Annotated in this window: 47 protein-coding genes and 2 tRNA genes (1 of these 49 cut by a window edge); 32 read left to right on the forward strand and 17 right to left on the reverse strand. The window is 71.5% G+C overall.

From position 1 onward, the window contains the following. Positions 1-53: 53 nt before the first annotated feature. Positions 54-129, forward strand: a tRNA-Phe gene (locus FQY79_RS08205). Between the two features lie 87 nt (positions 130-216). On the opposite strand, the gene FQY79_RS08210 is transcribed toward FQY79_RS08205, so the two are convergent. The 3 genes from FQY79_RS08210 to FQY79_RS08220 all read right to left on the reverse strand — a co-directional run bounded on the left by FQY79_RS08210 (position 217) and on the right by FQY79_RS08220 (position 2,239). Next, the gene (locus tag FQY79_RS08210; protein ID WP_146312413.1) at positions 217-441 is read right to left on the reverse strand and encodes a helix-turn-helix transcriptional regulator; all 225 of its coding nucleotides are present in this window, start codon (positions 439-441) and stop codon (positions 217-219) included. A 316-nt stretch (positions 442-757) separates the two neighbouring features. Further along, a complete protein-coding gene (locus FQY79_RS08215) occupies positions 758-1,588 on the reverse strand; it encodes a ParB/RepB/Spo0J family partition protein (protein WP_186759866.1) in 831 nt (276 codons plus the stop codon). 210 nt (positions 1,589-1,798) lie between these two features. Beyond that, entirely contained in the window at positions 1,799-2,239 is a 441-nt protein-coding gene (locus tag FQY79_RS08220; protein WP_146312415.1) for a hypothetical protein, read from the reverse strand. 427 nt (positions 2,240-2,666) lie between these two features. Between FQY79_RS08220 and FQY79_RS08225 the strand changes: the two genes are divergently transcribed. Continuing rightward, positions 2,667-3,449, forward strand: a complete 783-nt coding sequence (locus FQY79_RS08225) for a hypothetical protein (RefSeq protein ID WP_146312416.1) — start codon at positions 2,667-2,669, stop codon at positions 3,447-3,449. A 1,144-nt stretch (positions 3,450-4,593) separates the two neighbouring features. After that, positions 4,594-5,514 (forward strand): hypothetical protein, encoded by a 921-nt coding sequence (locus tag FQY79_RS08230; protein WP_146312417.1) that lies wholly within the window; start codon positions 4,594-4,596, stop codon positions 5,512-5,514. 50 nt (positions 5,515-5,564) lie between these two features. Here FQY79_RS08230 and FQY79_RS08235 read toward each other — a convergent pair whose 3' ends face one another. Then, positions 5,565-6,800 carry a tyrosine-type recombinase/integrase gene (locus FQY79_RS08235; protein ID WP_146312418.1) on the reverse strand — a complete coding sequence of 412 codons (1,236 nt, stop codon included), beginning with the start codon at positions 6,798-6,800 and terminating at the stop codon, positions 5,565-5,567. Between the two features lie 278 nt (positions 6,801-7,078). Between FQY79_RS08235 and FQY79_RS08240 the strand changes: the two genes are divergently transcribed. Together FQY79_RS08240 and FQY79_RS08245 are read left to right on the forward strand one after the other, a co-directional pair. Continuing rightward, positions 7,079-7,143, forward strand: a tRNA-Ser gene (locus FQY79_RS08240). 240 nt (positions 7,144-7,383) lie between these two features. Further along, entirely contained in the window at positions 7,384-8,667 is a 1,284-nt protein-coding gene (locus FQY79_RS08245; protein WP_146312419.1) for a citrate synthase, read from the forward strand. 94 nt (positions 8,668-8,761) lie between these two features. Here FQY79_RS08245 and FQY79_RS08250 read toward each other — a convergent pair whose 3' ends face one another. After that, positions 8,762-9,418, reverse strand: a complete 657-nt coding sequence (locus tag FQY79_RS08250; protein ID WP_146312420.1) for a hypothetical protein — start codon at positions 9,416-9,418, stop codon at positions 8,762-8,764. 83 nt (positions 9,419-9,501) lie between these two features. Beyond that, positions 9,502-12,027, reverse strand: a complete 2,526-nt coding sequence (locus FQY79_RS08255) for a penicillin-binding protein 1A (RefSeq protein ID WP_146312421.1) — start codon at positions 12,025-12,027, stop codon at positions 9,502-9,504. A 254-nt stretch (positions 12,028-12,281) separates the two neighbouring features. Here FQY79_RS08255 and FQY79_RS08260 point away from each other — a divergent pair, with 254 nt between their 5' ends. The 13 genes from FQY79_RS08260 (at position 12,282) to tkt (ending at position 27,676) form a co-directional block, all read left to right on the forward strand. Further along, positions 12,282-13,340: a pilus assembly protein PilM gene (locus FQY79_RS08260; RefSeq protein WP_146312539.1), complete on the forward strand. Its 1,059-nt coding sequence runs from the start codon at positions 12,282-12,284 to the stop codon at positions 13,338-13,340. Continuing rightward, positions 13,340-13,984, forward strand: a complete 645-nt coding sequence (locus FQY79_RS08265) for a PilN domain-containing protein (RefSeq protein ID WP_146312422.1) — start codon at positions 13,340-13,342, stop codon at positions 13,982-13,984. Before FQY79_RS08260 ends, FQY79_RS08265 begins: the two co-directional genes overlap by 1 nt. Then, positions 13,981-14,643, forward strand: coding sequence for a type IV pilus inner membrane component PilO (locus FQY79_RS08270; RefSeq protein WP_146312423.1), 663 nt, complete (start codon positions 13,981-13,983; stop codon positions 14,641-14,643). Before FQY79_RS08265 ends, FQY79_RS08270 begins: the two co-directional genes overlap by 4 nt. A gap of 7 nt (positions 14,644-14,650) precedes the next feature. Next, positions 14,651-15,181 (forward strand): pilus assembly protein PilP, encoded by a 531-nt coding sequence (locus FQY79_RS08275; RefSeq protein WP_146312424.1) that lies wholly within the window; start codon positions 14,651-14,653, stop codon positions 15,179-15,181. A 16-nt stretch (positions 15,182-15,197) separates the two neighbouring features. Further along, complete coding sequence (locus FQY79_RS08280) at positions 15,198-17,120, forward strand: type IV pilus secretin PilQ (protein ID WP_146312425.1); 1,923 nt, start codon at positions 15,198-15,200, stop codon at positions 17,118-17,120. A gap of 142 nt (positions 17,121-17,262) precedes the next feature. Further along, positions 17,263-18,255 carry an AAA family ATPase gene (locus tag FQY79_RS08285; protein ID WP_146312426.1) on the forward strand — a complete coding sequence of 331 codons (993 nt, stop codon included), beginning with the start codon at positions 17,263-17,265 and terminating at the stop codon, positions 18,253-18,255. 37 nt (positions 18,256-18,292) lie between these two features. After that, a complete protein-coding gene (locus FQY79_RS08290; RefSeq protein WP_425463198.1) occupies positions 18,293-19,249 on the forward strand; it encodes a DUF58 domain-containing protein in 957 nt (318 codons plus the stop codon). After that, a complete protein-coding gene (locus tag FQY79_RS08295; protein ID WP_146312427.1) occupies positions 19,246-19,704 on the forward strand; it encodes a DUF4381 family protein in 459 nt (152 codons plus the stop codon). Before FQY79_RS08290 ends, FQY79_RS08295 begins: the two co-directional genes overlap by 4 nt. Beyond that, on the forward strand, positions 19,701-20,735 hold the full coding sequence (locus FQY79_RS08300) for a vWA domain-containing protein (protein WP_146312428.1): 1,035 nt from the start codon (positions 19,701-19,703) through the stop codon (positions 20,733-20,735). The genes FQY79_RS08295 and FQY79_RS08300 overlap by 4 nt, the downstream gene beginning before the upstream one ends. Further along, complete coding sequence (locus tag FQY79_RS15780; RefSeq protein ID WP_146312429.1) at positions 20,732-22,492, forward strand: tetratricopeptide repeat protein; 1,761 nt, start codon at positions 20,732-20,734, stop codon at positions 22,490-22,492. The genes FQY79_RS08300 and FQY79_RS15780 overlap by 4 nt, the downstream gene beginning before the upstream one ends. A gap of 8 nt (positions 22,493-22,500) precedes the next feature. After that, complete coding sequence (locus FQY79_RS08310) at positions 22,501-24,159, forward strand: BatD family protein (protein ID WP_246123043.1); 1,659 nt, start codon at positions 22,501-22,503, stop codon at positions 24,157-24,159. Between the two features lie 73 nt (positions 24,160-24,232). Next, positions 24,233-25,555: a dicarboxylate/amino acid:cation symporter gene (locus FQY79_RS08315; RefSeq protein ID WP_246123044.1), complete on the forward strand. Its 1,323-nt coding sequence runs from the start codon at positions 24,233-24,235 to the stop codon at positions 25,553-25,555. 132 nt (positions 25,556-25,687) lie between these two features. Further along, positions 25,688-27,676, forward strand: coding sequence for a transketolase (gene tkt, locus FQY79_RS08320; protein ID WP_146312432.1), 1,989 nt, complete (start codon positions 25,688-25,690; stop codon positions 27,674-27,676). Positions 27,677-27,816: 140 nt separating this feature from the next. Here tkt and FQY79_RS08325 read toward each other — a convergent pair whose 3' ends face one another. The 5 genes from FQY79_RS08325 to modA are packed head-to-tail and all read right to left on the reverse strand — an operon-like array spanning position 27,817 to position 30,999. After that, positions 27,817-28,134: a BolA family protein gene (locus FQY79_RS08325; RefSeq protein WP_146312433.1), complete on the reverse strand. Its 318-nt coding sequence runs from the start codon at positions 28,132-28,134 to the stop codon at positions 27,817-27,819. Between the two features lie 57 nt (positions 28,135-28,191). After that, a complete protein-coding gene (locus FQY79_RS08330; protein WP_146312434.1) occupies positions 28,192-28,749 on the reverse strand; it encodes a flavin reductase family protein in 558 nt (185 codons plus the stop codon). A gap of 60 nt (positions 28,750-28,809) precedes the next feature. Next, positions 28,810-29,430 (reverse strand): molybdenum ABC transporter ATP-binding protein, encoded by a 621-nt coding sequence (locus FQY79_RS08335; protein ID WP_146312435.1) that lies wholly within the window; start codon positions 29,428-29,430, stop codon positions 28,810-28,812. Further along, positions 29,430-30,119, reverse strand: a complete 690-nt coding sequence (gene modB / locus FQY79_RS08340) for a molybdate ABC transporter permease subunit (RefSeq protein ID WP_146312436.1) — start codon at positions 30,117-30,119, stop codon at positions 29,430-29,432. Before modB ends, FQY79_RS08335 begins: the two co-directional genes overlap by 1 nt. Positions 30,120-30,126: 7 nt before the next feature. Next, positions 30,127-30,999, reverse strand: coding sequence for a molybdate ABC transporter substrate-binding protein (gene modA, locus FQY79_RS08345; RefSeq protein ID WP_146312437.1), 873 nt, complete (start codon positions 30,997-30,999; stop codon positions 30,127-30,129). 267 nt (positions 31,000-31,266) lie between these two features. On the opposite strand from modA, the gene FQY79_RS08350 reads away from it, so the two are divergent. Next, the gene (locus tag FQY79_RS08350; RefSeq protein ID WP_146312438.1) at positions 31,267-31,476 is read left to right on the forward strand and encodes a hypothetical protein; all 210 of its coding nucleotides are present in this window, start codon (positions 31,267-31,269) and stop codon (positions 31,474-31,476) included. Here FQY79_RS08350 and FQY79_RS08355 read toward each other — a convergent pair. The 6 genes from FQY79_RS08355 to FQY79_RS08380 all read right to left on the reverse strand — a co-directional run bounded on the left by FQY79_RS08355 (position 31,473) and on the right by FQY79_RS08380 (position 37,650). After that, positions 31,473-32,852 (reverse strand): FAD/NAD(P)-binding protein, encoded by a 1,380-nt coding sequence (locus tag FQY79_RS08355; RefSeq protein ID WP_146312439.1) that lies wholly within the window; start codon positions 32,850-32,852, stop codon positions 31,473-31,475. The two genes, FQY79_RS08350 and FQY79_RS08355, sit on opposite strands and share 4 nt — an antisense overlap. Positions 32,853-32,875: 23 nt before the next feature. Continuing rightward, positions 32,876-33,154 (reverse strand): oxidative damage protection protein, encoded by a 279-nt coding sequence (locus FQY79_RS08360; RefSeq protein WP_146312440.1) that lies wholly within the window; start codon positions 33,152-33,154, stop codon positions 32,876-32,878. 70 nt (positions 33,155-33,224) lie between these two features. Then, positions 33,225-34,295 carry an A/G-specific adenine glycosylase gene (mutY, locus tag FQY79_RS08365; RefSeq protein ID WP_146312441.1) on the reverse strand — a complete coding sequence of 357 codons (1,071 nt, stop codon included), beginning with the start codon at positions 34,293-34,295 and terminating at the stop codon, positions 33,225-33,227. Next, on the reverse strand, positions 34,292-35,482 hold the full coding sequence (locus FQY79_RS08370) for an AsmA family protein (RefSeq protein ID WP_146312442.1): 1,191 nt from the start codon (positions 35,480-35,482) through the stop codon (positions 34,292-34,294). Before FQY79_RS08370 ends, mutY begins: the two co-directional genes overlap by 4 nt. A gap of 77 nt (positions 35,483-35,559) precedes the next feature. Further along, positions 35,560-36,816 carry a signal recognition particle-docking protein FtsY gene (ftsY, locus tag FQY79_RS08375; protein ID WP_146312443.1) on the reverse strand — a complete coding sequence of 419 codons (1,257 nt, stop codon included), beginning with the start codon at positions 36,814-36,816 and terminating at the stop codon, positions 35,560-35,562. Positions 36,817-36,891: 75 nt separating this feature from the next. After that, entirely contained in the window at positions 36,892-37,650 is a 759-nt protein-coding gene (locus tag FQY79_RS08380) for an AraC family transcriptional regulator (RefSeq protein ID WP_146312444.1), read from the reverse strand. Between the two features lie 117 nt (positions 37,651-37,767). Here FQY79_RS08380 and FQY79_RS08385 point away from each other — a divergent pair, with 117 nt between their 5' ends. The 13 genes from FQY79_RS08385 to FQY79_RS08445 all read left to right on the forward strand — a co-directional run. Then, positions 37,768-38,712, forward strand: a complete 945-nt coding sequence (locus tag FQY79_RS08385; protein WP_146312445.1) for a proline racemase family protein — start codon at positions 37,768-37,770, stop codon at positions 38,710-38,712. Positions 38,713-38,717: 5 nt separating this feature from the next. Then, positions 38,718-39,824 carry an NAD(P)/FAD-dependent oxidoreductase gene (locus FQY79_RS08390; protein ID WP_146312446.1) on the forward strand — a complete coding sequence of 369 codons (1,107 nt, stop codon included), beginning with the start codon at positions 38,718-38,720 and terminating at the stop codon, positions 39,822-39,824. Continuing rightward, a complete protein-coding gene (locus FQY79_RS08395; protein WP_146312542.1) occupies positions 39,821-40,066 on the forward strand; it encodes a 2Fe-2S iron-sulfur cluster-binding protein in 246 nt (81 codons plus the stop codon). The genes FQY79_RS08390 and FQY79_RS08395 overlap by 4 nt, the downstream gene beginning before the upstream one ends. Next, positions 40,059-41,360: an FAD-dependent oxidoreductase gene (locus tag FQY79_RS08400; RefSeq protein ID WP_186759872.1), complete on the forward strand. Its 1,302-nt coding sequence runs from the start codon at positions 40,059-40,061 to the stop codon at positions 41,358-41,360. Before FQY79_RS08395 ends, FQY79_RS08400 begins: the two co-directional genes overlap by 8 nt. Before the next feature lies 1 nt (position 41,361). Next, positions 41,362-42,261, forward strand: a complete 900-nt coding sequence (locus FQY79_RS08405; protein ID WP_146312447.1) for a dihydrodipicolinate synthase family protein — start codon at positions 41,362-41,364, stop codon at positions 42,259-42,261. Further along, positions 42,258-43,859, forward strand: a complete 1,602-nt coding sequence (locus FQY79_RS08410) for an aldehyde dehydrogenase family protein (protein ID WP_186759874.1) — start codon at positions 42,258-42,260, stop codon at positions 43,857-43,859. Before FQY79_RS08405 ends, FQY79_RS08410 begins: the two co-directional genes overlap by 4 nt. Further along, on the forward strand, positions 43,856-45,058 hold the full coding sequence (locus FQY79_RS08415) for a M24 family metallopeptidase (protein ID WP_146312449.1): 1,203 nt from the start codon (positions 43,856-43,858) through the stop codon (positions 45,056-45,058). The genes FQY79_RS08410 and FQY79_RS08415 overlap by 4 nt, the downstream gene beginning before the upstream one ends. A 67-nt stretch (positions 45,059-45,125) precedes the next feature. Beyond that, positions 45,126-46,694: an APC family permease gene (locus FQY79_RS08420; protein WP_146312450.1), complete on the forward strand. Its 1,569-nt coding sequence runs from the start codon at positions 45,126-45,128 to the stop codon at positions 46,692-46,694. A gap of 40 nt (positions 46,695-46,734) precedes the next feature. Further along, the gene (locus FQY79_RS08425) at positions 46,735-49,050 is read left to right on the forward strand and encodes a S9 family peptidase (RefSeq protein ID WP_146312451.1); all 2,316 of its coding nucleotides are present in this window, start codon (positions 46,735-46,737) and stop codon (positions 49,048-49,050) included. Between the two features lie 20 nt (positions 49,051-49,070). Next, on the forward strand, positions 49,071-50,870 hold the full coding sequence (locus tag FQY79_RS08430; RefSeq protein WP_146312452.1) for a DUF885 domain-containing protein: 1,800 nt from the start codon (positions 49,071-49,073) through the stop codon (positions 50,868-50,870). A 370-nt stretch (positions 50,871-51,240) separates the two neighbouring features. Beyond that, positions 51,241-54,228, forward strand: coding sequence for a TonB-dependent receptor plug domain-containing protein (locus FQY79_RS08435; protein ID WP_246123045.1), 2,988 nt, complete (start codon positions 51,241-51,243; stop codon positions 54,226-54,228). Then, complete coding sequence (locus FQY79_RS08440; protein ID WP_222434259.1) at positions 54,228-55,106, forward strand: hypothetical protein; 879 nt, start codon at positions 54,228-54,230, stop codon at positions 55,104-55,106. Before FQY79_RS08435 ends, FQY79_RS08440 begins: the two co-directional genes overlap by 1 nt. Positions 55,107-55,471: 365 nt before the next feature. Then, positions 55,472-57,671: the 5' portion of a TonB-dependent receptor domain-containing protein gene (locus FQY79_RS08445; protein WP_146312453.1), read on the forward strand. The gene runs 773 nt beyond the window's last position; only the first 2,200 of its 2,973 coding nucleotides appear in the window; the start codon lies at positions 55,472-55,474; the stop codon falls past the right edge of the window.

Here is a 57,671-nt window from a genome sequence, read left to right on the forward strand (position 1 = left end):
CCCCGTCGCATCCGTATCATGGCGGGCTCGCACGGCCCAGCGCCGCGGCGTATGGCCGGGTAGCTCAGTTGGTAGAGCAGGGGATTGAAAATCCCCGTGTCGGGGGTTCGATTCCCTCCCCGGCCACCAAATTTTTCAAGGGCTTGCAGAGATGCAAGTCCTTTTTCGTTGGCGCACCCTCGACGCGGTGGCCGTTCGGTGGCCGTTTGTGGGTTGCTAGGCCGCTGTGGCTGCCTCTTCGCAGTCTTGACCTAGCACCCTTGCCGCCCAGGTGAGGACCTCCGCTTCCGACCACACCGCGATGGTTGGCGTCACCTTCCTCTGTCGAGGGAAGGTGCCGGCGTCCATCATGCTGTAGATGGTCGAACGCGACAGGCCGGTCAAGTGCATGACTTCCTTCAGGCGGATAAGGCGTGGCTGGGCCGTGCGGGTGTTGTGCATCAGTCACTCCAAATGAAGAAGGCCCGCCAACACATGAGTGCCGGCGGGCTCAGGGGTTGTCGTAGGGAGGGGTGGTAAGGGGAGGGCGTCCGCATTCGTGCGGGGCTTCCGACCCTCTTTGGCAGGAGAGGCCGTGTCCGCGCTCGGGCAGAAGATGGGGGTACGGGGGGGGCAAGGCCGCGTCCGTCTCTTCGAATGCCCGCTCGGAAATTTGCGCTGAACATTTCAGGGGGTGTCGCAAAGCGACAGTCTTGATCCCCTTCATGTCGCTCTAGCAGCTCAGTTTGAGACGGCGCGGGAGCCTTGGGTGCGGGTTTCAGTAGTCCCCGTCCTCGGATGCCATCTTTTGGCTGAGTCGCTCTGCCTCCGCCGCGATTGCCTCGTTCCTGAGTAGCCGCAGGGAGAGCAGGAAGGCATCGAGCCCGTATCGGTCGATTTCCTTCCCTAGCTTTGACGCCAGACGTTCGGCTTGGCGCGCCAAGCGCTCGCCTTCAGGCATCTCCAGCTGCAGATCTCGAAAAGTGTTCCCCCTCACGTGCTTCCACTGTGGCCAACCGGTACCAGGGTCGCAGGCGGCAGCCGTGAAGTCCTTGGGGTTCACCTCGGGCAGCTTCTTCCGCATACGGGCGACCGTGTCCTTACCTGCGCCAAAGATGCGAGCGATTGCGCGAAGGGAGACCCCGGGTGGCAGTTCGCGTCGTCCGTTGTCTGTCAGCATCGCTAGGTATTGCCACGCGGCCTCTCGACGCTGTTCCACATGCATGGGCAGCTTGACCCCGTCGCAGTTCGCGGCCTTTGACGCCATGAGGGCTTCCGCCTTTGTGCTCTCGCGGATTCGCGCGGGTGCGCTCGCCCGTCCTGCGCGGCGGTAGGCCGTCAACCGGTGGTGCCCATCGATCAGGTAGAGGGAGCCGTCAACGCGCGCCAAGAGCAGGGGTTCGAGGTCCCGGCCGTCGCTAAGTTTGGCCGTCAGGTCGGCCACATGCTCGGCTGAGGCTTCCTCAAGGCGACCACGCTGCTTGTATGGGGCAAGCCGAACGTTCCGGGGCTGGTACGCGTCCGCCTGTTTGATCCGTCCCAAGGACACGTGTTGGGGAGGTATAGCCCGCCATTCATTCAAGAGGGCTTCCAGTCGCTCCGTCGCCACGTCACTCTCTCCGCTTGCGGGTATCGGGCGCGTCTGGCGCGGGGAGGGCCAGGATCAACCGGTCAAGAGTCTCCCCATTGGTCAGGTGTCGGCCCTCCCTGCGCGCCATGTGCCTCTGCCAGTGCTTAAGGCGGTCGAAAGCGGCCAGGCTGAAAGACACTTCCCGGTACACCACGGTCTCGGGCCTGGGCACGGGAGCGGGGTAGAAGCTCACGCCTCGTAACCCACGGAGGCCTCAGTGGTCTCCTTTGGGAGGGCCAGTAGGGCCTTCAGGTCAAGCCGCGTATAGCCGTCTCGGAGCCTGAGGTTGTCTCGTCGCAAATTCAGCGTGTTGCCGTCCCGGTAGTAGACCTTGCGCCCCTTGGGCGCGTTGGCGATCAACCGCGCTACCGTCACGGCCGTCATCCTGCCGCCGCTACGGGCTCGGCCATTGAGGGGCACGTGACACTGCACGTAGCTGCGATGCGATCTGCGGCTGATACGGTTGGGAACGTTGTGCTGCCAGTTGCCCGTAATGCCGCGCTCCAGCAGGGCCTGGTAGTCATCTGCGTACAGCTCAGCGAAGTTCCGGCCATCGGAGAGTGGAATGCGGACGCAAGGGGTACCGTCCGGATCGCGGAACGGGATCGGGTGGCGCTTCAGCGTCTTCATTGGTTGCTCCTTCGTGGACTTGGCGAGCGCGCACGGCAAAGCCGCCGAGGCCCGAAGGCCCAGCACTCGCGTGGGTGGGTGGTGTGTGGTGGGGTGACGTAGCCCGGAGGGCTGGTGGCTAGAGACAGCGCGCGCTGTTCCCTCCACTATGACCACTAAATTCGGGAGCCCGGTGCGGTTAACCCATTGAAGCCGCTAGGTGCGGCCAAGGATGGTCGTGGACGGACTTAGGCCGATGGATTCCAGTGTCTTCCCCCCTATAACCACTGACTTACTCTGTTTCCTTAGAGATCAATCACTTGCATGGGCTTCGGGGGTGGTCGGCGACGACGGGCGCCGATGTGCGCGAAGGCGCCGGATGCGCCCCGGGGCGCCTTTCGGCCCGCCGTGAGGTAGGGTGGGATGGCGACAAGATGGAGGGGACGAGGTGGGTACCGCACTCATGATTGCCCTGCTCATCGGCGCTGTTGCTTACCTTGTCTTGGGGCCAGGTAAGGACGGCGAGCGACCCCGGCGCTCTCGGGCGGCGCGAACTAAGCCCTCCCCAGACGTTCCGGACTGGCTGCGCGGGCGGTGGGCGATGATGGATGGCTGTCGCCCGGGCGACGGTGGCCTGTTCCCCCGGTGGTACTTCGATCCGATGACCGAGTTCCAGGCTCGGCGGCTGACCGAGGACGGGATGACTTTCTCTCCATCCCTGACCAAGGGGCAGGCCTCGGACCTGATAGGCCTTGGTGAGTCTCCGGACGACGAAGACTTGGAGGTCTTGCGCTTCTTCAAGCGTCCGCTGCGGGGCATGAATAAGGCTCGGGCGCGCCACGAGGTGGCAGTGCTGTTCCAGGACGAGGCTAACCGCCGCGCATGGGAGGACCGCCCGGCGACGGACGTGCAGCGGGAGTTCTATCGGTTCTTTGGCATGTCCCTACAGGCAGGACTGCCGAAGCGTCAAGCTGATGCGGAAATTTCCCAGAAGCTGAGCGCCGCCCAGGCGGAGAGTGACCCTCGACTGGACCACTGGCGCACGCTCGCGCAACTCTTCGATGACTTCTCGGACGCTGAGTTCAGAGAGGGCTACGACATGAAGAAGCCCTCTCTTCAAGCGATTCGCAAAGCAGCGGAGGCGCTAGCGGCGGAAGCGGGATGGGAAGCCGTTGACTCTGACGGAGTGGCGGAACGGCTACTGGAAACGCACCCAAGTCTCCAGAAGTGAAATCCCGCGGCACATAGGCTGGCCACCTATGAAAGTCTTGGTTCCACACCGGCCTATGCTAAGGACTTCGACGCACTTCCCCGTCAGGACAGGAAGCTGCTATCCGAGGTGGCCGCTAGGGAGACATTCAAGCTGATCGGCTAGTCGCTTCGCGGCCAGGCGGTCGCCGTTGGCCGTTGGGACGAACGTAGCGAGAGGAGGCACACGCTGTGCGCCTCTTGATGACGGCTAGCCCCCCCCTCTCTCTCTCGCTGCCGTAGCGGGCAGGGTGCGAGTAGACCGGGAGCATGGCGCCTGCTCTTGCCGATGATGACCACTAAATCTCGCGACCCCCCTCCCGGGCTCTGGGGAGCGGGAGGCACAAAACTACAGATGGGCAAAGCCGCGCGTTGGGGATTGGGGCGCTCGTGGACACTCGCGACATATGGTGGTTCACACCGAGTCGCCACTTAGGGCTGCGGTCATTGGCGGGGCCTGTGGCGGCATGGGCGGTACGACACGGCGCCGCAGTTGACCGCTGCCACGAGCGGGCTATATGGGTGAAGGAGGACTTGGCGCTCCTGGCTTCGTTGGAGTGCCTGCGCCGCCAGGGGGCGCGTTGACTTCAGTGGTGGGCGCGCGTAGCTTGACCGCGCATTCCACGGGCGCCTTGGCCAAGAACCCAATATGTGGGGTTTTGGCTGCGGCGTCACCCCAAGGAATTGTGTTGCGATGGGCGCCGCTTCTGTCCCACAGGACGCGACAGTTTGGTGCTCAAATGCAACGAGAAGCCCCCGCCGTTGAGGGCGGGGGCCGCTCTTTGCCGGGGGGGCTTGGTGCGCTCAAACGCACCTCGTCTCACCGGTCACCGCCGGGCTAGGGGAGCTTTGGGAGCATCCCCTGCCAGAGCAGGGATTTGTCAACGGGTCGCACCGGCTGACGCGGCTGACTCTATTCGCTAGCCGCGTCTCCTGTCAAAACCCCAGCTCTCCATCGGCCGCTCCCATGTCTGGGTGTCCTTACGGCCCCGGACGGGCGCCGCTCGGCCTCCCGAAGGGGGTGGGGCGCGGTTGTGAGCCCTACTTGGTCCGCCGCAACGCTTCAGGGCCAAGGGGGCGGTGTCCGTCTTCATGGCCATTGGGACTCCCGCTTGTATGGAGATCCAATGAGAAAGTCGATCAGGAACGTTAAGAGGCACCTTCCCCACTTCCCGGAAGGCACATTGGTGCGTGCAGTGGTCGCTCTTGACCGGTGCGAGCCGGCCCAACTTCGGCGCTTCGGATTCATTGATCCTTTCGCGGAAGGCCAGACGGTGCTTCCAAGTGCGGACGTTGGTCCAGAGGCCCGGCGGAATTCGCAAGGTGACGAGTACGTGCATCGCGACCTGCCGAAGGAAGAGTTCACGCTGCTCCAATTCCGAAAGCGGAAGGAGTGGCATGGGCCTGACCAGGTGCTGACCGAGAGGCTCGTCAACTGCCGGTACCGCCGATATCCGCGCACGTTGATCGCGGCAACCTCCATCGAGTTCACGATCTTGCGTACGCCGGAAGGTGGCAGGGTGATTGCTTCGCCCCCCTATGACCCACGAATAGAGGGCGAGTGGCTAAGGGTCGCGGCTAACGTCTTGTTGGAGGGCTTCGGGCAGGTCGAATTCCGTCAAGCAGACTTGACCGCGGCCTGCAGGCCCGTCAGACGTTTGAATTGGGAGATTCTTCCGCGCGGCCGGGTTCCTTGGTCTCAGGGATCGGAGCTGCTGCGCCGCGTGATTGAGGTTGCGCCCCCTTCGGTGCAGCCCGTCATTCGGGAGCGGATCGAGGCAGTGGAGGCCCACGGCCCCAACTTCCACGCGGTAGGGCAGGCGGGCTTCAGCGGCTATTGGGTCTTTGGATTCGGTGAGCGCGACTTGTACGTGCTGGAAAGCTTGTCGCTTGACAATGCCACCTATGTGCTTGGGGCGGGGTGGGAGGTGGTCTCGCGCCTGACCAAAGCGGAGATCATTCACGGGGGCCTTGCCGTCGCTCGGCTCGTGCATGACCGCACCTGGCCGGAACGCCTGGCGCAAGTCCTCCGCCCGGTGGACGGCTGAGACCCCTGTAGGTTTGCTCCCGGCATCGGCCGGGGGCGCCTTTTCCGTCGCTACGCGGACCGTGTGATCCGCTCTCGCCGGATCGGGACCACTGTGCTCGGGGACTCGTGGACGAGGTTATACAGGGCGTCGAGGGCCGCCCGCTTCTCGGCAAGGTAGTCATGTCGGTCATAGTGGCGCGCCTGCACGCCGCCGAGGCCATGCGACTGCAACTGCGCACGCACATCCGAGTTGAAACCCAAGTCCGCCAGACGTGTCTCCGCGGTGCGCCGGATGTCGCGGATGGTGAATGGTCCACCGGGTAGTTCCCCGGCGGCCAGCATTGCCTCCATGACCGCTCGGCAGCGCGCGTATGCGGTAGACGCCGCCATCCCCGACTGGCCCGCCGTGGCGGTGAAGATGTAGTCCCCAATGCGATCCGGCGCCATCGCGTGCAGGGCATCCTCCGCGGGGGGAATCAACGGGACCACGTGGAGCCTTGCCGAGGGTCGGCGCCCCTTGGTGTCGCGTAATGTAAGCGTGCCTGCATCCGGGTCGTAGTCGGCCAGCGTGGCGCGGGCGAGCTGCTCGATGCGCTGTCCCCCGGTCAACAGGTGGAACCTCAGGCAGGCGCCGTCGCGGTCGGGTAGCGCGGAGATGCGCCGCCAGTAGGCCCGCAGTTCGGTCGCGCTGAGCGCACGGCTCCGAGCTTTGTTCGCGCCTTCGATGGTGCCCAGGTCACGCGTGGGATTGGTCCTGATGCGTAGCGCGCGAAGGGCGGGTGTAGCGCTCGCCGTTGTCCGCGCCTTGACCCCGGCGGAGTAGGCTGACTGGAGATAAGAACGGATCTTCTCCGCCTCGCGCAGCTTCCCGGTGTCGGTCAGCGGGGTCAGGATGGAGAGTAGGTCGTCCGCCGTAAGGTCGTCGGCAGGCGTCGTCCAAAGCCGCGGCCACGCCTTGGCCACGTGTCGGCAGATGGCAGCTCGGACGGCCTTGGCGCTCGCTTTGCCCCGGGCCTCCAATGAGTCCACATAAGCGGTCAGGAGTGCGCCCAGGGTGGCCTGCCTGCGTTCCATTTCCAACTGCGCGGCTCGTTCCGCCGCCTCGCGCTGCCGGCGCGCTTCTCGCTCTTCCGCCTCCAGTGCCGCGCGAAGGTCTCTATCTCCGGCACGGTAACGCGCGGACAACTCCCGAGCCCGTTCGCGCGCCGCGGCCAACGATAGGGGGCCGCCGCTCCCCTCCCATTCGCCCAGGGGCACGCGGTCACGCGTCCCGTCCGGTTTGGTGTAGCGGAAGTAGAACAACACGCTGTCGCCCGCACGTCGCCAAGCGGTGAGGGTTCCACCGCCTCTCGGCCAACCGTCAGACTTCTCTGCCTCGCCAGGCTTCAATGCATGAAGCGCGCGCGCAGTGAGCTTTGCCACGTGATCTTCCCCTGTGCACTGCCTTGCAGGACTCAGGATAGCATCCGGTGGCCGTTCGGTGGCCGTTCGTGGTCGGCATATCGCGGATACTCTCGGACACTGATGGACTAAGCTAACTTGATAAATCAATCGGTTGCGATTGAACGCGGACTCGCCCGGAAGCCGGAAGACGCTGGAAGAGGGGATTGAAAATCCCCGTGTCGGGGGTTCGATTCCCTCCCCGGCCACCATCGATGAAACAGTGTGGACCAGCAACCCGCCCGGCGCGGGTTTTTTTGCGCCCGGGCCGCGGGGTGGCGCGGCTTCGCGCGTCCGGGGCCGGTCTGGCCGGGCTCCCGCCGGACCGGGACGCGCGCCCGGCCCGGGAGTCGCGTATGCGATAATTGTTGCGATGCGGCAGCCAGTCCGCGCCGCCGGCGCCGGTCCTGCGGGTCCGGTGCTCCGAACGAACCGAGGAGTGCAATCCGTGTCAGACCATGTCGTGTTGAATGCCGGCGGCAAATCCGTCGAGCTGCCCGTCCTCAAGCCCACGCTCGGCAACGATTGCGTCGACGTCTCGCGGCTGACCAGGGAAACGGGGCTCTTCACCTACGACTCGGGCTTCACCGCCACTGCCAGCTGCAAGTCGGCGATCACCTACATCGACGGCGAGAAGGGCGTGCTGCTGTACCGCGGCTACCCGATCGAGCAGCTGGCCGAGCACTCCAGCTTCCTCGAGGTGGCGTACCTGCTGATGAACGGCGAGCTCCCGACCAGGGAGGAGTTCGCCAAGTTCGAGCACGACGTGACGCATCACACGATGATGCACGAGTCGCTGAAGAACTTCCTGCACGGGTTCCGCTACGACGCGCACCCGATGGCGATGCTCGCCGGCACGGTCGCCTCGCTGTCGGCGTTCTACCACGACACCCTCGACCTCGACGACCCGGCGCACCGCCGCCAGGCCGCGATCCGCCTGCTGGCCAAGGTGCCGACCCTGGCCGCCGCGGCCTACCGCTATTCGATCGGCTGGCCGATCCGCTACCCGCGCAACAACCTCGAGTACGTCGAGCGCTTCCTGCACATGATGTTCGAGGTGCCGAGTGAGCCGCTGGAACTCAACCCGGTGGTCGCCAAGGCGCTGGACCTGCTGTTCATCCTGCACGCCGACCACGAGCAGAACGCCTCGACCTCGACCGTGCGTCTGGTCGGGTCCACCGGCGCCAACCCGTACGCGTGCATCGCCGCCGGCATCACCGCGCTGTGGGGCCCCGCCCACGGCGGTGCCAACGAGGCGGTGCTGAAGATGCTCGAGGAGATCGGCGACCCGAAGAACGTCACCTCCGCCGTGGCCCGGGCCAAGGACAAGGAGTCGGGCTTCCGGCTGATGGGCTTCGGCCACCGCGTGTACAAGAACTTCGACCCGCGCGCCAAGATCATCCGCGAGATGACCCACAAGGTGCTGGGCGAGCTGGGCGTCGACGACCCGCTGCTGGAAGTGGCGATGCGCCTGGAAGAGGCGGCGCTGAAGGACGACTACTTCATCGAGCGCAAGCTGTACCCCAATGTCGACTTCTACAGCGGCATCATCTACAAGGCGCTGAAGATCCCGACCGAGATGTTCACGGTGATGTTCGCCATCGGCCGCACCGCCGGCTGGGTGTCGCACTGGCTCGAGCAGCAGGTCGACCCGGAAGCGAAGATCGGCCGCCCGCGCCAGATCTACACCGGCGCCGACGTGCGCGACTACGTGCCCGCCGACCGGCGCTGACCCGGTCGGCCGTTCGCCAGGCAGCGCCCCGCCATGCGGGGCGCTGCCGTTTCCGCCCGCGCGACGCGGCGGCCGGGCAGCGTCGCGCGCGCGATCAGGCGCCGGTGAGGGCCGGCGACCCGACGTCCGGGCCGTCGTCCTCCAGCAGTTGCCGCAGCTGGGACGCCGAGGCCCGCCGCATGGGGCGTTCGTCCACGTTCGACAGCGGCGCCTGGCGCAGGGCCACGCCGGGCAGCACGGTCAGCTCGAAGGCGAGGTCGCGGGCGGTGAACGCCCACATCGGGAACTCCCCCTCGCGCGTGCGGTCCAGGCGCAGCCGGTGGCTGCGGGCCTCGGCCGGGATCCCGGCCTCCTCCAGGAAGCGCGCCACCGCGTCGGCGTCGTCGCTGAAGAGCTGCATCGATACCGGCGTGCGCGCGTCCGCGGTGCCTTCGAGCACCGGCCCGACCAGGCGCGGGTCGAACCGGGCCAGGAATTCCATCGCTTCCAGCGCGGCTTCGCGGCGCAGGCGCAGTTCCTGTGGCTGGCTGCGGCCGAGGAACAGCCGCTGGTACTCGCGCAGCGCGTCCTCGATCTCGCGATTGCGCGGCAGCGAGGCGTCGTCGTGGAACCCGAGCCGGGCCGCCGCCTTGCGCTTGGCCTGCTGGTAGTCGCGGATGCCGCTTTCGGCCATCAGCCTGGCCGCTTCGTGGGCCAGTCGGGTGCGGCGTTCGCGGGCGCGGGTTCCGGCGTGCGGTCGGGCGCGGGGCATCACCTGTCTCCCGGTGCGGCGTCGTCCCGACTGTACCCCATGCGCGCACGCCGTCAACGTGACGCGCGGCCCTGGAAGCGGCCCTAGAAGATGTCGAACGCCTCTTCCGGCGGCTCGTCGTCGAAGTCGAATTCGCTCGCCGACTCCATCCGCTCGAGGTCCTCGGCCTTGAGGTACTCGACGATGCCGCCCGAGTCGCCCGCGAGCAGCCGGCCATCGGCCGAGACCGACACCCTGACCATGCCCGCCGGCGGTTCGTACGCCACCACCGGCGCATCCGCGAGCGCCACCTTCATGAAGTCGATCCAGATCGGAAGCGCGGCGCGCCCGCCGTATTCGCGGTTGCCCAGCGAACGGTTGTCGTCACGACCGACCCAGACCGAGGTCACCAGGTTGCCGCCAAAGCCGGAGAACCAGGCGTCGCGGTGGTCGTTGGTGGAACCGGTCTTGCCGCCCACGTCGGCCCGGCCGAGCGACCGGGCCGCGGCGCCGGTGCCGCGCTGGACCACGTCGAGCATCATCGAGACCAGCTGGTAGGCCACGCGCTCGTCGATCGCGCGCGGCGCGAGCACCGCGTCCTCGGGCAGCGCCTGGACCTCGCGCGGGCCCTCGGTGGCGGTGACGGCCGGCGCGGCCGGTCCGAGGTTGAAGCCGTCGACCACGTGCGACGGCGTGGCCCGGACGGCGCCGTCCGGGCCTGCCGCGCCCGCGCCGCAGCCGCGGCAGGCCCGGGCGGGGTTTTCCTTGAACACCAGTTCGCCGTTGCGGTCGCGGACCTCGTCGATGAACCAGGGCGTGACCCGGAAGCCGCCGTTGGCGAACACCGCGTAACCGCGCGCCACCGACAGCGGGGTGAGCGACGGCGTGCCGAGCGAGATCGAAAGGTTGGGCGGCAGCTCCGACTCCTCGAAGCCGAAGTGGCTGATGTAGCGGCGGGCGTAGTCGACGCCGATCGCGTCGAGCAGGCGCACCGACACCAGGTTGCGCGAACGCACCAGCGCCTCGCGCAGGCGCATCGGCCCCTCGAAGCGGCCGTCGGAGTTCTTCGGCCGCCACTCCTGGCCCCGGCGCATGCGGAACACCACCGGCGCGTCGAGCACGATCGAGGCCGGGTGGAACCCGCGTTCGAACGCCGCCGCGTAGATGAAAGGTTTGAAGCTCGAGCCGGGCTGGCGCCGGGCCTGGGTGGCGCGGTTGAACTTGTTGCCGGCGAAGCTGAAGCCGCCGACCAGGGCGCGCAGGGCGCCGGTGTCCGGCTCCAGCGCCACCAGGGTGGCCTGCGCGCGCGGCAGCTGCTCGAGGTGCCAGGTGACGGCCGCTGGCGCATCGCCGCCGCCCTTGGGCGCGGTCTCGACCCGGCGCACCCGGACCAGCTGCCCCCGCGATACCAGCGCCGCCGGATGCCTGCCGGTCCAGCGGCTGCTGGCGGCGTCCAGGGTCACCCGGGTGCCGTCGGCCAGCACCACCTCGGCGCTGGCCTCGCCGGTGCCGAGCACGATCGCCGGCAGCAGGCCGCCCTGGGCCGGGACGTCGCGCAGGCGCGCGGCCACGGCGGCCGGATCCTCGTCCGGCGCCAGTTCAAACACCTGCTCCGGGGTCCGGTTCCAGCCGTGGCGGTGCTCGTAGAGCAGCAGCCCGTCGCGCACCGCCTGGTCGGCCGCGGCCTGCATCTGCGGGTCGATGGTGGTGGTGACGTGGTAGCCCTTGGTCAGCACGTCGCCGCCGAACCGGGCCTCCATCTCCAGGCGCACCATCTCGGCCACGTACGGGGCGTAGGCCTCCACCGGGCGCTCGTGCGGCCTGGCGTGCATCTCGACCGCGCGCGCCTGGCGGTACTCGTCCTCGCTGATGAAGCCCAGTTCGCGCATGCGCGCCAGCACGTAGTCGTCGCGGCGCTCGCGCGCGCGTTCGGGATTGCTCAGCGGGTTGCCGCTGGAAGGGAACTTGGGGATCGCGGCGAGCGAGGCCATCTCGTCCAGGTCGAGCTGGTCGAGGGTCTTGCCGAAGTAGAACTCGGCGGCCGCGGCCACGCCGTAGGCGCGATTGCCGAAAAAGCTCTTGTTGAGGTAGAGCTCGAAGATCTCGTCCTTGGTCAGCTCCTGCTCCATCTTCCGGGCCAGGAGCATCTCGGCGAACTTGCGGGTGAAGCTGTACTCGGTGCTCAGGTAGAACTGGCGGGCGACCTGCTGGGTGATGGTCGACCCGCCGGGCACGCGCTCCTGTCCGCGGGTCTTGGCCAGCAGCCAGATCGCGCGGGCCACGCCGCGGTAGTCCACGCCCGAGTGTTCGTAGAAGCGTGCGTCCTCGGTGGCGAGGAAGGCCTGCTTGAGCCGTTCGGGCACGTCCTTGATCTTCACCGGGTAGCGGCGCATCTCGCCGAACAGCGCGATCAGCTTGCCGTCGCGCGAGTAGACGTACATCGGCTCCTGCATCTCGACGTCGCGCAGGCTCTGCACGTCCGGCAGGCGCGCCGAGACCGTGGTGTAGGCGAGGAAGCCGGCGGCCGCGGCCGCAAGCCCCAGCACCACGCACAGCAACAGGACCCAGCGCAGGATGCGCAGCAGGGGGCGGGCTTTGGCCCGGGTGGGCTGGGGGTCGGGGCTGGACATAGGGGCGCAAGTATAAGAGTGGGCGCCCGGCCCGGGTCCGATGCGCTCCGTCGAAACCTTCGGCGCCGGAAGCGCCGCTGCAGGGCGGCAGGCACGGAGCTTGCGAGCGGGTGCCGCAAAAGGGCAGGAATCGCCCTCGGGCGGGAAATCCGGCACGCTCTTGCAATCCGGCAGTTGCCACAGGATGAAAAGTCCGTTATTTAATGCTCCGGGGCACGTTGCGCACGTAAGCGCCCGTGGCAAAGGGGAAAAACGTGGGGCTGATCACAAAAAGTCAGGCGCCGCTTGTCGGGGTGGACATCAGTTCGACTGCCGTCAAGCTGCTGCAGTTGTCGCGCTCCGGCGACCGCTACAAGGTCGAGCACTACGCCGTGGAGCCGCTCCCGCCCAACGCGGTCGTGGAAAAAAACATCGTCGAGGTGGAGGCCGTTGGCGAGGCCATCCGCCGCGCCGTGTCCCGCTCGGGAACCAGGGCCAAGTACGCCGCCGCCGCGGTGGCGGGGTCCGCGGTCATCACCAAGGTGATCCCGATGCCCGCCGACCTGGACGACGACGACATGGAGTCCCAGGTCGAGCTCGAGGCGGTCAACTACATCCCGTACCCGATCGAGGAAGTGAACCTCGACTTCGAGGTCCTCGGCGGCATGCCCGGCAACCCCGAGATGGTGCAGGTGCTGCTCGCGGCGTCGCGTTCGGAGAACGTGGAGATGCGCGCCTCCGCGCTCGAGCTCGGCGGCCTCACCGCCAAGGTGGTCGACGTCGAGGCGTTCGCGATCGAGAACGCCTTCGGCCTGCTGGCCAACACGCTCAACGTCCCGCGCGACGGGATCGTGGCCCTGGTCGACATCGGCGCGACCATGACCACGCTCAACATCCTGCGCAACGGCCGCAGCATGTACTCGCGCGAGCAGGTGTTCGGCGGCAAGCAGCTCACCGACGAGGTGATGCGCCGCTACGGGCTGAGCTACGAGGAGGCGGGCCTGGCCAAGCGCCAGGGCGGCCTGCCCGAAAGCTACGAGATCGAGGTGCTCGAGCCGTTCAAGGAGGCGCTGGTCCAGCAGATCAGCCGCCTGCTGCAGTTCTTCTACGCCGGCAGCGAGTTCAACCGCGTCGACCAGATCGTGCTGGCCGGCGGTTGCGCCTCGATCCCGGGGATCGCCGAGATGGTCGAGGAGCAGCTCGGCGTGCAGACGGTGATCGCCAACCCGCTCGCGCAGATGACCCTGGGCTCCCGGGTACAGGCGCATGCGCTCGCGCAGGATGCCCCGGCGCTGATGATCGCCTGCGGCCTGGCCCTGAGGAGCTTCGACTGATGGCCCGGATCAACCTACTCCCGTGGCGCGAGGAGCGTCGCAAGCAGCGGCAGAAGGAGTTCGGCCTGATGCTCGCCCTGGCGGCGCTGGCCGGGCTGGTGCTGTGGTTCCTGGTCAACCTCTACTACAACGCGCAGATCAGCGGGCAGAAGGAGCGCAACCGCTTCCTGCAGCAGCAGATCGAGGAGGTCGACAAGCGGATCGTCGAGATCGACGAGCTCGACCGCCAGCGCGCGCGGCTGCTGGCGCGCAAGGAGGTCATCGAGCAGCTGCAGGCCAACCGTTCGCAGATGGTCCACCTGTTCGACTCGCTGGTGCGCACCATCCCCGACGGCGTGGTCCTCACCACGATCAAGCAGGAGGGTGAGAAGCTCACGCTCGAGGGCCGCTCGCAGTCCAACTCGCGGGTGAGCACCTACATGCGCAACCTCGAGGGCTCGGGCTGGATGACCAGGCCCGACCTGTCGATCATCGAGGCACGCGACGGCGTGGCCGGGTTGCCCTACGTGTTCAACCTGTCGGTCCAGCTGGCCAACCCCAACGCCCCCAGGGACGAGGATGGCGACGGCATCCCCGATCCGGTGCCGCCGGTCGACTCCGCGCCGGCCGCGACCGCGGCCCCTGCCGAAGGAGCTGCCCAGTGAGCAAGAAGAAGATGTCGCTGCGGGAACTCGACTTCAACAACATGGGCGCGTGGCCCCGTGAGTACAAGATCGGGTTCTGCGTGCTGATCGGGCTGCTGATCTTCGGCCTGCTGTGGTACGTGGTGACCCGCAAGAAGGGGGACGAGCTCAAGGGCCTGGAGCGGCAGGAGTCCACGCTGCGCGGCGAGTTCGAGACCAAGCAGGGACGGGCCGCGAACCTTGAGCCGCTCAAGCAGCAGCTTGCGCAGATGGAACAGCAGTTGCAGCAGATGCTGCGCCAGCTGCCCAGCCGCACCGAGATGCCGGCGCTGATCAACGACATCTCGCAGACCGCGCTGGCCACCGGGATCCACAACGAGCTGTTCAAGCCCGGCCCGGAGGTTCCCAAGGAGTTCTACGCCGAGAAACCGATCGAGCTGAAGATGGTGGGGACGTACCACCAGTTCGGCGCATTCGTGAGCGGCGTGGCGTCGTTGCCGCGGGTGGTGATCATGACCATGCACGACATCTCGTTGCGGCCGCGGGGGAGCGGCCCCAACGCGGGCCTGGGGCCCAATTCGAGCCTGGAGCTCGCCGGCACGGTCAAGACCTACCGCTACCTCGACGAGGAGGAGGCGGCGAACGCGCAGGCGGCTGCTGCGCCGGGGGGGGCTCGCTGACATGGGGATGACGTCGAACAGGGCGGGGATCGCCGCCTGCGTGCTGGCGCTGGCGCTGGCGGGCTGTGTGAGGGGAGTCACGAGCACGCCGGGGGACGCGCCGAACCTCGAGGAGTGGGTGGCCAATGTGAAGGCCCGGCCCGCGCCGCCGCTCGAACCGCTGCCGGTCATGCAGCAGTTCGAGACCTTCGAGTACGCCGCGCAGGACCTGCGCGATCCGTTCAGCGCCGCGTTCCGCGACGACGGCACCGGGAGCGGGCCGCGCCCCGACTCCAACCGGCGCAAGCAGGCGCTCGAGATGTTCCCGCTCGACAGCCTGGACATGGTCGGCACCCTGCACACGGGCCCGGACATGGTGGCGCTGGTGATGGCGCCGGACAAGGTGACCTACCGGGTTTCGCCGGGCTCCTACCTGGGGCAGAACGACGGTCGCGTGACCAGCGTGCACGAAGACAGGATCGAACTCGTTGAACTTGTGCCGGATGGCGCCGGTGGCTGGCTGGAACGGCCGGCCTCGATTGCGCTCGAAGACAATTGATCAGGGGAAGTCAAAGATGACCGTCACCAATGTGCGTAATCCGCAGCCGACCCGGCGAAGCCTTCCGCTCCAGGCACTGGCGCTCGGCCTTGCCGCCGGCCTGCTGTCCGCGTCCGTCGCCGCCGGCTCCCCGTCCGCACCCGGGTTCGCGCCCGTCCTCGTCCCTGCGCTGGCCCAGGCCGCGTCCGCGGATCCGGCCAAGCAGGTGCCCGGCGTGGTCTCGGTCTCGGCGGTCGACTTCAAGCGTGGCGACGGTGGCGCGGGCAAGCTGATCCTGCGCTTCGACGGCGAGGGCGCGAACCCCGACCTGCGCACGCAGGGTTCGAGCGTGGTCGTCAACATCGGCAATGCCAGCCTGCCGGCGGCGTTGCAGCGCCCGCTCAACGTCAGTGACTTCGCCACCCCGGTGCAGCGCATCGATGCCCGGCAGGGCGGCGAGGGCGCGCAGCTGGTGCTGAGCGCGCAAGGCAACTTCGAACCCCTCGCCTACCAGAGCGGCCGCGAGTACGTCGTCGAGATCGTGCCGCGCGCCGCGCCGGCCAGCGGGCGCGCCGTCGGCGCCAGCAACCCGGCCGCGGTTGCGTCCACCGCGCAGGCATCGGCGCCCCGCGCTTACACCGGTCGCCCGGTGACCTTCAACTTCCAGGACGTGCCGGTGCGCACCGTGCTGCAGCTGATCGCCGAGGAGTCCAACCTCAACATCGTCGCCAGCGACACGGTGCAGGGCAACGTCACCCTGCGGCTGATCAACGTGCCGTGGGACCAGGCCCTGGACATCGTCCTGCAGGCCCGCTCGCTCGACAAGCGGCGCAACGGCAACGTCGTCTGGGTGGCGCCGCAGTCGGAGATCGCCAAGTTCGAGCAGGACAAGGAGAACGCGCGGCTGGCCATGGAAGAGCGGGCCGAGATGATCACCGAGTACATCCCGATCAGCTACGGCAACGCCGAAGACATCGTCAAGCTCCTCACCGAAGAGAGCAAGACCGGCCACGGCGGCGGCGGCGCCAGCGGTGGCGTGAGCCAGAGCCGCGGCTTTCTCTCCGCGCGCGGCAGCCTGAGCTTCGACCGCCGCACCAATACCCTGCTCGCGATCGACATCCCGCAGCGCGTGGCCGAGATCAAGCGCCTGGTCCAGGCCCTCGACAAGCCGGTCGACCAGGTGGTGATCGAGGCCCGGATCGTGATCGCGAACGAGTCGTTCGCCCGCGACCTCGGCGCCCGCTTCGGTGTCTACGGCAGCGACAACTTCAACCGCTGGATCACCTCGGGCAGCATCGACAGCAACCAGGGGGCCTATGGCCAGGTGCTCGACCCCGACCACGAGGGCGGCATCACCTTCAACAACCCGCTCAACTTCGCCAACGCGGTCACCAATGGCGGCTCGCTGGCGCTCACGATCCTCGGCAACTACGTCAACTGGGACCTCGAGATCTCGGCGCTGCAGCGCGAGGGTCGCGGCGAGGTGGTGTCGAACCCGCGCATCGTGACCAGCAACCAGAAGGAAGCGATCATCCGCCAGGGCCAGGAGGTGGGTTATCTCACCGTCACCGGCGGGCAGAGCAACAGCATCCCCACGGTCGAGTTCAAGGATGTGTTGCTTGAGCTCAGGGTTACGCCGACCATCACCAACGACGGGCGCGTGTTCCTCAACATGGCGCTGAAGAAGGACGAGATCGAGGGTTTCGTTCGCAGTGGCGCCGGCGACGTGCCGCAGATCAACAAGCGCGAGATCACGACCGCCGTGCTGGTCGACGACGGGCAGACCGTGTCGATCGGCGGCGTCTACGAGTTCCGCGACCGCAGCGACCTGTCCAAGGTCCCGTTCCTGGGCGACCTGCCGATCATCGGCAACCTGTTCAAGAAGCGCGGCCGCAGCCGGGAGAAGGCCGAGCTGCTGATCTTCGTGACCCCGAAGGTGATGCGCGTCGCGCAGCGCTGAGGCGCCGGCGGCAGGACCACGCGACGGGGCCTTCGGGCCCCGCCCGCGTTTGCGGGGTTTGGCGGCGAAGGTGCCGTCCGGCACTGAACCCGGGGGCGGGAGTCTGGTCCAATGCGGGCTGACGCTCCGCGAACCGGACCCCATGGACACTTCCCGCGACGAGATTCCCCGCCTGCACGCCACCTTCGCCGCGCTGCGCGACGACCTCGCCGCCGAGATCGTGGGCCAGGCGGAACTGGTCGAGCGCCTGCTGGTGGCGCTGCTGGCCGACGGCCACCTGCTGGTCGAGGGTGCGCCGGGCCTGGCCAAGACCAGCGCCGTGCGCGCGCTGGCGGCCAGGATCGACGCCGACTTCGCCCGGGTGCAGTTCACCCCGGACCTGCTCCCGGCCGACCTGACCGGCACCGAGATCTGGCGACCGCAGGAGGCGCGCTTCGAGTTCGTGCCTGGCCCGGTGTTCCATTCGCTGCTGCTGGCCGACGAGATCAACCGCGCGCCGGCCAAGGTGCAGTCGGCGTTGCTCGAAGCGATGGGCGAGCGCCAGGTGACGGTCGGGCGCGAAACCTACCCGCTGCCGCGGCTGTTCCTGGTGATGGCCACCCAGAACCCGATCGAGCAGGAGGGCACCTTCCCGCTGCCCGAAGCGCAGCTGGACCGGTTCCTGATGCACGTGCGCATCGGCTATCCCCAGGCCGAGACCGAAACCGAGATCCTGCGCCTGGCCCGGGCCCGCGCGCGCGACGACCTCGGGCCGGACAGCCCGGCGCCGGCGCGGATTCCCCAGGCCGACGTGTTCGCCGCCCGGGCCGCGGTGCTCGACCTGCACATGGCGCCGGCAGTGGAGCGCTACCTGGTCGAGTTGGTGCTGGCCTCGCGCGATGCGGCGCGCTACGACGCGGCGCTCGGACGCCGGATCGCCTGGGGCGCGAGCCCGCGCGGCTCGATCGCGCTCGAACGCTGTGCCCGCGCCCATGCCTGGCTGGCCGGCCGCGACTTCGTGACCCCCGACGACGTCCGCGCCGTGGCGCCCGACGTGCTGCGACACCGCGTGCTGCCCCGCTACGAGGCCACTGCCGAGGGCTGGGACGGCGAGCGCCTGGTCGCGGAACTGCTGGCCCGGGTGCCGCTGCCGTGACCGGCGCGCCTGGCATGGCCAGCGGCGATCCGGGGCGCTGCGGGTGAGCGCCACGGGCGTCGAACGCCCGGTGCACGGGCCCGTGTCCGCCACGGAGGATGGAAGCCGCGGCGTGGTCCCGACCCTGGCCGAGCTGGTCGCCCTGCGCCAGGCGGCTGCCGGCCGCAGGGTGCCGCGACGCGGCCGCCATGGCGCCAGCGGCCCGGCCCCGGCGCCGGTGCGCGGCCGCGGCATGGAATACGCCGAATCGCGCGCCTACACGCCCGGCGACGACGTGCGCCACATCGACTGGCGCCTCACCGCGCGCAGCGGGCGCATGCACACCAAGCTGTTCCAGGCCGAACGCCAGCGGCTGACCCTGCTGGTGGCCGATACCGCGCCGGCCCTGTATTTCGGGACCCGCGTGCGCTTCAAGTCGGTGCAGGCGGCGCGTGCCGGGGCGGTCGCCGCGTGGGCGGCACTGCGCGACGGCGATCGGCTGGCGGCGCTGCGCGGCAGCCATGACGAGCCGCCGGTCCCGCCGGCCGGCGGATCCCGCGGCGCATTGCGCGTGCTCGATGCGCTGGTGCGCTGGTATGCGCAGCCGCCTGCCGGCGATGCCGGGCTGGCCCTGGCGCTGGAACACGCCCGCCGCCTTGTGCGCCCGGGATCGCGGGTGTACGTGCTCGCCGAGCCGGCGAGCATCGGCGCAGTGCCGCGGGCGGCCTGGGCCGGACTGGCCGCGCACCATGAGGTGGTCGTGCTGCTGGTCCAGGATCCGCTCGAGCGCGATCCGCCGCGCACGCGCCTGCCGTTCGTGGACACGGGGCGGCGGGTCGAAGTGGACCTGGGGGCCGAGCGCGACTTCGGGCGCTGGCGGGCGGCGTTCGGCGCCGTGGCGGAGGAGGCCGCCGACGCCTTGCGCGCCCATGGGGCGCGGGTGCACCTGCTGTCCACGGACGCCCCCAGCCATGCCTGGCTGCCCGCCACCGGGGCCGGGAGCCTGCCTGCATGAGCGGCGCCGGGCTGCCGCTGCGCGACGTCCACGTGCCGCCCGCGCCGCCGTGGTGGCCGCCGGCGCCCGGCTGGTGGCTGCTGCTGGCGCTGCTGGCGGCCGCGCTGGTGGCCTGGGCGGCCTGGCGCTGGCGCCGGGATCGCCGCCGGCGCCTGGCCGGGCGGTTGTTCGATCGCACGGTGGCCGCGGCGGCGACGCCCGCCGAACAGGTGGCCGCGATCTCTTCGCTGCTGCGGCGCGCCGCGCGACGGGTGCAACCCGGCGCCGACCTGCTTGCGGGCGACGCCTGGCTGGCGCTGCTCGAGCGCGACCTGCCCGGGGGCGGCGGCCTCGGCGAGGGGCCGGCGGGCCTGCTGCGCGACGGCGCCTTCAGGCGCAGCGTCGACGGGCGCGAGGTCGATGCGCTGCGCCCGATCGCGCGCGCGCGCTTCGTCGACTGGATGCAGCGGCGATGAACGTGCTGCACGACGCGCTCGCCGGCCTGCTGGCGTCGTTCGCCTGGCCCTGGTGGCTGCTGGCCGCGCCCGTGCCCTGGCTGGTACGCGTGTTGCTGCCGCCCGCGCGCGATGCCACCCCGGCCCTGCGCGTGCCCTGGGGCGGGCGCCTGCACGGCTTCGCCGGTGGCGCGCGCCGGCCCGGCGTGCACGGCATGCCGTGGCTGGCCTGGCTGGCGTGGACGCTGCTGTGCGTGGCCGCCGCGCGCCCCCAGGTGCCGGGCGAGGCGGTGCAGCCGCCGGTGTCCGGCCGCGACCTGATGCTGGCCGTGGACCTGTCCGGCAGCATGGGCGAGGAGGACATGCGCCTGGGCGGCCGCGTGGTCGACCGCCTCACCGCCGCCAAGGCGGTGCTCTCGGATTTCCTCGATCGTCGCGAGGGCGACCGCGTCGGCCTGATCGTGTTCGGCCAGCGCGCCTACGTGCTGTCCCCGCTCACCCTCGACCGCGAGAGCGTGCGCGGCCAGCTGCTCGACAGCGTGGTCGGCCTGGCGGGCCGCGAAACCGCGCTGGGGGACGCCATCGGCCTGGCGGTGAAGCGGCTGCGCGGGCAGCCGGCCGGGCAGCGGGTCCTGGTGCTGCTGACCGACGGGGTCAACACCGCCGGCCAGCTCGACCCGGACAAGGCCGCCGAGCTGGCGCGCGAACACGGCGTGCGCATCCATGCGGTGGCCTTTGGCGGCGACCTGCCGGGCCTGTTCGGGCTGCGCATGCCCGGCCACATGGCCGAGATCGACGAGGAAGCGCTGCAGCGCATCGCAACGGCCACCGGCGGCCGCGCGTTCCGCGCCCGCGACGCCCGGGAGCTGGCGGGGATCTACGCCGAGATCGACCGGCTCGAACCGGTCGAGCGCCCCGGACAGGCGCTGCGGCCGCCGGTGGAGCGCTACCACTGGCCGCTCGCCGCGGCGCTGCTGCTGGGCCTGCTGGCCACCTGGCGGCCGCCGCGCCGCCCGCGTCGCAACGCCGATCCGGCCGGGGCGGCGCCATGACCGACGCCCTGTCCCAGCTGCAGTTCATGCGCCCGGCCTGGCTCTGGGCGCTGCTGGCGCTGCCGCTGCTGGCGGCATGGTGGTACCGGCAGCGGCGGCGTGCCGGCGTCTGGCAACGCCATGTCGATCCGCACCTGCTGCCGCACCTGGTCGAACCGGGCGGGTCCGGCGCGGGGCGGGTCGGGCTCGGGGTGCGCCTGCTGGCCTTCGCCCTGGCGGTGTTCGCCCTGGCCGGGCCGGGCTGGCGGCAGGACACGGCGGTGGTGCGCCAGGACGGGCGTCCGCTGGTGGTGGCGCTGGAGCTGTCCGAGGCCATGCTCACGCCCGACCTGCCGCCCTCGCGGCTGCTGCAGGCGCGGGCCTGGCTGGCCGCGCTGCTCGACGCCCACGAAGGTGGGGTGGCCCTGGTGGTGTTCGCCGACGATGCGTTCACGGTCGCCCCGCTCACCGACGATGCCGCGAACGTCGCGATCTTCCTCGACGCCTTGGCACCGGACCTGATGCCGGTCGACGGCCACCGTCCGGCCCGGGCGATCGACCACGCGCTGGAGCTGCTGGCCCGCGCGGGGCACGGGCGCGGCGACATCCTGCTGATGGCGCACCGCGCCGATGCGGCGACGGTCGCCGCCGCCGGGCGCGCCCGGTCCCGGGGCGCGCGGGTGTCGGTGCTGGGGCTGGGCCGGCCGGCGGGCGCCAGTTACCGCGCCGGCGACGGCAGCCTGCGGCCCTCCCGCTTGGACGCGCCCTCGCTGCAGCGCGTCGCCAGCGCGGGCGGCGGTGGTTATGCGAGCCTGGCGGCCGGCGCCGCGGCCCGCGACGCGGTCCTGCCCGGGGCGGCGACGGCCTTCGATGCTGGCCAGACGCAGGCGCGGGCGTCCGGCGGCGCGCGCCTGCTGCACGATGGCGGCTACTGGCTGGTGCCGGCCGTGATGCTGCTGGTGCTGCTGGCCTTCCGCCGCGGCCTGGCGCTGGCGGTGCTGGGCGCCTGCCTGCTGCTGCCGCCCGGGGCCCATGCCGCCGGTCCCGGGGAGGGCACGCCCTGGCGTCGTGCCGACCAGCTCGCGCACGCCCGCATGCTCGAAGGGCTCGAGGCCTACCGCGCCGGGCGCCACGACGAGGCCGAACGCCTCTGGCGCGGGCTGCCGGGGGCCGACGCGGCCTACAACCGTGGCAACGCGCTGGCCCGTGCCGGGCGGCTGGAGGAGGCGCTGGAGGCCTACGACGAAGCGCTGCGGCGGCAGCCGGGGATGGAGGACGCGGTCGCCAACCGGGCCCTGGTCGAGGCCGCGCTGCGACGCGATCCGCCGCCGGGACCCGGAGGCCCGCGCCGGCAACCCGATGCGGGGGCCGAACAGGAGGGCGCGGACCAGCCCGGCGGGGCGGCGCCGGACCAGGGCGCGGCGGCGCCGCGCGGCGACCGCAACGCGGCGGACGGCGCGCCGCAGGAGCAGGACGCCGGAACCGCGGACGCCGCGGATCCGCCGCCGCCCGACGGGGCCGGCGACCAGTCGCAGGCCGACGCCGCCCAGCGCGAGCGCATGCAGCGCGCACTCGACGAGGCGGCGCGCCAGGAGGACGGCGAGGGTGAGGGCGAGGCCACGAGCCGGCTGCCCGCGCAGCCCGATGCCGACGGCGCCGAGCGCGAGCGTCGCGAAGCCGTGGAGGCCTGGCTGCGCCGCGTGCCGGACGATCCGGGCGGCTTGCTGCGCGCGCGCTTCCGCCTCGAACACGAGCGCCGCAGCGGGGGCGGGCCATGATGTCGCCCATGGCCCTGCTCCCGCGCCTGCTGGGGTGGCTGCTGGTGCTGGCCTGCATCGCGCCGGCGCAGGCGGCCACGCGCGCCTGGCTCGACCGCGAGCGCATCGGCGTGGGCGAGACCACCACCCTCAACATCGAGACCGACCAGGCCGGTGCGCGGATGCCTGACTTTTCGGCGCTGGCGCCCGACTTCGTGCTCAGCGGCCACAGCAGCACGCGCGGCAGCGAGCCCGTCGCCGGCGGCGGGCACCGCCCGCGGGTGCTGTTCGCGGTCGCGCTGCAGCCCCGGCGCGAGGGGCTGCTGACCGTGCCGGCGTTGCGCGTGGGCGCCGAGTCCACGGCGCCGCTGGTGCTGACCGTGCTGCCGGACGCCACCGCGCCGGCGCGCGCGGGCGAACCGGTGTTCATCGAGGCCGAGGCGGATACCGATGCGCCGTGGGTGCAGCAGTCGGTCGGCTACACCCTGCGGCTGTACTACGCCACCCCGCTAGTCTCGGGCCAGCTGGACCAGCCGGTCCCGGACGGTGCCGCCGTGCACCGCGTCGGCAGCGACGTGCAGTACAGCCGCGAGATCGCCGGGCGTCGCTACACGGTGGTGGAGCGTCGCTTCGTGCTGGTGCCCGAGCGCAGCGGCACGCTGGTCGTCCCCGGCGCGCGGTTCGAGGGAACCGGGGTGGGCGGGTTCTTCGACGACATGTTCGGCGGCGGGCGGCGGGCGCTGCGCGCGCAAGGCCCCTCCCGGGTACTGCAGGTGCAGCCGGTTCCGGCTTCGGCGCCGCAGCCCTGGCTGCCGCTGCAGTCGATGCAGCTGCGTTACCTGGCCACGCCACAGGAACTGCGCGCGGGCGAGGCGGCGACCGTGGACGTGGAGCTGGTGGCCGATGGCGCTGCCGCCAGCCAGCTCCCGGAACTGCGCCTGCCGCCGGTGGACGGGGCCCAGGTGTTCCCGGAACCGCCGCAGGTGGACGAACTGTTCGAACGCGGCCGGCCACGCACCCGCGTCACACGCCGGTTCGCGGTCGTGCCCGTGCAGGCCGGACCGCTGCGCCTGCCCGGGTTGCGGCAGGCATGGTGGGACGTGGACGCCGGCGTGGAGCGCACCGCGGCGCTGCCCGACCTCCACCTGGAGGTCGAGCCGGGCGCCCCGGCGGCTGCAGTGGACGACGCGGTGCAGGCCGCGTTCGAAGCCGGTCGTGGCGACCGCCGCGTGCACCCGGGTGCATGGCGCTGGCTGGCGATCGGCCTGGCCGTGCTGTGGCTGGGCACCCTGGCCTGGGCCTTGCGCGAACGGCGCCGCGCGGGAGCGCCTGCCCGGCGCCTGCCCCTGGTCCAGCCGCGCGGCGACGCGCCGGCGCCGGCCACGTCCTTGCGCGCGCTGCGCGAGGTGCTCGTCGCCGGCGATGCGCGCGAGCTCGAGGCCGCGCTGTGCGGCCTGGCCGCGCCATCGGCCGCCAGCCTCGAGGCGCTGTCGGCGCAGCTCGACGATCCCGGCCAGCGCGCGGCGATCACCATGCTGCAGGAAGCGCGGTGGAACGACGGCGACATGGCCGCGGCGCGCCGGGCCTTGCAAGAGGCGTTCGCCCGCGGACCGCGCTGGCGCGCGCCGGCGCCGGCGGATGCGGCGGCGTCCCTGCTGCCGCCGCTGTATCCCGGGCCGCGGATGTGACCCGGGCATCGCCCGGAGCAGGCAGCCGCCGTTTGCTAAGCTGCGCAGCCTGTTTCAACCGGAACCCTTGTTGATGAGTGAAACGAGGCCCCGGGGGGAGGCCCGCATGCCCCTGCACTGGAAGATCGCGATCGGTTTCTTCGCCGGCCTGGTGCTCGGGCTGTTCGTGCATTACGGCGCAGGCAGCGACGCGGGCTGGGTCCAGGCGCTCACGCATTACGCCACCACGCCGTTCTCGCAGCTTTTCCTGAGCCTGATCTTCATGCTGATCGTGCCGCTGCTGTTCTCGGCGCTGGTGGTCGGCGTGTCGGAGATGGGCGATATCACCGCGCTCGGCCGGATCGGCTGGCGCACCCTGGCCTGGACCGTGGTGCTGTCGGGCACGGCGGTGCTGCTGGGCCTGGTGCTGGTCAACCTGTTCAAGCCCGGCGCCGGCGTCGACCCGGTGCTCGCGCAGCAGCTGCTCGCCGAGGGCGCCGAGCGCACCCAGGCGATCGTGCGCGACAGCACCAGCCAGCCCACGGGTCTGGAGATGCTGCTGTCGATCGTGCCGCAGAACGTGGTCGGCGCGGCCTCCAACAACGCCAACATCCTGGCGCTGATGTTCTTCGCGCTGATGTTCGGCATCGGCCTGGTGCTCACCCGCAGCCCGCAGACCGAGGTGCTCAAGCGCGGGATCGAGGGCCTGTTCGAGATCTCGATGACCCTGATCGGGCTGGTGATCCGGCTCGCGCCCTACGCAGTGTTCTGCTTCATGTTCAACCTGGCCGTGCTGTTCGGCTGGGACCTGCTGATCAAGCTGGGCAAGTTCGTGCTGGTGGTGGTGGGCGCGCTGGCGATCCACATGCTGGTCACCTATTCACTGGCGCTCAAGCTGGTCGGCGGCTGGTCGCCGAAGGCGTTCTTCAAGGGCGTGCAGGAGGCGATGTTGATGGCCTTCTCCACCGCCTCGAGCAACGCCACCCTGCCGACTGCGCTGAAGGTGGCCGACGAGGAGCTGAAGCTGCCGAAGAAGGTGTCGCGCTTCGTGCTCACCATCGGCGCGACCGCCAACCAGAACGGCACGGCCCTGTTCGAAGGCGTGACGGTGATCTTCCTGGCCCAGTTCTTCAACGTCGACCTGACGCTCGGCCAGCAGTTCATGGTGATGCTGGTGTGCATCCTGGGCGGCATCGGCACCGCGGGCGTCCCGTCGGGCTCGCTGCCGGTCGTGGCCCTGATCTGCGCGATGGTCGGCGTGCCGCCGGAGGGCATCGGCCTGGTGCTGGGCGTGAACCACTTCCTCGACATGTGCCGGACCACGGTCAACGTCACCGGGGACCTGGGCATCGCCGCGCTGGTGTCGGCCGGCGAGACCGACGCGCCGGACGCGTCGGCGCGCGCCGGGGAGGGCTAGCGCCGCACGACTCGGTTTCAACGGTATCGGTTGCGATCGCAAGCACGGCGGGCCCGCCACTTGTCCCGCAGGACATGGGACAATGCGGGCCGCCCCGGTTCGCGGGCAGTCCCCCCATCGCATCCGCCCGACATGACGAAGCCAAGCCGCAGAGACCTCGCCAACGCCATCCGCTTCCTCGCCATCGACGCCGTGGAAGCCGCCAAGTCCGGCCACCCCGGCATGCCCATGGGCATGGCCGACATCGCCGAGGTGCTGTGGAACGACTTCCTGCGCCACAGCCCGGACAACCCCGGGTGGCCCAACCGCGACCGCTTCGTGCTCTCCAATGGCCACGGCTCGATGCTGCAGTACGCGCTGCTGCACCTGAGCGGCTACGACGTGCCGATCGAGGAGCTCAAGCGCTTCCGCCAGCTCGAGTCGAAGACTCCGGGCCACCCCGAGAACTTCATGACCCCGGGCGTGGAGACCACCACCGGCCCGCTCGGCCAGGGCTTCGCCAACGCGGTCGGCTTCGCGCTCGCCGAGAAGCTGCTGGCGCAGCGCTACAACCGCCCCGGTTTCGAGGTGGTCGACCACCGCACCTGGGTGTTCCTCGGCGACGGCTGCCTGATGGAGGGCATTTCGCACGAGGCGGCCTCGCTCGCCGGCACCTGGGGCCTGGGCAAGCTGGTCGCGTTCTGGGACGACAACGGCATCTCGATCGACGGCCAGGTGCAGGGCTGGTTCACCGACGACACGCCGGCGCGCTTCGAGGCCTACGGCTGGCGGGTGATCCGCGGCGTGGACGGGCATGATCCCGACGAGGTCCGCACCGCGATCGAAACCGCGCTGCGCCACGACGACAAGCCGGTGCTGGTGTGCTGCCGGACCACGATCGGCTTCGGCTCGCCGGCCAAGGCCGGCAAGGAGTCCTCGCACGGCGCGCCGCTTGGCAAGGACGAGGTCGAGGCCACGCGCAAGGCGCTGGGCTGGGACCATGGTCCGTTCGAGGTGCCGGCGGCAATCGCCGAGGCCTGGCGCGCCAACGCCAGGGGCGCCGCGCGCGAGGCGGAGTGGAACGCGCTGTTCGAGCGCTACGCCGCGCAGTTCCCGCAGGAGGCCGCCGAGCTGCAGCGGCGCCTGCGCGGTGAACTGCCCGAGGGATTCTCCGCCGCCGCCGACGCCTACATCGCGCGGCTGCAGTCCGAAGGCCCGGTGGTGGCCTCGCGCAAGGCCTCGCAGATGGCGATCGAGGCATTCGCGCCGCTGCTGCCCGAGCTGATCGGCGGCTCGGCCGACCTGGCCCATTCCAACCTGACGGTGTGGAAGGGCAGCCAGCCGGTGACCAGTGGTTCGCCCGACGCCAACTACGTCAACTACGGCGTGCGCGAGTTCGGCATGACCGCGATCGCCAACGCGCTGGCGCTGCACGGCGGCTTCATCCCCTACGACGCCACGTTCCTGGTGTTCAGCGACTACGCGCGCAACGCGGTGCGCATGAGCGCGCTGATGCGCGCGCACGCGATCCACGTCTACACCCACGACTCGATCGGCCTGGGCGAGGACGGCCCGACCCACCAGCCGGTCGAGCACCTGGCCTCGCTGCGCTACATCCCGAACAACGACGTGTGGCGCCCGTGCGACGCGGTCGAATCGGCGGTGGCGTGGAAGGCGGCGATCGAGCGCCGCGACGGCCCGTCGTGCCTGGTGTTCTCGCGCCAGAACCTGCAGCACCAGCCGCGCAGCGAACAGCAGGTGCGCGACATCGCGCGCGGTGGCTACGTGCTGAAGGATTCGAAGGGCGCGCCGGAGATCATCCTGATCGCAACCGGCTCGGAGGTCGAACTGGCGACCGCGGCGGCCGAACAGCTCGGCGACCACGTGCGGGTGGTGTCGATGCCCTCGACCACGGTGTTCGACCGCCAGGACGCGGCCTACCGCGAGTCGGTGCTGCCGTCGTCGGTGCGCAGGCGCGTGGCGGTGGAAGCCGGCGTCACCGGCTTCTGGCGCCAGTACGTGGGCCTGGACGGTGCGGTGGTCGGCATCGACACCTTCGGCGCCAGCGCCCCGGCGGGCGACCTGTACCGGCACTTCGGCATCACGGTCGATGCGGTGGTGGCCGCGGCGAAGGCGCTCTGACGCGTCGTCTGCGCCATCGGTGCATCGCAAGGGCAGGGGCGCTTCGGCGCCCCTGTCGCGTTTCAGGCACCGGCCGGGCGCAGGCGCTCGCCGCGTTCGTCGACGACGGGCGGGACCATCGCGTCCACCCGCGCGTCGCGTCAGTGCGTGGCGCGGTCGTGCCTGCTGCCGCCGCGGCAGGTCGGCGAATCGGGCGCGGCCCCCTGCACGGCCCACTCGTCCGGGGTATAGGTGTGCAGGGCGAGGGCGTGGATGTCCTGCATCAGCGGGCCCAGCGTCCGGTAGACCAGTTGGTGGCGCTGCACCGGGCGGCGCCCGGCGAAGGCATCGCCGACGATCACGGCCTTGTAGTGGGTCTCCAGGCCGCGGCTGTGCATGTGGCTCTCGTCGTGCACCTCCAGGTGCGCGGGCGAGAGCGCGGCGAGCGCGGCGCGGATGCGGTCGATCTTGGCTTGCATGCGGCCGATGTTAGCACCGCGTTCCTTTCGGCCAGGCGAAGGCGGGCGGCCGCGGCGCTACGCGTCCAGCATGTCGGGGCGGAACAGGCGCCGCCGCGAGACTTCCCCGCCCGACACCATGAACCGGCCGCCGCCGCGGTAGTGCACGGTGCGCGGCAGCGCGGGCGACACCGCCGCGCGCAGCCGCAGCACGCGCCAGACGAACAGCGGGTAGTCGCGGGTGATCCGGGCCTCGTGCAGGCGGCATTCGAGGATCGCGTGGCACTGGCCGATCCCGGGCGCAGACACCTCGCGCGAGCGGGTCGGCGTCAGCCCGAAGCGGCGGAACTTGTCGACCTCGCCGCTGGAGCAGTTGCCGATGCCGACCACCGCGTCGAGCAGGTCCACGCCGGGCACGTTGAGCGTGCACTCGCGGCTGCGCCGGGCCAGCGCGTGGCTGTGGTTGTCCTCCCAGACGTAGGTGCCGACGAGGTCGTAGCCGAGCATCATGTGCCAGCCCAGGGTCATGATGGCGCGCTGGTCGCCGTGGGCGCTGCACAGCAGCAGCACCGGGCCGGGCTCGAGGAACCGGCGGGACGCGTCGACCGGCAGGTCGCGCTTGCGGATCGTGGCCATGGCAGGCTCCGGCAGTGGCGTGGGTGTCGGGCCGCGCGGATGCGGCGGGCCGCGCGGCGCTCAGTCCAGCACGTGCACCGCTTCCGCGATGCGGCGCACGTCGTCCTGGGTGTGGCTGACGTAGACCATCGGCAGGCGCACCTCGTCGCGCACCTTCTGCAGCCACGGGATCAGTTCTTCCCGCCGCGCCTGGTCGAGCGCCGACAGCGGTTCGTCGAACAGCAGGATCGCCGGCTGCGACAGCAGCGCGCGCCCGATCGCCACCCGCTGGGCCTCGCCGCCGGAGAGGTTGGCCGGGCGCCGGTCGAGCAGGGCGCCAATGCCCAGCAGCTCGACCACCGCCTCGAGGCTGAAGGTCTCCGGCCCGCGGCGCGCGCCGTGGCGACCGTAGCGCAGGTTGCCGCGCACGTCGCGGTGCGGGAACAGGCGCGCGTCCTGGAACACGTAGCCGATGCGGCGCCGGTGGGTGGGCACGTCGATGCCGGCGGTACTGTCGAACAGGGTGCGGCCGTCGATCACGATGCGCCCCGATACCGGCCGCACCAGGCCCGCGATCGCGTTCAGCACCGAGGTCTTGCCCGCGCCCGACGGTCCAGCCAGGGCGAGCACGCGCGCGTCCTCGACGATGCGCACGTCGCGCTCGAAGCGGCCGCGGCGCAGGCGGATGTCGATGTCCAGCATCAGTCCCGCTCCCCGCGTCGCTGGCGTCGCACCAGCCACTCCGAGGCCAGCAGCGCGGCCAGCGAGATCACGACCGCGACCACGGCCAGGCGCCAGATCCCCGATTCGCCGCCGGGCGCCTGCATCAGCCCGTAGATCTCGGACGAGAGCGTGCGCGTCTGCCCCGGAATGCTGGAGACGAAGGTGATGGTGGCGCCGAACTCGCCCAAGGCCTTGGCGAAGGCGAGCACGGTGCCGGCCACGATCCCGGGCCACGACAGCGGCAGGGTGACGGTGAAGAACACGCGCAGCGGATTCGCGCCCAGGGTCGCCGCGGCCTGTTCCAGGCGCCGGTCGACCGATTCGATCGCCAGCCGGATCGCGCGCACCAGCAGCGGGAAACCCATGATCGCGCTGGCCAGCGCCGCGCCGGTCCAGCGGAAGGCGAAGCTGATCCCGAAGTGCTCGGACAGCAAGCGCCCGGCCGCGCCGCCGTGGCCGAAGGTCACCAGCAGCGCATAGCCGACGACCACCGGCGGCAGCACCAGCGGCAGGTGCACCAGCGCGTCGAGCAGGGACTTGCCGACGAAGTCCACCCGCGCCAGGACCCAGGCGGTGGCAATGCCCAGCGGCAGGCTGGCCAGGGAGGCGGCCACCGCCACCTTCAGGCTCAGCGCGATCGCCGTGGTCTCCTCGGGCGTGAACAGCATGCGGGCCTCAGCGCAGGACGAAGCCGTGGTCGAGGAAGATCGCCGCGGCCTCGGGCGAACCCAGCCACTGGACGAAGTCGCCGGCCATCGGATGCCTGCTGGCCGCGACCCTGGCGACCGGATACACGATCTCCGGATGGCTTTCCGGGGGGAAAGTCCCCAGCACCCGCACCCGCGGCTCCGCCTTCGCGTCGGTGGCGTAGACCACGCCCAGCGGCGCCTCGCCACGCGCGACCAGGAGCAGCGCGGCGCGCACGTTCTCGGTCTCGGCCAGGCGCGGTGCCACGGCCGGCCAGGCGCCCAGGGACGCGAGCGCGGCCTGCGCATGCTTGCCCGCCGGCACGCTGCCGGTCAGGGCCACGGCGAGGCGGCCGTCGCCGCCCAGCAGGGGCAGCAGGTCGACCCCGGGCGCGAGCGCCAGCCCCGGCGCCGGGTTGTCGGCGTGCGCCACCAGCACCAGGGCATTGCCCAGCAGCCCGGAGCGGCTGGCCGGATCGACCAGGCCGCGCTGCTGCAGCCAGTCCATCCACTCGGTGTCGGCGGAGACGAACACGTCGGCCGGCGCCCGCTGGGCGATCTGGCGCGCCAGTGCCGGGCTGCCGGCGAAGGACACCTGCACCGCCTGGCCGCTGCGGGCGGTGTAGGCGCGGGCGGCGGCCTCCAACGATTCGGTCAGGCTGGCGGCGGCGAACACGACCAGCGGCCCTGGTCCCGCCGGTTCCGGCCCGTCGCCCTCGCGGCCGCCGCAGGCCGCCAGCAGCAGCGCGGCCAGCGCGGCCAGCGCGCGCCGGCAGGCCCGCCGGCAGAGTGGCCACCCGAGGCGCGGTGCGCCCGGCGACGGCCGGAGCCGGGGACGGGGGGCTCGGGTCGGTGGCGGCATGTGGCGTCCGGCGGAGGGGGAGGAGGCGACTATAGCGGGCGCGGCCCGTGCCCAGGCAGGGCCGGGCGCGACGCCGGAGCGGGCCTGGGTGGGAATTTTCCTACACCGCGGCGGGTGCGGCCCCGATGGTGGCCGAACCGCGTCACGGCAATCCTGTGACCGCCCCGGCAGCGCACAGGCACAGGACGCTGCTGCACGGACGCCGGCCGCGACGACAGGACACTGCGGGTCGCGCCGGGGCACCCGTTTCTCTGGGGAGCGTCGGCCATGTCGCGTGAAATGATCGAGATCGAGGCCGTGGGCGACGGCTGGCTGGTGCGCAGCGGCGAGGCCTTGCAGGTGTTCGAGACCAAGTTCCAGGCGATCGAACGGGCGCACGCGCTGGCCGCGCGCCGCTACGTGCAGACCGGATGTGCCACGGGCGTGCGGGTGCCGGTGGCCGGCTCGGCGCCGGTGATCGTGGGGATCTGCGGCTAGCGCACGGTCGCCGCGCCGGCGCGGATCGCGTCCGCAATCCCGCGCGCCTGCACCCGCAGTTCCGGGATCGCGGTGGTTTCCCACAGGTCGCCGATGCGCAGCGCCCCGATCGCGAACAGCCCGGGCAGGGCGCGGGCGCGCCGGTCGAGCACCCGCCCGGCGTCGTCGCAGGCCAGGCCCAGGCCATGCCGGCCGGGGATCGCCAGCCCGCGTGCGCGCATCGCCTGCAGCAGTGTGCCCGGGCGCAGCTCGATGCCGGTCTCCACTCCGCTGGCGTTGACGATCCAGTCGACCCGCCGCGTGTGCTCGTGCAGGCCGTGGCGCGGGCGCACATGGAGGCAGCTTCCGCCCTGGGGATGCGGGGTGACCGCGCGCAGGCGGCCCGCGACCAGCTCCAGCCTGCCCTCGGCGCGCAGCCGCGCGATCCTGGCCGCCACATCCGGGGCGATCCGGTGGCGGTGGATGTCCCACCAGCGCACCGCGTGGCGCAGGAACCGCCGCTGCTCCGCGGGGTCGAGCGAACGCCACAGCGCCTGGCCGTGGGGGCGCAGCCGGTCCATGGTCCACTGCCAGGGCTCGTCGCCGGCGGCCGCCCGCCTGCGCAGCAGGCGCATCCGCGCGCGCACCCCCAGCGCCAGCAGGTCGTCGACGTCGCCCGCCGCGGGCGGGCCGCCGGGCGCATGCGCCAGCGGCGCGAGCCCGCGCCGCGACAGCGCCATGAGGTGGCCGCGCCGTCCCGGGCGGCCCAGGACGAGCGCGGCATCGACCATGCTCAGGCCGGTGCCCAGGATGCACGTGTCCGCGCCGTCGGGGATCGCGGCCACCGCCTCGTAGTCCCAGGCCTCCACCACGCGCGCGCCCGGGTGCAGCAGGAACGGCGGGATCCGGCGTGGCGCGTTGCCGGTCGCGAGCACCACCGCACGCGCCGGCAACGCGGCGCCGGAGGACAGGTGCACGCGCCAGCCCGCGCCATCGCGTTCGAGGTCGGTGGCGCTGGCACGCAGGTGGGCCGGCGCGACGGCGGCGGGCAGCGCCTCCAGGGTGGCGCGCAGGTACTGCGCGAACAGGGCGCGCGGGGCGAACTCCGCCCCCAGCCGTGCATGCGGCATCCGGCTGCGGCCGGCGAGGAAGTCCACGAAGTGGCCGGGCCGCTCCTCGAACGCGCTCATGCGCGCGGCCGGCACGTTCAACAGATGGACGGGCTGGGTGGTCGAGTAGGCCACGCCTTCCCCCAGACGGGCGCCGGGTTCGACGATCGCCACCCGCGGCGGCGGGCCGCCGCCCGTGGCCAGCCGCAGGGCGACCAGCACCCCGGCGGCGCCACCGCCGACCACCACCACGTCGAACCCGCCCGCCGCAGGCGCTCCGGTGCCCATGCCGGCCGTCGACCGGATCCGGATCAGGCGGCGTCGTCCGGCGGCACGTAGCCGGCGGGCTTGTCGGCGCCGCCGCCGAACAGGAACTTCTGCATCTCGGCCTCGAGGAAGGCGCGGTGATCCGGGTCGAGCGGCGAGAGGCGGTTCTCGTTGATCAGCATGGTCTGGTGGGCGAGCCACGCGGCCCATGCCGACTTGCCGATGCTGGCGAAGACCCGCTTGCCAAGCTCGCCCGGCCACGGCACGAAGTCGAGACCCTCGGTTTCGCGCTGTTCGTACTGGCAGAAGATGATCCTGGCCATGGCGGTCCGTGGAAGCTGGGAGCCGCCATTGTAGGAGGCCGTGCGCGCCGTTGCCCGCGGGCGTGCGGGCTCAGCGGGCGTGGCCGGGCCGCGGCGCCAGCAGGGTCCGCACCGGAGCGGGAATGCCCAGCGTGCCCAGCTCCGGCGCGGCCACCCAGCGCAGGTCGGCGCGGTCGCGCACCGCCGGCAGCAGGTCCACGCCCTGCCAGGCCAGCGGCTGCAGGTCGAGGCGGTAGTGGGTGAAGGCGTGCGCGACCGGTTCCAGGACGGCCGCGGCGTCGAAGTCGCCGCGCACGTGCCGCTCGAACCAGGCCCGCGCGGCGGCGTGGTCCGGGTGCTCGGGCAGCGACCACAGCGCGGCCCAGATCCCGGTGGGCGGACGCCGCTGCAGGAGCACCCGGCCGTCGCCGTCGCGCAGCAGCAGCGCCAGCGCGCGACGTTCGGGCAGCGGCCGGCCGGGGCGCGGGGTCGGCAGTTCCTGCACCCGGCCCTCGCGCAGCGCCAGGCAGGTGTCCTGCAGCGGGCACAGCGCGCAGGCCGGGTCGTGGCGGGCGCACAGGGTGGCGCCGAAGTCCATCTGCGCCTGGGTGTAGTCGGCCATGCGCCCGTCGGGGACACCGTCGAGGTGGGCCCCGGCCAGCGCCCACAGCCGCTTCTCGACCGCGGGCGCGCCGGGCCAGCCGGCGACCGCATGGACCCGGCACAGGACGCGCTTGACATTGCCGTCGAGGATCGCGGCCCGCTCGCCCCAGGCCTGCGACAGGATCGCGCCGGCGGTGCTGCGGCCGATCCCGGGCAGTGCCAGCAGGGCGTCGAAGTCGCGTGGCAGCTCGCCGCCGTGGCGTTCGACGCACTGCTTCGCGGCGGCGTGCAGGTGGCGGGCGCGGGCGTAATAGCCCAGCCCCGACCACAGCGCGAGCACCTCGTCCAGCGGCGCGCCGGCGAGCGCGCGCACGTCGGGCAGCGCCGCCACGAAGCGCTCGAAGTAGGGCACGACCACGCGCACCTGGGTCTGCTGCAGCATGATCTCCGACAGCCATACCCGGTAGGGCGTGCGCGGATGCTGCCAGGGCAGGTCGTGGCGCCCGGACTGCTCGAACCACTGCAGCAGGCGCGTGGCGAACGTGGCGGCGTGGCTCATGGTGCGTCCCCGAACTCGATCACCACTCCGCGCAGCCGGGCGCCCGAGACCTCGACCGCCTCCGCCTCGAGCCGGCCCTGCAGCGGCGGCAGCGGCGAATGCGGCAGCGGCGAATCGCGCCGCGCGTTCCAGGCCAGCAGCGCGGGCACGTCGAGCCGGCCGTGGAAGCGCACGCCCTCGCGCGCGGCGCGCAGCGCGAGCGGCGAGGACAGGTCGCGCGCGCCACGGTAGTCCAGGCCGAGCGCCAGCGGCACGCCGGGGTCGTCGAGCGGCGGCGGCAGCGCGGGCCAGGCGTCCGGCCAGCGGGCGAGCCGCCCGTCGAGGCGCAGCAGCAGTCTCGCGCCGAGCGCCGCGTGCCCGCGCGCGTGGAGCCGGGGCACCATGCCGTCGCCGCGCAGCACCAGGTGCGCGGGCAGCAGGGTCCACGCGCCATCGTGCGCGCGCAGTGGCCCATGCGCGCCGAGCGTGAAGGATTCGTCGACGGTGGCGGTGGCCAGACGCCCGCTGGCGCCTAGTCGCGCGGGCAGCAGCTGCAGCGTCGGCTCCCAGTGCAGTGCTCCCGAAAGCGCCACCCAGGCCGGCAGGCGCCAGCTGCCGGCGTCGGGCGCGACCACGCCGGCCAGGCCGAAGCCGCGCCCGCTCTCCGGGCGCTGCAGGGTGGCGGCCAGGGAGAACGGCGCGTGCAGCGCCGCGTCGACGTAGCGGCCCGAGGCGCGTGCGCGCAGCGCTGCGTCCGGCGCCAGGCGCGGCACGGACAGGCGCAAGGATTCGATCCGCCAGTCGCCGCCCTCGATGTGCCCGTCATCGGCGCGCAGGCCGCGACCGACCACCGGCATCCGGCCCACGCCCGGGGGCCGCCGGGCCAGCCAGGCCCGCAGCGCGGGCAGGTCGACGCGCGGGGCATCGAGTTCGATCCGGGTGAGATCGAGCCGGTCGCCCAGTCCGCGGACCGTGCGCCAGGGGGCGGTGACCACCACCCGCCGCGCCTGCAGCAGCGCAACCGCGGCGCCCGGTTCACGGACCTCGAGGTCGCGGGCGACGATCCCCGGCAGCGCGCCCAGCTGCAGCGAGGCGCCGCCACGCGCGCGGATCTCCAGACCGGTCGCGGCGCCGATGCGCGAGAGCAGCAGCGAGGCCGCGGGCGCGGAGCCCAGCGCCAGCCACGCGAGCAGGAGCAGGACCGCCACGGCCAGGGCGGTCCACGCCCCGATGCGCGCCCAGCGCCGGCGCGCGCGTGGCGGCACGGCCCGGTCGCGCGCGGCGTTCACCCGCCGAGGCGTTCGGGCAGCAGCGCGTCGACGAACGCGTGGGCGTCGAACACGCGCAGGTCCTCGGGCCGTTCGCCGATGCCGGCGAAGCGGATCGGGATCCCGAACTCGCGCGCCAGCGCGAACACCACGCCGCCCTTGGCGGTGCCGTCGAGCTTGGTCACCACCAGCCCGGTGACGTTGACCGCGTCGTGGAACCGGCGCAGCTGCGCCAGCGCGTTCTGGCCGGTGGTGCCGTCGATCACCATCAGGACCTCGTGCGGCGCGGCCGGGTCGATCTTGCCCAGCACGCGCCGGATCTTGCCCAGCTCGGCCATCAGCCCCTGCTGGGTATGCAGGCGCCCTGCGGTGTCGGCGATCAGCACGTCGGCGCCGCGCGAGCGCGCGGCCTGCAGTGCGTCGAACGCGACCGAGGCCGGGTCGGCGTCCTGGCCCTGGGCGACCACGGTCACGCCGTTGCGTTCACCCCAGGCCTGCAGCTGCGCCACGGCGGCGGCGCGGAAGGTGTCGCCCGCGGCCAGCATCAGCGAACGGCCCTCGTCCTTGAACCGGCGCGCGAGCTTGCCGATGGTGGTGGTCTTGCCGACGCCGTTGACGCCGACGGTGAGGATCACGAACGGCCTGGCCGCCGGGTCGATCTCGAGCGGACGCGCCACCGGTTCGAGCATCGCCACCAGCTCGGCGCGCAGCGCCTCGAGCAGGGCGCCGGTATCGGCGAACTCGCGTGCCTTCATCCGCCCGCGCAGGCGTTCGACCAGTTCGGTGCTGGCGGCCACGCCCACGTCGGCGGTCAGCAGCGCGGTTTCGATCTCGTCGAGCAGGTCGTCGTCCAAGCGCGGATTGCGCGAGAACAGGCTGCCCACGCCACGGGCGAAGGCGCTGCCGCGCAGGCGCTCGCGCCAGCCGGGCTTGCCGGGCGCGGCGGGGGGCGGCTGCGGGGCCTGGGCGCTATCGCGACCGGCCGCCGGTGCGTCGGCCTCCGGCCCGGGAACGTCCGCGGCCACCGGGTCATCGGGCGGAACGGTGGCCGTGGGCACCGCCGCCTCCGCCGCCCCGGTCGCAGCCGGCGTGGGCGTGGGCGGGGGCGTGGGCTGCGGCGGGACGTCGGCCGGATCGGCCTGCGGCGCCGGACGGCCGGCGCCCGGGAACGCGGCGGCAAGTTCCTCGGCGGTGAAGCCGCCCTTGCGCCGTCCGGCGCCGTCCCCGCGCTCGGCAGGGGCGTCGGGCTTCTTGCGGCCGAACAGTCGGATCATCGGACCAGTGGACACCGGGGGGAGGTGGGGGCCGGACATGCTACCACCGGGCCGCGGCGCGCCGGCCGCGCGGGTTCAGCGCACGAGGGCCCGGTAATCGCGTGGCGCCATGCCCACGGTGGCCTTGAACTGGCGGGCGAACGCGCTCTGGTCCGAGAAGCCGCAGGCCTGGCCGATCTCGGCGATCCGGGTGTCGGTGTGCAGCAGGCGCATCGCCTCCTCGATCCGCAGCTTGGTGAGCAGCTGCTGCGGGGTGAGCTGGAACACCCGCTTGAACAGGCGTTCGAGCTGCGCCACCGACACCTCGGCGATGTCGGCCAGGGTCTGCACCCGCAGCGGCGTGTTGTAGTTCGCCTGCATGTGGTCGACCGCGCGCTGCAGGCGGGCGAACGAGGAATGCTGGCGGTCCGGGGCGTCGAGGTCGCGGGAGATGCCCACCAGGCCGGTGACCCGTTCGCCGTCGCGCAGCGGACGCTTGAAGGTGAGGCACCAGCCCGCGGTGCGGTTCGCGTACAGGTGCAGCTCGAGCTGGTTCTCGATCGTCTCGCCCGCCAGTACCCGCCGGTCCTGGACCATGTAGCTGCCGCCGAGCCGGCTGGGGAACACCTGGTCGGCGGTCTTGCCGACCAGGTCCTCGCGGTGGCGGGCGCCGAGCCGGCGCACCAGGGTCAGGTTGACGTGGGTGTAGCGGCCTTCGCGGTCCTTGATGAAGAACACCACGTCGGGCAGTGCGTCGAAGATCGCCTGCAGCTCCGAGGGCGGAAGCGGCGTCTCCACCAACGCATCCGCGTTTGTGCTGCGTTGCGTCACGCGCTTTTGCGAATGAACGGCCATGGCTCCTGCAAAACGGCGATGAGGGGGAATCGCCGCCTTCCGCATTATGCATATTTCAACATCAGACACGGAGAGGTCGTGCTAGCGGGGCCCGCAGCGGCTGCCCGAGAATGGGGCATGGACAGGATCTCCGTCATCGACTCCCACACCGCCGGCGAACCGACCCGGGTCGTGCTGTCCGGATTCCCGGACCTGGGCGCAGGCAGCCTGGCCGAGCGGCGTGCCCGGTTCCGCGCCGGGTTCGACCACTGGCGCAGCGCCATCGCCTGCGAGCCGCGCGGCTCGGACACCATGGTCGGCGCCCTGCTGCAGGAGCCGGTCGACCCGGACTGCTGCGCGGGCGTGATCTTCTTCAACAACGTCGGCTTCCTCGGCATGTGCGGCCACGGCACCATCGGCCTGACCCGCACGCTCGCCCACCTGGGCCGCATCGGCCCGGGCCGGCACCGGATCGAGACGCCGGTGGGCGTGGTCGGGGTCGAGTTGCATGGCGACGGACGGGTCACGATCGACAACGTCGAAAGCTACCGCGCGGCCGCCGCGGTCGAAGTGGAGGTGCCCGGTTACGGCAAGGTCGTGGGCGACGTGGCCTGGGGCGGCAACTGGTTTTTCATCACCGAACATTCGCCCGCGCCGCTGGACTTCGGATACCGCGAGGAGCTGAGCCGGTACACGGTCGCGGTGCTGCGCGCGCTCCATGCGGCGGGGATCACCGGTGACGACGGTGGCGCGATCGACCACGTCGAGATCAGCCGCGAGGCGCCCGACGGCAGCGGCCAGTCGCGCAACTTCGTGATGTGCCCCGGCGGGGCCTACGACCGCTCGCCCTGTGGCACCGGCACCAGCGCCAAGCTCGCCTGCCTGGCCGCGGACGGCAAGTTGGGCGAGGGCGAGACCTGGGTGCAGCAGGGCATTCTCGGCAGCGTGTTCGAGGGCACCTACCGGGCCGGCGGGCGCGGGGTGCTGCCGCGCATCACCGGCCGGGCGTGGATCACCGGCCGTGCCGAAATCCTCATCGAGGCGGACGATCCGTTCGCCTGGGGCATCCGCGGGACGCTGTGACCGGAATGGGCGGCTACGACCTCATCGTCATCGGCGCCGGGATCATCGGCGCCAGCTGCGCCGAGCGGGCGCTGGCCGACGGCCGCCGGGTGGCGATCGTCGAGGCCGGCATCGCCGGGGGCGGGGTCACGGCCGCGTCGATGGGGCACCTGGTGGCGATGGACGACGACCCGGCGGAACTGGCCCTGAGCCGCTATTCGATGCGGCTGTGGGACGCGTTCGAAGGCCTGGAACAGTCCGAATACCGCCGCTGCGGGACGCTGTGGGTGGCGGCGGACGACCGCGAGATGGCCGCGGTCCCGGCCAAGATCGCGCGCCTGCAGGCCGCGGGCGTGCACGCCGAGGCCGTGGACGCCGCCCGGCTGCGCGAACTCGAGCCGATGCTTGCCCCGGGGCTGGCCGGCGGCATGCTGGTGCCCGGCGAAGGCGTGCTGTACCCGCCGCGCGCAGTGGACTGGCTGATGGCGCGCTGCCGCGCCGCGGGCGCGGCGGTACTGCGCCGGCGCGCGCTGCGGCTGGTCGATGGTGGGGTGGAGCTTGACGACGGCAGCGTGTTGCGCGGCCAGGTGCTGGTGGCGGCCGGCCATGCCAGCGCACAGCTGCTGCCGGAACTGCCAATGCACGTGCGTCGCGGCCACCTGGTGGTCACCGACCGCCATCCGGGACTGGTCCGCCACCAGGTGCTGGAGCTGGGCTACGCCGACAGCGCGCACGGCGACGACGACACCAGCGTCGCCTTCAACGTGCAGCCGCGCGCGACCGGGCAGCTGCTGATCGGCTCCTCGCGCGAACGCGACGCCAGCGGCCCGGAGGTCAACCCGCCGGTGCTCGCGCGCATGCTCGAGCGGGCCTTCCGCTACCTGCCGGCGCTGCGTGCGCTGCAGGCGACCCGGGTGTGGACCGGCCTGCGCCCGTGCACCGGCGACGGGCGTCCCTATGTCGGCGCGGTGCCCGGCCGCGCGGGCTGCTGGGTGGCCACCGGGCACGAGGGCCTGGGCGTGACCACGGCGCTGGGCACGGCGCGGCTGCTGCTCGACCTGCTGGCCGGGCGCGCGCCCGGCATCGACCCCTCTCCCTACGATCCGGCGCGGGTGGCGGCATGGGCGCGGTGACCGGCATCGTCCACCTGCGCGTGGACGGGCGCCAGGTCGCGGTCGTGGCCGGCAGCAGCGTGGCCGCGGCGATCGCGCATGCCGGCGCCACCGCACGCGAGTCGGTCACCGGCCAGCGCCGCACCGCGCTGTGCGGCATGGGCGTGTGTTTCGAATGCAGGGCCACCGTCGACGGTCGCGCGCAGCAGCGCACCTGCCTGCTGCCGGTCGCCGAGGGCATGGAGGTGCGGACCCGTGGCTGAGCGCATGCACCGCTGCGACGTGGCCATCGTCGGCGCCGGTCCGGCGGGGCTGTCGGCCGCGCGCGCGGCCGCTTCCCACGGTGCGCGGGTGCTGGTCGTGGACCCACAGGCCGCGCCGGGCGGGCAGGTCTGGCGCCAGGACGTGCGCCACGGGGCGCCCGGTCCGGCGCGCGCGCTGCGCGCCCAGCTGGCGCGGGCGGGCGTGGGCCTGCTGCTGCAGTCGGAGGTAGTCGGGCATTCCGGCAGCCGGCTGTTCCTGCGCAGCGGGCACGAAGCCGCCAGCATCGACTACGGCACCCTGGTGCTGGCCACCGGCGCGCGCGAACTGCTGCTGCCATTCCCCGGCTGGACGTTGCCGGGCGTGACCGGCGCCGGCGGCGCGCAGGCGCTGGCCAAGCAGGGCTGGCCGCTGCGCGACAAGCGCGTGGTGGTCGCGGGGAGCGGCCCGCTGCTGCTGGCCGCCGCGGCCACCCTCAGGCGCCATGGCGCGCGGGTGGTCGGCATCCACGAGCAGGCGTCGCGCCAGGCGGTGGCCGGGTTCGCGGCCGGCCTGTGGCGCTGGCCCGGCAAGCTGCTCCAGGCGGCGCGCCTGCGCGCTGCGCTGTGGGACGTCCCCTACCGCACCGGCAGCCACGTGTTGCGCGCGCTGGGCGGGCACGCCCTGCGCGCGGTCGAACTGAGCCTGGAGGGGCGGGTGGTGACCGTCGACTGCGACCACCTTGCCTGCGGCTTCGGCCTGGTGCCGAACATCGAGCTGGCGCACATGCTCGGCTGCGCACTGCAGGCCGATGGCGCCCACGCGCACGTGCGTGTCGACCAGTGGCAGTGCACCAGCGTGCCGAACGTGTTCGCCGCCGGCGAGGCCTGCGGCATCGGCGGCGTGGACTGCGCCCTGGTGGAGGGCGAGATCGCCGGCCATGCCGCCACCGGCCATGGCAACGCGGCCGGCCGGCTGCAGGCCAGGCGCCGGCGCGCGCGCGGTTTCGCTGCGCGGCTGCGGCGCCACTTCGCGCTCGATCCGGCGCTGCATGCGCTGGCCGGGCCCGACACCATCGTCTGCCGCTGCGAGGACGTCCCGATGTCCGCGCTCGCGGCCTACGCGCCCGGCCGCGAGGCCAGGCTGATGACCCGCTGCGGCATGGGCCCCTGCCAGGGCCGTATCTGCGGCAGCGCGCTCGCCGAGCTGGGGGGCGTGGCCAGGAGTGGCTTCCGCCCCCCGATCTTTCCCGTTCCGCTGGAGGTGCTGGCCGGTTTCGGCGACGCCCATCCAGCGGGTCAATCCCAGGAGTTGTGAAATGAGCAAGAGCATGTGGCAGGGTGTGATCCCCGCGATTACCACCCCCTTCACCGAGGACGGCCAGGTCGACCACGCCTTCCTCGCCAAGCATGCGCAGTGGCAGGTGGAGGCGGGCTGCATCGGCATGGTCCCGCTGGGTTCGCTGGGCGAGAGCGCGACCCTGTCCTTCGACGAGAAGGTGGCCGTGGTGCGCACGCTGGTGAAGGCGCTGGGCGACGTCCCGGTGATCCCTGGCATCGGCTCGCTGTCGACCGGCGAGGCGGTGAAGCTGGCGCAGGCCTGCGAGGCCGAGGGCGCGCGCGGGCTGATGATCCTGCCGGCGTACGCCTATTCCTCGGACTGGCACGAGGCCCGCGCGCATTTCGCGGCAGTGGCCCGCGCCACCCGGCTGCCGATCCTGCTGTACAACAACCCGATCGCCTACAAGACCGACTTCAGCGCCGCGCAGATCGTGGAGCTCGCCAACGAGTTCCCGCAGATCGAGGCGGTCAAGGAGTCCTCGGGCGACATCCGCCGCCTGGCCGGCATCCAGGAACTGTCCGGCGATCGCCTGGTGCTGATGACCGGCATCGACGACGCCATCGTCGAAGGCCTGGCGATGGGCGTCACCGGCTGGATCGCGGGCCAGGTCAACGCCTTCCCGCGCGAGTCGGTGGTGCTGTTCGAGCGCGCCCGCGACGGCGGCTACGCCGCGGTCAAGGAACTGTACGACTGGTTCCTGCCGACCCTGCGCCTGGACACGATTCCCAAGTTTGTGCAGGCGATCAAGCTGACCCAGCAGATGGTGGGCTGGGGCAGCGAGCGGGTGCGCGCGCCGCGCCTGGTGCTGGAAGGCGCCGAGCGCGAGCACGCGGTGCGCGTGATCGAGCAGGCGATCAAGACCCGCCCGGAGCTGTGACGGTGGCCGGACTGCAGCAGGTACTGGTGGGCGGGGCGTGGCGCGATCCGGTCGAACCGGCTGGCGAACTGCGCGCGCACGACCCGGCCACCGGCGAAGCGATCGGTCCGGCCTATCCGGTCAGCGGCCGCCGTGAGGTCGGGGAGGCCGTGGCGGCCGCGATGGCGGTGGCGGAGGAATTCTCCGCCGCCGACCCCGAACGGATCGCCGCCTTCCTCGACGGCTATGCCGCCGGGATCGAGGTCGAGGCCGAGGCGCTGGTGGCGCTGGCGCATGCCGAAACCGGGCTGCCGGCCTCGCCGCGCCTGCGCGAGGTGGAGCTGCCGCGCACCACCGGCCAGCTGCGCCAGGCCGCGCGCGCGGTGCGCGAGTGGAGCTGGGCGCATCCGGTGGTCGACACCGCCACCGGGCTGCGGGCGGCGTTCGGCCCGCTCGGCAAGCCGGTCACGGTGTTCGGCCCGAACAACTTCCCGTTCGCATTCAACGCGATCGCGGGCAGCGATTTCGCCTCGGCGATCGCCGCACGCAACCCGGTGATCGCCAAGGTGCACCCGCTGCACCCGGGCACCAGCGAGAAGCTGGGCCGCATCGCCCATGCCGCGCTGCTCGCCGCCGGCCTGCCCGCCGCCGCGATCCAGCTGCTGTACCGGGTCGATCCGGCGTGCAGCGGCCTGCTGGTGGGGCATGCGGGCATCGGCGGGGTCGGCTTCACCGGCGGGCGTGCCGGCGGGCTGGCGCTCAAGGCCCAGGCCGATGCCGCGGGCGTGCCGTTCTACGCGGAGATGTCCAGCATCAACCCGGTGTTCCTGCTCGACGGCGCGCTGGCTGAACGCGGCGACGCGCTGGCGCAGGAGTTCTTCGCGTCCTGCACCATGGGCAGCGGGCAGTTCTGCACCAACCCCGGCGTGATCGTGCTGCCGCGCGGCGACGCCGGCGACGCCTTCCTCGCCGCGGCGGCGGCGCGCTTCGACGCCGCCCCGGCGCAGGTGCTGTTCTCGGCCGACGGCAAGCGCCACCTGGCCCAAGCGGTCGACGCGCTGCTGGCCGCGGGCGCGTCCCGCGTCGCCGGCGGCGAGGATCCGGACCGCGCGGGCTACTGGGTGCAACCCAAGTTGCTGCAGGTCGACGGCGCGGCGTTCCTGGCCAACCCGGCCGCGCTGCAGACCGAGGCATTCGGACCAGTGAGCCTGGTCGTGCGCAGCGACGGCGCGGCGCAGTCGCAGGCCATCGCCCGCGCGTTCGAGGGCAACCTCACCGCGACCCTCTACCTGGCCGGCGACGGCAGCGACGACGCCGCGGCCGCGGCGCTGGTCCCGCTGCTGCGCACGCGGGTGGGGCGGCTGATCGCGAACCGGATGCCGACCGGCGTGGCGGTCAGCCCGGCGATGAACCACGGCGGCCCGTACCCGGCGACCAGCCATCCGGGCTTCACCTCGGTGGGCATGCCCGGCGCGATCCGGCGCTTCGCCGGCCTGCACAGCTACGACAACGTGCCCGACCGGCTGCTGCCGCCGCTGCTGCGCGACGCCAACCCGACCGGCGCCTGGCGCCTGGTCGACGGCCAGTGGAGCCGCGAGGCCATCGGGGCGCAGGGGTGAGCGCGCAGATCGGCCACCTCGACCGGGAGTCCGCGCTGGCGGGTCTGCGTCCGTGGGCGCAGCCCGCGCCGCCGATTTCCGGCGACGAGTACCAGGCGCGCATCGAGCGCGCGCGGGCGCTGATGCGCGCGCAGGGCGTGGACGCGCTGCTGGTCGGCGCCGGCGCGTCGCTGCGCTACTTCGCCGGCGTGCCCTGGGGCGCCAGCGAGCGCCTGGTGGCGATGTTGCTGACGGCCAGCGGTGATCCGCTGCTGGTGTGCCCGGCGTTCGAGGAAGGCTCGCTCGACGCGGTGCTGCGGGTGCCGGCCGGCAAGCGGCTGTGGGAGGAGCACGAGGACCCCCATGCCCTGGTCGCGCAGGCGATGGCGGAGCGGGGTGCGCGCAGCCTGGCGCTGGACCCGGCCGCGGCCTTCGCCGTGCACACCGGCCTGCGCGCGCACCTGGACGCGTCCGCGATCGTGGATGCGGCCGCCATCATCGACGGCTGCCGCGCGCGCAAGTCCCCGGCGGAGCTGGCGCTGATGCAGCAGGCCTGCGACATGACCCTCCAGGTCCAACGCCTGGCGGCCGGCATCGCCCGCGAAGGTATCGGCACCGACGAGCTGGTGCGCTTCATCGACCAGGCGCACCGCGCGCTCGGCGCCGACGACGGGTCGACCTTCTGCATCGTCCAGTTCGGCCACGCCACCGCGTACCCGCACGGCATCCCCGGCGTGCAGCACCTGCGCGAGGGCGACCTGGTGCTGATCGACACCGGCTGCACGGTCCAGGGCTACCACTCCGACATCACCCGCACCTGGGTGTTCGGCAGGGCCAGCGACGCACAGAAGCGGATCTGGGACCTCGAACACGCGGCGCAGGCCGCCGCGTTCGCCGCGGTGCGCCCGGGCGTGGCCTGCGAGGACGTCGATGCCGCCGCGCGGCGCGTGCTCGAGGCCGCGGGCCTCGGCCCGGACTACCGCCTGCCCGGCCTGCCGCACCGCACCGGCCACGGCTGCGGCCTGGCGATCCACGAGGCGCCCTACCTGGTGCGCGGCAACCGCAGCGCGCTGGAGCCGGGCATGTGCGCCAGCAACGAACCGATGATCGTGGTCCCGGGCCGGTTCGGCGTGCGCCTGGAAGACCACTTCCACGTCACCGAGGAGGGCGCGCGCTGGTTCACCCCTCCGTCGCCGGCGATCGACCGGCCGTTCGCATGACCCCCGCCGACATGGACGTGGCCCCGATCCAACCTTCCATCCGCTGCTGCACCCAACCAGGTGATCCATGTCGCAACAAGGCAAGTTCCGCAAGACCCTCAGCCTGACCGACCTGACCTTCATCGGCCTGGGCTCGATCTTCGGCTCCGGCTGGCTGTTCGCCGCGAGCCACGTGGCCTCGATGGCCGGGCCTGCGGGCATCGTGTCCTGGATCTTCGGCGGCATCGCCGTGTTCCTGCTCGGGCTGGTGTACTGCGAGCTGGGCGCGGCGCTGCCGCGCGCCGGCGGCGTGGTCCGCTATCCCGAGTACTCGCACGGGCCGCTGCTGGGCTCGCTGATGGGCTTCATCACCCTGATCGCGTTCTCCAGCCTGATCGCGATCGAGGCCGTGGCCAGCCGCCAGTACGCGGCGGCGTGGTTCCCGTCGCTGACCCAGGCCGACGGCACCAGCCCGACCCTGCTGGGGTGGATCGTGCAGTTCGGGCTGCTGGTGCTGTACTTCCTGCTCAACTACTTCAGCATCAAGAGCTTCGCGATCTCCAACAACATCGTCAGCATCTTCAAGTTCATGGTGCCGCTGCTGGTGATCGTGCTGCTGCTGTCGCACTTCGACGCGGACAACATGCAGGTCCACGGCTTCGCCCCCAGCGGCATGGCCGGCATCCAGGCGGCAATCTCCACCGGCGGCATCATCTTCGCCTACCTCGGGCTGACCCCGATCGTGTCGGTGGCCAGCGAGGTCAGGGATCCGCAGCGCACGATTCCCTTCGCGCTGATCCTGTCGATCGTGCTGTCGACCGTGATCTACGTGCTGCTGCAGCTGTCGTTCCTGGGCAGCATCCCCGGCGAGCAGCTGGCCAACGGCTGGGCCGGCATCGACAAGCTGTACAGCCTGCCGTACCGCGACATCGCGGTGGTCCTCGGGCTGGGCTGGCTGGCGTGGCTGGTGGTCGCCGACGCGGTGGTCTCGCCCAGCGGCACCGGCAACATCTACATGAGCGCCACGCCGCGGGTGATCTACGGCTGGGCGCGCGGCCTGGGCATCAAGTCGCTGACCAGGGTGGACGCGAAGTCCGGGATCCCGCGGCCCGCGCTGTGGCTGAGCTTCGCGCTGTCGGTGTTCTGGACCCTGCCCTTCCCGTCGTGGGAGAAGCTGATCGGCGTGGTCTCGGCGGCGCTGATGCTCAGCTACGCCGCCGCGCCGGTGGCGGTGGCGGCGCTGCGACGCAGCGCGCCGGGCATGTCGCGGCCGTTCAGGGTGCGCGCGCTGGCGGTACTGGGCCCGCTGTCGTTCATCGTCGCCGCGCTGATCGTGTACTGGTCGCGCTGGGAGACGCTGTCCTGGCTGCTCGGCCTGCAGGTGGTGATGTTCGCCGGCTACGTGCTGTACCGGCTGCCCTCGCGCGAGGGCAGGGCGCAGCTGCGGCGCCAGGTGCAGTGTTCGGCGTGGCTGATCGCGTTCTACCTGATGGTCATGCTGGTGTCGTACCTGGGCTCGTTCGGCGGCATCGGCGCGATTGCCCATCCGTGGGACACGCTGGCGGTCGCGGCGATTGCCTACGCCGTGTATGAATGGGCCGCGCGCGCCGGATTGCGCCGCGAGGAACTCGAGCTGGAGGAAGACGACGGCGCCTGAGGGCACAACCGCGGCGCGTGGCCGCAAGGGAGGAGGCGAGATGGGAAAGACCCTGGTCCTGGTGCTGCTGGCGCTGTGCACGGGCGGGCTGGCGGCGGCGCCGGTGCTGGCCGGCGATCCGCCCCCGGGCGGGCTGCGCGCACAGTGGATCGGGCTGACCCGCGACGTCGCCTGGCCGGCCACGTGGCAGGACGCCGGCCGCTTCCACTACCGCAAGACGGTCGAGGGCGGGTTCGCCTTCTTCGGCTATGAGCTCGATGGCGGACGCAAGGCGCCGGCCTTCGATCATGTCGCGATCGCGCGGGCGCTGGCCGCGGCCGGCGGCGGCGAACACGCGCCCACGCAGCTGCCGTTCGAGCAGTTCCGGTTCGAGGACGACGGCGCGGCGATCGCGTTCTCCACGGACGAGGCGCGCTGGCGCTGCACGCTGGCGCCGGCGGCCTGTGCCAGGGTGCCGCCACGGCCGGGACGGCCACGCGCCTTCGGCGTGGTGCGCGACCTGGCGGTGCCGGCCGACAACCAGCCGCGGCGCTCGCCCGACGGCCGCCACGAGGCGCTGGTGGAGGACGGGCGGGTGCTGGTGCGGCGCGTGGACGATGGCCGCACCGTGTTCCATGCCGCGGCCGCCGACGACGGCCGGTTCGACGATCCGGAGACCATCGTCTGGTCCCCGGATTCGCGCTGGCTCGCGCTCTACCGGGTGCGCCCGGGCGACCGCCGCGAGGTGGTGCGCGTCGAGGCCGCGCCGCGCGACCAGCGCCAGCCGCGGGTGCACGTGCAGCTCTACCCCAAGCCCGGCGACGCGGTGGACATCGAGTCGCCGGTGCTGGTCGACCTGGGCTCGGGCCGGCGCCACGAGATCGACGCGGCCCTGTTCGCCAACCCCTACCGGCTGTCGCCGATCCAGTGGCGGCGCGACAGCGGCAGCTTCGCCTTCGAGGTGGTGCACCGCGGACACCAGCGCGTGGACCTGTTGGCGGTGGACGTGCCCGCGCCCGGCGCCGCGGCGCAGGCGCGGATCGTGGTGGCCGAGCCCAGCGACACCTTCGTCGATACCTGGCGCGGTTTCCGCCACGACGTCGCTGGACTCGGCGAGCAGATCATCTGGCTGTCCGAGCGCGACGGCTGGCGCCACCTCTACCTGTTCGACGGCCGCAGCGGGCAGCTCCGCCACCCGATCACCCGGGGCGAGTGGGTGGTGCGCGAGGTGCTGCACGTGGACGAGGACCGCCGCGAGATCTGGTTCACCGCCAGCGGCGTGGACCCCGGGCGCGATCCTTATTTCCGGCAGCTGTTCCGGGTCGGGTTCGACGGACGCGGCCTGGTGCGCCTGACCGACGCCGACGCCGACCACGATGTGTCGGTCGCGCCCGACGGCCGCCACTTCGTGGTGGTGTATTCGCGCGTGGACATGCCGCCGGTGATGGAGCTGCGGCGCGCCGACGGCGCGCTGGTGGCCCGGGTCGAGCGCGCCGACATCTCGCGCCTGCTGGCCGCCGGCTGGAAGGCGCCCGAGGTGTTCGTGGCCAAGGGCCGCGACGGGGCCACCGACATCTGGGGCCTGGTGGTGCGGCCCCGCGACTACGACCCCGCGCGGCGCTACCCGGTAATCGAGAACATCTACGCCGGCCCGCACGATTCCTTCGTGCCCAAGACCTTCTGGCCGTTCGGCTACCACAGCGGCGGCGACAAGGTGGTGGGCATGCAGGAACTGGCCGACCACGGCTTCATCGTCGTGCAGATCGACGGCATGGGCACCGCCAACCGGTCCAAGGCCTTCCACGACGTGGCCTGGAAGAACCTGGGCGATTCCGGTTTCCCGGACCGCATCGCCTGGCACCGGGCACTGGCCGCGCGCGACCGGTCCTACGACATCTCGCGCGTCGGCATCTACGGCGCGTCGGCGGGCGGGCAGAGCACGCTCGGCGCGCTGCTGTTCCACCCGGAGTTCTACCGCGTCGGCGTGGCCTGGAACGGCTGCTACGACAACCGCATGGACAAGATCAGCTGGAACGAGCAGTGGATGGGCCTGCCCGAAGGCGAGGGCGACCACTACTCGCGCGCCTCCGGCGTGGACAACGCGCACCTGCTGCAGGGCGAGCTGCTGCTGATCGTCGGCGAGCAGGACAGCAACGTCGACCCCGCCTCGACCATGCAGGTGGTCGACGCCCTGGTCCGCGCCGGCAAGGATTTCGACCTGCTCGTGTTCCCCGGCGGCGAGCACACCGTGGGCCGCTCGACCGGCCCGATCGACTATGCCCACCGCCGCCAGGCGGACTTCTTCATCCGCCACCTGCAGGGCGTCCAACCGCCCCGCCGCAACCGCGCCGACGCGCACCCACCGACCATCCGATGATGACCGCAGGAGATCTCCCGATGCGCCCATTCCGCCGTACCCGCACGCACCTCTCCACCCTCGCGCTCTCGCTGTCGCTCGCGCTGGGCGCGGCGGTCCTCCCGGCCGCCGCCCAGGCCGCCCCGGACGCGGGCCAGCTGCCGCCGCCGGCCAATGCTGCCGAGGCAAGGCTGCGCGAGCTCTACGAGGCGGAGTGGCTCTGGCGGCAGCAGGAGTTCGCCCGCGAGCGCATCGACGGCCGCTGGCAGGCCGCCGACCGGCTGCCCTCGGTGACCGCGGGCAGCTGGGCGCGCCGCGCCGCCTACTGGAAGCAGGTGCTTGACGCGCTCGACGCGATCCCGGTCGACCAGCTCGGCCCCGAGGAGCGGATCAACGCCGCCGTGTTCCGGGCCTCGGTCGAGGCGAACCTCAACGGCGCCACCTGGCGCACCTACGAGGCGCCGTTCAACAGCGACACGTTCTTCTGGGGCGGGCTCAACCCGCGCCAGCCCTACCAGAGCGAGGCCGACTGGCGCCGCTTCATCGGCCGCCTGCGCGACGTGGGCCGCTACTTCGACGAGCACATCGCCAATATGGAGGCCGGCCTGGCGCGCGGCTGGAGCGTGCCGCGTTCCTCGGTGGAGGGTCGCGACAAGACCATCGAGCCGTACACGCTGACCTCCGACGACAACCCGTTCCTGGCCACCTTCGCCAACATGCCGGTGACGATCAAGGAGCCGCTGCGCTCGCAGCTGCAGGCCGAGGGCCGCAAGGTGGTGCTCGAGCACGTGGTGCCGGCGTACTCGAAGCTGCTGTCGTTCATGCGCGAGGAGTACCTGCCGCGCACCCGCACCACCACCGCCGCGGCCGACCTCCCGAACGGGCGCGAGTTCTACAGGACCCAGATCAAGGAGTACGTCACCCGCGACATGACCGCGAAGGAGATCCACGAGCTCGGCCTGGCCGAGGTCGAGCGCATCTCCCGCGAAATGCGCGAGGTGATGAAGCGCGCCGGCTTCGAGGGCAGCTTCGAGGAGTTCCTGCAGTTCCTGCGCACCGATCCACAGTTCTACGCGAAGACCCCGAACGAGCTGCTGTACTACACCGCCTGGATCGCGAAGAAGGTCGATGGCGAACTCAAGCATGTGATCGGCACCCTGCCGCGGTACCGCTTCACCATCCTGCCGGTGCCCGACGACATCGCGCCGATCTACACCTCGGGGCGCGGCGGGCTCGACTCGTGCCTGTTCAACACCTACGACCTGCCACAGCGCCCGCTGTACAACCTGCCGGCGCTGGTGGTGCACGAATGCGCGCCAGGCCACAGCTTCCAGGCCGCGCTGGCGCTGGAAGCCCCGGCGCGGCCGGACTTCCGCCAGCAGACCTACTTCTCCGGCTACGGCGAAGGCTGGGGCCTGTACACCGAGTGGCTCGGTACCCTGATGGGGATCTACCAGACCCCGTACGACGACTTCGGCCGCCTGACCTTCGAGATGTGGCGCGCGGCGCGCCTGGTGATCGACACCGGCCTGCACGAGTACGGCTGGACGCGGCAGCAGGCGATCGACTATCTCTCGGCGCACACGGCGCTGGCGCCGCTGGACATCGTCAACGAGATCGACCGCTACATCGCGTGGCCGGGCCAGGCGCTGGCCTACTACATCGGCTACAAGACCATCCGCGACCTGCGCAGCGAGGCCGAGCAGGCGCTTGGCGAGGCCTTCGATCAGCGTCCGTTCCACGACACCATCCTCAACCTCGGCTCGGTGCCGCTGCCGGTGCTGGAAGAGGAAGTGCGCGCGTTCATTTCGAGGCAGAAGGCGGCAGCGACCACCGACTGAGGCTGACGCGGCAAGGGGCGCGGCGCCGCAGCGTGTCCGCGTCCGGAAACACGTGCCGCCGCGGTGCGCCGCGGCGGTGGTCGGTGTACTCGCAGCACCAGCGTATGGCGCCTGTGAAAGCTGTCTGCTGGATATCGCGCTGCACCATTATTGTGCGGATTTCAACACCCGATCCCGTCATTCGACCCAAGACCTGCGTGGCTGCTGGCATCGCGGTCGGAATCATGGAAGGGTCACTGCGGGATCTGCGGGGGAAGGTGCGCAGATGGACATCGACGTCCCGCGTCTGGATCGCCCGGCCCTTTCGACGGCCGTCGATGGCGGCGCCTCCGATGGTATGTCCGGTCTTGAATTGCTCTGGAGAATCAACATGAACGACGCAACCCGTATCGTGCTTCCAACCTCCGCTTGCGGCCGCGCGGGATCGCTCGCGTATCGCCTGCGCCCGCTGGCGCTCGGCATCGCGGCCGCGGTCGTGTCCATCGGAATGGGCATCCCGCAGGCCATGGCGCAGGACGTGCAGTCGACCGGAGACGAGAGCGTCGAGGCCAGGACGCTGGACAACGTGGTCGTGACCGGGTCGCGCATCCGCCGCCAGGAGGGCGTGGAAGGGCCGACGCCGTTGACGGTGCTCGACGCCGAGCAGATCCGCGCCTCCGGCCATACCGAGATCGCCGACGTCGTCAACCAGTTGCCCAGCCTGGCCTACACGCAGACCGACCAGACCAGCAACCTGGCGGGCAACCCCGGCATCAATGCGCTGGACCTGCGCGGCATGGGGACCCAGCGCACCCTGGTGCTGGTGGACGGACGACGGCAGGTGCCGTCCATCCCGGGCACGTCCGCGGTCGACCTCAGCGTGCTCCCCTCGAGCCTGATCGAGCGTGTCGAGATCATCACCGGCGGCGCTTCGGCGCTGTACGGCGCCGATGCGGTCAGCGGCGTGGCCAACTTCATCCTGAAGAAGGATTTCGACGGGCTGGACGCCAGCATCCGCTACGGGAATTCAAGCCGCGGCGACATGGCCAGCTACAGCGGCGACGTCCTGTTCGGAACCAACTTCGCCGACTATCGCGGCAACTTCACCGTCTTCGGCTTCGTCGAAAAGCAGTCCGATACGGTGTCGGGACAGGACCGTCCGTGGACCGCGGGCGGCTATCCGTTCTACACGCGCGCAAACCCGGACCAGAGATACGGGATCTCCGACGGGAACCACAACATCTACAACTCCCCCGATGCGCAGGTGATCCTGGGGGGAGTGCACTACGCGGTCGGCGCCGACGGCAGCCTGCGTGCGCCGAACCTGGGGCCGGGTGGCTATGTCAACGCCAGCCCGCCAAACATGGCTGATCCTGCCGCCGCGCTCAACGCGCTGGTGACCGATGGTGGCGAGTACGGCGGACGCTACGACTCCTGGTACCTGATGGTGCCGTCCGATCGCATGGCGGCCCGCGCGTCGCTGGACTTCGAGTTCAGCCCGGCACTGAGGCTGTTTGCCAGCATCGGCTATTCGGGCACCGATTCGCAGTCGGCAGCCCGCGCGCTCAGCGCCTACGGAACCGAGATGGTGCCGGCCGACAGTCCGTTCATCACCGCGGAGATGATCGCCGCCAACGGCGGACCGATCGCCGGGGGAGTCAACTTCGCCCGCCACTTCGACCTGGAGGCAGGCACCGCGCACAGCGAGTACCGGCGCAGGCTGCTCCAGGGCGTGGTCGGGCTGCAGGGCGACTTCGAGTTCCTGTCGCGCCCCTGGAACTATTCCGGCTACTACTCCCACGGGCGCACGCGCCAGCGCGTTCGCGCTGTCGACAGCATCGCCCACGACCGCTACCTGCTGGGGCTCGATTCGACCACCGACGCCAGCGGCAGCCCGGTGTGCCGGAGCACGCTGTCCGATCCCGGCAACGGCTGCGTCCCGATCAATCCGTTCCGGCGACTGGGCGCGCAGGAGCTCGCATACCTGCAGTACACCTCGGACTGGTCCAGCACGACCATGACCCAGCAGGTCCTCTCGGCCTATGCCTCCGGCGGCGTGTTCGACATGCCCGGCGGCGAGGCCAAGGTCGTGGTCGGCGGCGAGTACCGCAAGGAGCGCAACGATATCGGCGCCATTCCCCAGTACGATCCGGGCAGTCCGCTGTACGACCCCAGCATCGGCGCGGTCCAGCTGCCGCTGGTCGGCGACTACAGCGTGAAGGAAGCCTTCGGTGAACTGTACCTGCCGCTGCTGAGCGACCTGCCCTTCGCCAGCCGACTGGCGCTGGACGTCGCCGGGCGCGTGTCCGACTACAGCACCGCCGGCCGCACCAACACCAGCAAGTTCGGGCTGGAGTGGGCGCCGATCGACGACCTCACGTTCCGGGGCACCTACGGCAAGGCCGTGCGTGCGCCGAACATCGGCGAGATGTTCACCGCCCGCAGCGTCGGCGGACTGTGGATCAACGATCCGTGCAACAGCTGGAACCTGGAGTACCGCAGCGACCGGACCGAATACACCGCCGCCAACTGCGCGGTCCTCGCCCCGTCCGACGTCGACACCTTCTGGCTCTGGCGCGACATCATCAGCACCGGCAACCTCGACCTGGAGCCGGAGACCGCCAAGACGTTGACCGCCGGGTTCGTGCTCACTCCGCGGTTCCTGCGGAGCCTCACCGTGACGGCCGACTACTACCGCATCGACCTGCGTGGGGCGATCGACTCCTTCCCGGCGCAGACCATCATCAACAAGTGCGTGGACGCGCCGACCCTGGATAACATCTTCTGTCCGCTGGTGACGCGCGACGCCGATGGCAACCTGTTCGAGATCGTCACGCAGAAGCTGAACCTAGCCCAGTACGTCACCCGCGGCATCGACATCGGCGTGCACTACCGCCACGACCTGACCGGCAGGTGGGGCGACAAGGCCGGATCGGTCTCCTTCGACACGAACTATGGCCGCCTGCTCAACCGCGACTACACCCTGGACCCGGATGCGCCCGACGAGGTCATCCAGTTTGCCGGCACCTTCGGCTCGCCGCAGTGGAAGGGCGTGTCCCGCCTGAGCTGGTCCAACGACAGGGGCGGCGCGACGTGGACGCTGCGCCACTTCTCGAAGATGCGCAACAGCAGCCAGATCACGGAAGAGGACTACGAGAAGGTCTGGTCCGGCACCATGTTCTACAGCAACGTCTCGGGCTGGTTCCGGATCGGTCGCGGCGTGGACGTCTTCGCCGGGTTGAACAACGTCTTCGACCGCGCGCCGCCGCGCATCCCCGGCGCCGAGGCCGGCGGTGCGAACTTCGAGCTGAGCTACCAGGCGGGCGTCTACGACGTCATCGGGCGGACGTACCACGCTGGCGTGAGGATCTCGATGTGATGCCGTCGCCGCTGGTGGCGGCGCTGCTGCTGTCCAGCGTCGCGCTGGCCGCGACGGGGGCGCCGCCAGAGCGCGCGCGGGTGGGGCCGCCGCCGGCGTCCCTGGGGCTGGACCCGTTCTATGCCAAGCATCTCGATGCCGGTGGCATCCCGGTGGTGTCCTCGGCCCGCGTCGAGGACGCCACCCTGCAGGTCGCGCGCGAACTGATCGACGGCATGCTGGCCGAACGCCCGGACCTGCGCCGGTCGATGGTCGCTGACGGCGTGCGCGTGGGCGTGATGGCCATCGACGAGTCCACCACCGACCTGCCCGAACAGCGCCACTGGAAGAAGCCGGCGCCCGACGATCCGCGGCTGACGCCCTGCGAACGCAAGCACTACGACCGGATCGCCGCGATGAGCGATCGCGAATACTGGGACAGCCGGGCCCGCGGCATGGGCGGGCGCTACACGACGGGGGCGGAGGAGAACCTGCGCGGCGTTCCCGATACCCGGTATTTCGGCGAGAACATCCTCGTCCACGAGCTGGCGCATGCGGTCCTCTATGCCGTCCAGCGGGCCGATCCTGCGCTGTACCGGCGGGTGGAGGAGGCCTACGCGAACGCCATGGACGCGGGGCTGTGGCGCGGGGACTACGCGGCCGTGACCGTGCAGGAGTACTGGGCCGAGGGCACGCAGTTCTGGTTCAACTCGAACAAGCTGTCCAGGGGCGAGGACCGAGAAGTGCTGTCGGCCGACGACCTGCAGGCCTACGACCCTGCGCTGTACGCAGTGCTGGGCGAGGTGTACAGCCATCGGCAACGCCTGGATGCGGACGTCTACTACCGGCATCCGGCGCGGTCGCGGATCGCAGCGCGGGCCGCGGGAAGCGACTGCTGACATCGGGCTTGCCGGCCACCCGGCGCCACCCAGGTGACGAGCCGCCGCGGCACCCATGCCGCGGTGGCCGTTTTCGCGCGCAGAACATGCGGGTCCGGCGGCCACGCGCGGGCGAAACCCCTCCCGCGCGCTATCGCACTGCACAACAATTGTGCGGATTTCCACATCCAATTCCGTCAATCAACACAAGACCCGGCGGGGGCTGGCGACGAGACTGGAATCACGGAAGTAACACACAGCTGCGCATCAAGCAGTGGCAATGGACTGCGGATGCGATCCGGTAGGGACGCACGCGGGTCGATCGTCTACGTGCGATTTCCTGCATCGGCAGGGGGTCGCCAAGCCACCAGAATCGGGGAAGCGCCATGACCGTAGCCACCTCTTCCATCCAGCGCCCTGGCACAGCCAGGCCGCAGCACCCTCAACTGCCGCCCGTCCGCCGCCTCGCCGCGTCGCTGGCCCTGGCCATGCTCGGCGGTGCGTTCGCCGCGGCCCCGGCCGTCGCCCAGGAGCAGGGCGAGGACGCCTCCGCCTCCGCCCAGACCGCGGTCAGCCTGGACACGGTGACGGTCACCGGCTCGCGCCTGATGCGCAAGGACCTGAGCGCGCCCAGCCCGACCACGGTCGTCTCGCGCGAGGAGATCGCCCATTCGGGCAGCGCGACCATCGAGACCGTGCTCAACGAGTTCCCGCAGCTGGCCGCGGGCAACACCTCCAACGTCAACAACGGCGGCGGCTCCGGCGTGCTGACCGCGAACCTGCGCGGCCTCGGCGCGACCCGCACGCTCACCCTGGTCAACGGCCGCCGCTTCACGCCCGCGAATTCCGACGGCGTGGTCGACCTGGCCAGCATCCCCGACGCGCTGGTCGAGAACGTCGAGATCATCACCGGCGGCGCGTCGGCCGTGTACGGCTCGGATGCGATCGCCGGCGCGGTCAACTTCATCCTGCGCAAGGACTTCGAGGGCCTCGAGGCGACCTATACCCGCGGCGAGACCGCCGAAGGCGACGGTACCTACGACAAGTTCGACCTGACCATCGGCGGCAACTTCGCCGACGGCCGGGGCAACGCGGTGCTGTCGATCAGCCGCACCGACCGCGAACCGGTCCTGCAGGCGGACCGCGAGTTCTCGCGGGTGCCGCTCGACACCGTCGGCGGCCGGCTGGTCCCGGGCGGCTCGGGTTCGATCCCGGGCACCCGCATCGGCCTGAGCGGCCCGCAGCTCGAGTCGCTGGTCGGGGTCGACCTCTCGCCGTCCGGCGCGTGCACCGCGATCAACGGCATCCGCTTCGGCGAGGGCGGCGTGCCGCTGCCGTACTGCGCGCCCGAGGACGCGTACAACTACGCCGACCTGAACTACCTGCAGCGCCCGCTCGAGCGCACCCAGGTCAGCGCCCTGGCGCACTTCCGCGTCAGCGACTCGGTCGAGGCCTACGGCGAGGCCTACTACTCCAACAGCCGCAACCAGTACCAGCAGGCGCCGGACTCCTTCACCCCGCTCACGCCCGGCGCCGGTTCTTCGACCCTGCTGGTGCCCAACTACGCCAACAACCCGGTGCTGCTGCCGGCAGTGCGTGAGTTCTTCGCCAACAACGCCCACATCTTCGACCCGGACGGCGACGGCACCGCGGCGATCGTGGGCGCCGGCCGCCGCGCCGACGAGCTCGGCCCGCGCTACTACACCTACGAACGCTCCAGCTACAACCTGGTCGGCGGCCTGCGCGGCGAGTTCGAGGCCGGCGGCGGGCACTGGTGGCGCTGGGACGCCTTCGTCCAGGAGCAGCGCAACCGCACCGACACGGTCAACAACAACCAGATCAACCAGGCGCGCCTGGCCCAGGCGCTCGATGCGGTGGTGGTCGACGGCAACCTGGTCTGCGCCAACACCGCCAGCGGCTGCGTGCCGGCCAGCATCTTCGGCCTGGGCTCGATCAACGCCGACGCGGCCGCGTTCCTGACCCCAGAGCGCGCCAGCCGCGACATCTTCGACCGCACCATCGTCGGCGCGAGCATGAGCGGCACGATGTTCGACCTGCCCGCCGGCTCGGTCTCGCTGGCATTCGGCGCCGAGTACCGCAAGGACGAGTATGCGTTCCAGCCCAGCGCGATGGACGTGTCCGGCGACTACGGCGCGGTGTCGCAGACGCCGATGTCAGGCGAGTACAGCGTGCGCGAGGTGTTCGCCGAGTTCCGGGTGCCGCTGCTGGCCGGCGCGCGCTTCGCCCACGACCTCGCGATCGAGGGCGCGGCGCGCTACTCCGACTACTCCACTATCGGCGGCGTCAACACCTGGAAGCTGGGCGCCGAATGGGCACCGACCGACTGGATGCGCCTGCGCAGCGCGTACAACGTGGCGATCCGCGCGCCCAACATCAACGAACTCTACTCGCCGCAGGCGCGCGGCTTCACCGCCGGCGTCGATCCGTGCACCGTGGCGGCCAATCCGACCCCGGCGCAGCGCGAGCTCTGCATCCAGCAGGGCGTGCCCGCGGCCGACATCGACACCTTCACCCAGGCATCGGTCGGCTTCGAGCGGACCACGGGCGGCAATCCCAACCTCGACG

Origin of the sequence: Luteimonas wenzhouensis, assembly GCF_007859305.1 — a bacterium.
GTDB lineage: Bacteria > Pseudomonadota > Gammaproteobacteria > Xanthomonadales > Xanthomonadaceae > Luteimonas > Luteimonas wenzhouensis.

Bases quoted from the DNA above. Each gene is read 5' to 3' on its own strand.
- FQY79_RS08355 (WP_146312439.1), bottom strand. From the start codon at position 32,852: ATGGGCACCGGAGCGCCTGCGGCGGGCGGGTTCGACGTGGTGGTGGTC.
- FQY79_RS08310 (WP_246123043.1), top strand. From the start codon at position 22,501: ATGGCCCTGCTCCCGCGCCTGCTGGGGTGGCTGCTGGTGCTGGCCTGC.
- tkt (WP_146312432.1), top strand. From the start codon at position 25,688: ATGACGAAGCCAAGCCGCAGAGACCTCGCCAACGCCATCCGCTTCCTC.
- FQY79_RS08330 (WP_146312434.1), bottom strand. From the start codon at position 28,749: ATGGCCACGATCCGCAAGCGCGACCTGCCGGTCGACGCGTCCCGCCGG.
- FQY79_RS08390 (WP_146312446.1), top strand. From the start codon at position 38,718: ATGGGCGGCTACGACCTCATCGTCATCGGCGCCGGGATCATCGGCGCC.
- FQY79_RS08430 (WP_146312452.1), top strand. From the start codon at position 49,071: ATGCGCCCATTCCGCCGTACCCGCACGCACCTCTCCACCCTCGCGCTC.
- modB (WP_146312436.1), bottom strand. From the start codon at position 30,119: ATGCTGTTCACGCCCGAGGAGACCACGGCGATCGCGCTGAGCCTGAAG.
- FQY79_RS08335 (WP_146312435.1), bottom strand. From the start codon at position 29,430: ATGCTGGACATCGACATCCGCCTGCGCCGCGGCCGCTTCGAGCGCGAC.
- FQY79_RS08295 (WP_146312427.1), top strand. From the start codon at position 19,246: ATGAGCGGCGCCGGGCTGCCGCTGCGCGACGTCCACGTGCCGCCCGCG.
- FQY79_RS08380 (WP_146312444.1), bottom strand. From the start codon at position 37,650: ATGGCCGTTCATTCGCAAAAGCGCGTGACGCAACGCAGCACAAACGCG.
- FQY79_RS08420 (WP_146312450.1), top strand. From the start codon at position 45,126: ATGTCGCAACAAGGCAAGTTCCGCAAGACCCTCAGCCTGACCGACCTG.
- FQY79_RS08280 (WP_146312425.1), top strand. From the start codon at position 15,198: ATGACCGTCACCAATGTGCGTAATCCGCAGCCGACCCGGCGAAGCCTT.
- FQY79_RS08405 (WP_146312447.1), top strand. From the start codon at position 41,362: ATGAGCAAGAGCATGTGGCAGGGTGTGATCCCCGCGATTACCACCCCC.
- FQY79_RS08325 (WP_146312433.1), bottom strand. From the start codon at position 28,134: ATGCAAGCCAAGATCGACCGCATCCGCGCCGCGCTCGCCGCGCTCTCG.
- ftsY (WP_146312443.1), bottom strand. From the start codon at position 36,816: ATGATCCGACTGTTCGGCCGCAAGAAGCCCGACGCCCCTGCCGAGCGC.
- FQY79_RS08250 (WP_146312420.1), bottom strand. From the start codon at position 9,418: ATGCCCCGCGCCCGACCGCACGCCGGAACCCGCGCCCGCGAACGCCGC.
- FQY79_RS08385 (WP_146312445.1), top strand. From the start codon at position 37,768: ATGGACAGGATCTCCGTCATCGACTCCCACACCGCCGGCGAACCGACC.
- FQY79_RS08315 (WP_246123044.1), top strand. From the start codon at position 24,233: ATGAGTGAAACGAGGCCCCGGGGGGAGGCCCGCATGCCCCTGCACTGG.
- mutY (WP_146312441.1), bottom strand. From the start codon at position 34,295: ATGAGCCACGCCGCCACGTTCGCCACGCGCCTGCTGCAGTGGTTCGAG.
- FQY79_RS08285 (WP_146312426.1), top strand. From the start codon at position 17,263: ATGGACACTTCCCGCGACGAGATTCCCCGCCTGCACGCCACCTTCGCC.
- FQY79_RS08435 (WP_246123045.1), top strand. From the start codon at position 51,241: ATGAACGACGCAACCCGTATCGTGCTTCCAACCTCCGCTTGCGGCCGC.
- FQY79_RS08350 (WP_146312438.1), top strand. From the start codon at position 31,267: ATGTCGCGTGAAATGATCGAGATCGAGGCCGTGGGCGACGGCTGGCTG.
- FQY79_RS08300 (WP_146312428.1), top strand. From the start codon at position 19,701: ATGAACGTGCTGCACGACGCGCTCGCCGGCCTGCTGGCGTCGTTCGCC.
- FQY79_RS08360 (WP_146312440.1), bottom strand. From the start codon at position 33,154: ATGGCCAGGATCATCTTCTGCCAGTACGAACAGCGCGAAACCGAGGGT.
- FQY79_RS08275 (WP_146312424.1), top strand. From the start codon at position 14,651: ATGACGTCGAACAGGGCGGGGATCGCCGCCTGCGTGCTGGCGCTGGCG.
- FQY79_RS08425 (WP_146312451.1), top strand. From the start codon at position 46,735: ATGGGAAAGACCCTGGTCCTGGTGCTGCTGGCGCTGTGCACGGGCGGG.
- FQY79_RS08440 (WP_222434259.1), top strand. From the start codon at position 54,228: ATGCCGTCGCCGCTGGTGGCGGCGCTGCTGCTGTCCAGCGTCGCGCTG.
- FQY79_RS08220 (WP_146312415.1), bottom strand. From the start codon at position 2,239: ATGAAGACGCTGAAGCGCCACCCGATCCCGTTCCGCGATCCGGACGGT.
- FQY79_RS08255 (WP_146312421.1), bottom strand. From the start codon at position 12,027: ATGTCCAGCCCCGACCCCCAGCCCACCCGGGCCAAAGCCCGCCCCCTG.
- modA (WP_146312437.1), bottom strand. From the start codon at position 30,999: ATGCCGCCACCGACCCGAGCCCCCCGTCCCCGGCTCCGGCCGTCGCCG.
- FQY79_RS15780 (WP_146312429.1), top strand. From the start codon at position 20,732: ATGACCGACGCCCTGTCCCAGCTGCAGTTCATGCGCCCGGCCTGGCTC.
- FQY79_RS08230 (WP_146312417.1), top strand. From the start codon at position 4,594: ATGAGAAAGTCGATCAGGAACGTTAAGAGGCACCTTCCCCACTTCCCG.
- FQY79_RS08210 (WP_146312413.1), bottom strand. From the start codon at position 441: ATGCACAACACCCGCACGGCCCAGCCACGCCTTATCCGCCTGAAGGAA.
- FQY79_RS08265 (WP_146312422.1), top strand. From the start codon at position 13,340: ATGGCCCGGATCAACCTACTCCCGTGGCGCGAGGAGCGTCGCAAGCAG.